The organism is Streptococcus sp. A25, assembly GCF_043674095.1.
Classification (GTDB): Bacteria; Bacillota; Bacilli; order Lactobacillales; family Streptococcaceae; genus Streptococcus; species Streptococcus suis_V.
Window position 1 is genome coordinate 1 of sequence record NZ_JBIMJO010000017.1, and the last position, 56,490, is coordinate 56,490.

54 protein-coding genes, 4 tRNA genes, 1 other RNA gene and 1 pseudogene (1 of these 60 only partly in view) are annotated in these 56,490 nt (G+C 46.1%); 53 read left to right on the forward strand and 7 right to left on the reverse strand.

Features of this window, described 5'->3' with window-relative positions; translation table 11 throughout:
• Position 1 precedes the first annotated feature (1 nt).
• From ACHBID_RS08160 to nrdG, 36 genes are all read left to right on the forward strand, one after another.
• A tRNA-Phe gene (locus tag ACHBID_RS08160) sits at positions 2-74 on the forward strand.
• Between the two features lie 17 nt (positions 75-91).
• Positions 92-165 (forward strand) — tRNA-Ile (locus tag ACHBID_RS08165).
• A 16-nt stretch (positions 166-181) separates the two neighbouring features.
• A tRNA-Ser gene (locus ACHBID_RS08170) sits at positions 182-269 on the forward strand.
• Between the two features lie 58 nt (positions 270-327).
• Positions 328-1,146 (forward strand): rod shape-determining protein MreC, encoded by an 819-nt coding sequence (mreC, locus tag ACHBID_RS08175; protein WP_394732126.1) that lies wholly within the window; start codon positions 328-330, stop codon positions 1,144-1,146.
• Position 1,147: 1 nt separating this feature from the next.
• Positions 1,148-1,663: a rod shape-determining protein MreD gene (mreD, locus tag ACHBID_RS08180; RefSeq protein WP_394732125.1), complete on the forward strand. Its 516-nt coding sequence runs from the start codon at positions 1,148-1,150 to the stop codon at positions 1,661-1,663.
• 84 nt (positions 1,664-1,747) lie between these two features.
• Positions 1,748-3,001: a peptidoglycan hydrolase PcsB gene (gene pcsB, locus ACHBID_RS08185; protein ID WP_105122066.1), complete on the forward strand. Its 1,254-nt coding sequence runs from the start codon at positions 1,748-1,750 to the stop codon at positions 2,999-3,001.
• Between the two features lie 97 nt (positions 3,002-3,098).
• Positions 3,099-4,064: a ribose-phosphate diphosphokinase gene (locus ACHBID_RS08190; RefSeq protein ID WP_105111631.1), complete on the forward strand. Its 966-nt coding sequence runs from the start codon at positions 3,099-3,101 to the stop codon at positions 4,062-4,064.
• A 95-nt stretch (positions 4,065-4,159) separates the two neighbouring features.
• Positions 4,160-5,338: a pyridoxal phosphate-dependent aminotransferase gene (locus ACHBID_RS08195; RefSeq protein WP_105111632.1), complete on the forward strand. Its 1,179-nt coding sequence runs from the start codon at positions 4,160-4,162 to the stop codon at positions 5,336-5,338.
• Positions 5,325-6,101 (forward strand): DNA repair protein RecO, encoded by a 777-nt coding sequence (gene recO, locus ACHBID_RS08200; protein ID WP_394732124.1) that lies wholly within the window; start codon positions 5,325-5,327, stop codon positions 6,099-6,101. The genes ACHBID_RS08195 and recO overlap by 14 nt, the downstream gene beginning before the upstream one ends.
• Positions 6,098-7,105, forward strand: a complete 1,008-nt coding sequence (plsX, locus tag ACHBID_RS08205) for a phosphate acyltransferase PlsX (protein ID WP_394732123.1) — start codon at positions 6,098-6,100, stop codon at positions 7,103-7,105. The genes recO and plsX overlap by 4 nt, the downstream gene beginning before the upstream one ends.
• Positions 7,098-7,346: a phosphopantetheine-binding protein gene (locus ACHBID_RS08210; protein ID WP_172074588.1), complete on the forward strand. Its 249-nt coding sequence runs from the start codon at positions 7,098-7,100 to the stop codon at positions 7,344-7,346. The genes plsX and ACHBID_RS08210 overlap by 8 nt, the downstream gene beginning before the upstream one ends.
• A gap of 117 nt (positions 7,347-7,463) precedes the next feature.
• Positions 7,464-8,171, forward strand: coding sequence for a phosphoribosylaminoimidazolesuccinocarboxamide synthase (purC, locus tag ACHBID_RS08215; protein WP_394732122.1), 708 nt, complete (start codon positions 7,464-7,466; stop codon positions 8,169-8,171).
• A gap of 12 nt (positions 8,172-8,183) precedes the next feature.
• Positions 8,184-11,900 carry a phosphoribosylformylglycinamidine synthase gene (locus ACHBID_RS08220; RefSeq protein ID WP_394732121.1) on the forward strand — a complete coding sequence of 1,239 codons (3,717 nt, stop codon included), beginning with the start codon at positions 8,184-8,186 and terminating at the stop codon, positions 11,898-11,900.
• A gap of 169 nt (positions 11,901-12,069) precedes the next feature.
• A complete protein-coding gene (purF, locus tag ACHBID_RS08225) occupies positions 12,070-13,521 on the forward strand; it encodes an amidophosphoribosyltransferase (RefSeq protein ID WP_394732120.1) in 1,452 nt (483 codons plus the stop codon).
• 55 nt (positions 13,522-13,576) lie between these two features.
• On the forward strand, positions 13,577-14,599 hold the full coding sequence (gene purM / locus ACHBID_RS08230; protein WP_394732119.1) for a phosphoribosylformylglycinamidine cyclo-ligase: 1,023 nt from the start codon (positions 13,577-13,579) through the stop codon (positions 14,597-14,599).
• The gene (purN, locus tag ACHBID_RS08235; RefSeq protein WP_394732118.1) at positions 14,596-15,147 is read left to right on the forward strand and encodes a phosphoribosylglycinamide formyltransferase; all 552 of its coding nucleotides are present in this window, start codon (positions 14,596-14,598) and stop codon (positions 15,145-15,147) included. Before purM ends, purN begins: the two co-directional genes overlap by 4 nt.
• A 9-nt stretch (positions 15,148-15,156) precedes the next feature.
• Positions 15,157-16,704, forward strand: coding sequence for a bifunctional phosphoribosylaminoimidazolecarboxamide formyltransferase/IMP cyclohydrolase (gene purH / locus ACHBID_RS08240; RefSeq protein WP_394732117.1), 1,548 nt, complete (start codon positions 15,157-15,159; stop codon positions 16,702-16,704).
• 126 nt (positions 16,705-16,830) lie between these two features.
• Complete coding sequence (gene purD, locus ACHBID_RS08245) at positions 16,831-18,093, forward strand: phosphoribosylamine--glycine ligase (protein WP_105160525.1); 1,263 nt, start codon at positions 16,831-16,833, stop codon at positions 18,091-18,093.
• A 25-nt stretch (positions 18,094-18,118) separates the two neighbouring features.
• On the forward strand, positions 18,119-18,607 hold the full coding sequence (purE, locus tag ACHBID_RS08250) for a 5-(carboxyamino)imidazole ribonucleotide mutase (RefSeq protein WP_024383089.1): 489 nt from the start codon (positions 18,119-18,121) through the stop codon (positions 18,605-18,607).
• Complete coding sequence (gene purK / locus ACHBID_RS08255; RefSeq protein WP_394732116.1) at positions 18,594-19,661, forward strand: 5-(carboxyamino)imidazole ribonucleotide synthase; 1,068 nt, start codon at positions 18,594-18,596, stop codon at positions 19,659-19,661. Before purE ends, purK begins: the two co-directional genes overlap by 14 nt.
• A gap of 9 nt (positions 19,662-19,670) precedes the next feature.
• Complete coding sequence (locus ACHBID_RS08260; protein ID WP_394732115.1) at positions 19,671-20,408, forward strand: hypothetical protein; 738 nt, start codon at positions 19,671-19,673, stop codon at positions 20,406-20,408.
• Between the two features lie 26 nt (positions 20,409-20,434).
• Entirely contained in the window at positions 20,435-21,727 is a 1,293-nt protein-coding gene (gene purB / locus ACHBID_RS08265) for an adenylosuccinate lyase (protein ID WP_024377044.1), read from the forward strand.
• A gap of 277 nt (positions 21,728-22,004) precedes the next feature.
• On the forward strand, positions 22,005-23,273 hold the full coding sequence (locus ACHBID_RS08270; protein WP_394732114.1) for a MerR family transcriptional regulator: 1,269 nt from the start codon (positions 22,005-22,007) through the stop codon (positions 23,271-23,273).
• Positions 23,274-23,464: 191 nt separating this feature from the next.
• Positions 23,465-24,466 carry a Holliday junction branch migration DNA helicase RuvB gene (gene ruvB, locus ACHBID_RS08275; protein ID WP_394732113.1) on the forward strand — a complete coding sequence of 334 codons (1,002 nt, stop codon included), beginning with the start codon at positions 23,465-23,467 and terminating at the stop codon, positions 24,464-24,466.
• The gene (locus tag ACHBID_RS08280; RefSeq protein WP_394732112.1) at positions 24,466-25,212 is read left to right on the forward strand and encodes a GNAT family N-acetyltransferase; all 747 of its coding nucleotides are present in this window, start codon (positions 24,466-24,468) and stop codon (positions 25,210-25,212) included. The genes ruvB and ACHBID_RS08280 overlap by 1 nt, the downstream gene beginning before the upstream one ends.
• A gap of 1 nt (position 25,213) precedes the next feature.
• Positions 25,214-25,822, forward strand: coding sequence for an HAD-IA family hydrolase (locus ACHBID_RS08285; protein WP_394732111.1), 609 nt, complete (start codon positions 25,214-25,216; stop codon positions 25,820-25,822).
• Positions 25,823-25,941: 119 nt separating this feature from the next.
• A complete protein-coding gene (locus ACHBID_RS08290; protein ID WP_172009721.1) occupies positions 25,942-26,850 on the forward strand; it encodes a helix-turn-helix domain-containing protein in 909 nt (302 codons plus the stop codon).
• 264 nt (positions 26,851-27,114) lie between these two features.
• A complete protein-coding gene (locus ACHBID_RS08295; protein ID WP_394732110.1) occupies positions 27,115-28,350 on the forward strand; it encodes a bifunctional folylpolyglutamate synthase/dihydrofolate synthase in 1,236 nt (411 codons plus the stop codon).
• A gap of 61 nt (positions 28,351-28,411) precedes the next feature.
• The gene (locus tag ACHBID_RS08300; protein WP_142998731.1) at positions 28,412-28,609 is read left to right on the forward strand and encodes a hypothetical protein; all 198 of its coding nucleotides are present in this window, start codon (positions 28,412-28,414) and stop codon (positions 28,607-28,609) included.
• A 52-nt stretch (positions 28,610-28,661) separates the two neighbouring features.
• Positions 28,662-30,212 (forward strand): quinol oxidase, encoded by a 1,551-nt coding sequence (locus tag ACHBID_RS08305; RefSeq protein WP_394732109.1) that lies wholly within the window; start codon positions 28,662-28,664, stop codon positions 30,210-30,212.
• Positions 30,213-30,348: 136 nt separating this feature from the next.
• Entirely contained in the window at positions 30,349-32,520 is a 2,172-nt protein-coding gene (gene nrdD, locus ACHBID_RS08310; RefSeq protein ID WP_394732108.1) for an anaerobic ribonucleoside-triphosphate reductase, read from the forward strand.
• Between the two features lie 103 nt (positions 32,521-32,623).
• A complete protein-coding gene (locus tag ACHBID_RS08315) occupies positions 32,624-32,758 on the forward strand; it encodes a hypothetical protein (protein WP_014638808.1) in 135 nt (44 codons plus the stop codon).
• Position 32,759: 1 nt separating this feature from the next.
• Positions 32,760-34,097, forward strand: coding sequence for a bifunctional metallophosphatase/5'-nucleotidase (locus ACHBID_RS08320; RefSeq protein WP_394732107.1), 1,338 nt, complete (start codon positions 32,760-32,762; stop codon positions 34,095-34,097).
• Between the two features lie 12 nt (positions 34,098-34,109).
• Positions 34,110-35,075: a Gfo/Idh/MocA family oxidoreductase gene (locus ACHBID_RS08325; protein WP_172059556.1), complete on the forward strand. Its 966-nt coding sequence runs from the start codon at positions 34,110-34,112 to the stop codon at positions 35,073-35,075.
• Complete coding sequence (locus tag ACHBID_RS08330) at positions 35,044-35,541, forward strand: GNAT family N-acetyltransferase (RefSeq protein WP_105160537.1); 498 nt, start codon at positions 35,044-35,046, stop codon at positions 35,539-35,541. The genes ACHBID_RS08325 and ACHBID_RS08330 overlap by 32 nt, the downstream gene beginning before the upstream one ends.
• 1 nt (position 35,542) lies before the next feature.
• On the forward strand, positions 35,543-36,100 hold the full coding sequence (nrdG, locus tag ACHBID_RS08335; protein WP_125266405.1) for an anaerobic ribonucleoside-triphosphate reductase activating protein: 558 nt from the start codon (positions 35,543-35,545) through the stop codon (positions 36,098-36,100).
• 150 nt (positions 36,101-36,250) lie between these two features.
• Here the strand turns inward: nrdG and ACHBID_RS08340 are convergent.
• The 3 genes from ACHBID_RS08340 to ACHBID_RS08350 form a co-directional block, all read right to left on the reverse strand.
• Positions 36,251-36,323, reverse strand: a tRNA-Lys gene (locus ACHBID_RS08340).
• Positions 36,324-36,330: 7 nt separating this feature from the next.
• Positions 36,331-36,524: non-coding RNA, 6S RNA (gene ssrS, locus ACHBID_RS08345), on the reverse strand.
• Between the two features lie 71 nt (positions 36,525-36,595).
• Positions 36,596-37,879 (reverse strand): replication-associated recombination protein A, encoded by a 1,284-nt coding sequence (locus ACHBID_RS08350; protein WP_394732106.1) that lies wholly within the window; start codon positions 37,877-37,879, stop codon positions 36,596-36,598.
• Positions 37,880-37,952: 73 nt separating this feature from the next.
• Here ACHBID_RS08350 and ACHBID_RS08355 point away from each other — a divergent pair, with 73 nt between their 5' ends.
• From ACHBID_RS08355 to ACHBID_RS08375, 5 genes are all read left to right on the forward strand, one after another.
• Complete coding sequence (locus ACHBID_RS08355) at positions 37,953-38,423, forward strand: DUF3013 family protein (RefSeq protein ID WP_394732105.1); 471 nt, start codon at positions 37,953-37,955, stop codon at positions 38,421-38,423.
• 185 nt (positions 38,424-38,608) lie between these two features.
• On the forward strand, positions 38,609-39,049 hold the full coding sequence (locus ACHBID_RS08360; RefSeq protein WP_172021799.1) for a MepB family protein: 441 nt from the start codon (positions 38,609-38,611) through the stop codon (positions 39,047-39,049).
• A gap of 109 nt (positions 39,050-39,158) precedes the next feature.
• Positions 39,159-40,112, forward strand: coding sequence for a 50S ribosomal protein L11 methyltransferase (gene prmA / locus ACHBID_RS08365; protein WP_394732103.1), 954 nt, complete (start codon positions 39,159-39,161; stop codon positions 40,110-40,112).
• A gap of 1 nt (position 40,113) precedes the next feature.
• On the forward strand, positions 40,114-40,860 hold the full coding sequence (locus tag ACHBID_RS08370; protein WP_394732102.1) for a 16S rRNA (uracil(1498)-N(3))-methyltransferase: 747 nt from the start codon (positions 40,114-40,116) through the stop codon (positions 40,858-40,860).
• 3 nt (positions 40,861-40,863) lie between these two features.
• The gene (locus ACHBID_RS08375) at positions 40,864-41,580 is read left to right on the forward strand and encodes a DUF554 domain-containing protein (RefSeq protein WP_394732101.1); all 717 of its coding nucleotides are present in this window, start codon (positions 40,864-40,866) and stop codon (positions 41,578-41,580) included.
• 27 nt (positions 41,581-41,607) lie between these two features.
• On the opposite strand, the gene ACHBID_RS08380 is transcribed toward ACHBID_RS08375, so the two are convergent.
• On the reverse strand, positions 41,608-42,141 hold the full coding sequence (locus tag ACHBID_RS08380; RefSeq protein WP_394732100.1) for a GNAT family N-acetyltransferase: 534 nt from the start codon (positions 42,139-42,141) through the stop codon (positions 41,608-41,610).
• A 109-nt stretch (positions 42,142-42,250) separates the two neighbouring features.
• Here ACHBID_RS08380 and ACHBID_RS08385 point away from each other — a divergent pair.
• Positions 42,251-42,781, forward strand: a pseudogene (locus ACHBID_RS08385) (HD domain-containing protein); the annotation flags it as partial.
• 122 nt (positions 42,782-42,903) lie between these two features.
• On the opposite strand, the gene ACHBID_RS08390 reads toward ACHBID_RS08385, so the two are convergent.
• Positions 42,904-43,053, reverse strand: coding sequence for a hypothetical protein (locus ACHBID_RS08390; protein WP_161498038.1), 150 nt, complete (start codon positions 43,051-43,053; stop codon positions 42,904-42,906).
• Positions 43,054-43,093: 40 nt separating this feature from the next.
• The gene (locus ACHBID_RS08395; RefSeq protein ID WP_394732099.1) at positions 43,094-45,496 is read right to left on the reverse strand and encodes a bifunctional 2',3'-cyclic-nucleotide 2'-phosphodiesterase/3'-nucleotidase; all 2,403 of its coding nucleotides are present in this window, start codon (positions 45,494-45,496) and stop codon (positions 43,094-43,096) included.
• Positions 45,497-45,753: 257 nt separating this feature from the next.
• Between ACHBID_RS08395 and ACHBID_RS08400 the strand changes: the two genes are divergently transcribed.
• From ACHBID_RS08400 to ACHBID_RS08415, 4 genes are all read left to right on the forward strand, one after another.
• A complete protein-coding gene (locus ACHBID_RS08400; RefSeq protein WP_394732098.1) occupies positions 45,754-47,955 on the forward strand; it encodes a RelA/SpoT family protein in 2,202 nt (733 codons plus the stop codon).
• The gene (gene dtd / locus ACHBID_RS08405; RefSeq protein ID WP_105111036.1) at positions 47,956-48,399 is read left to right on the forward strand and encodes a D-aminoacyl-tRNA deacylase; all 444 of its coding nucleotides are present in this window, start codon (positions 47,956-47,958) and stop codon (positions 48,397-48,399) included.
• 62 nt (positions 48,400-48,461) lie between these two features.
• Complete coding sequence (locus tag ACHBID_RS08410; protein WP_161943045.1) at positions 48,462-48,647, forward strand: hypothetical protein; 186 nt, start codon at positions 48,462-48,464, stop codon at positions 48,645-48,647.
• Between the two features lie 207 nt (positions 48,648-48,854).
• Positions 48,855-49,130 (forward strand): hypothetical protein, encoded by a 276-nt coding sequence (locus ACHBID_RS08415; RefSeq protein WP_394732097.1) that lies wholly within the window; start codon positions 48,855-48,857, stop codon positions 49,128-49,130.
• 35 nt (positions 49,131-49,165) lie between these two features.
• On the opposite strand, the gene ACHBID_RS08420 is transcribed toward ACHBID_RS08415, so the two are convergent.
• Positions 49,166-49,825, reverse strand: a complete 660-nt coding sequence (locus tag ACHBID_RS08420; RefSeq protein ID WP_394732096.1) for a metal-dependent transcriptional regulator — start codon at positions 49,823-49,825, stop codon at positions 49,166-49,168.
• A 126-nt stretch (positions 49,826-49,951) separates the two neighbouring features.
• Between ACHBID_RS08420 and ACHBID_RS08425 the strand changes: the two genes are divergently transcribed.
• The 7 genes from ACHBID_RS08425 to ACHBID_RS08455 all read left to right on the forward strand — a co-directional run.
• Complete coding sequence (locus tag ACHBID_RS08425) at positions 49,952-50,875, forward strand: metal ABC transporter solute-binding protein, Zn/Mn family (RefSeq protein WP_394732095.1); 924 nt, start codon at positions 49,952-49,954, stop codon at positions 50,873-50,875.
• Between the two features lie 14 nt (positions 50,876-50,889).
• Positions 50,890-51,654: a metal ABC transporter ATP-binding protein gene (locus tag ACHBID_RS08430; protein WP_208561897.1), complete on the forward strand. Its 765-nt coding sequence runs from the start codon at positions 50,890-50,892 to the stop codon at positions 51,652-51,654.
• On the forward strand, positions 51,647-52,507 hold the full coding sequence (locus ACHBID_RS08435) for a metal ABC transporter permease (RefSeq protein ID WP_394732094.1): 861 nt from the start codon (positions 51,647-51,649) through the stop codon (positions 52,505-52,507). Before ACHBID_RS08430 ends, ACHBID_RS08435 begins: the two co-directional genes overlap by 8 nt.
• Positions 52,500-53,327, forward strand: a complete 828-nt coding sequence (locus ACHBID_RS08440) for a metal ABC transporter permease (RefSeq protein ID WP_394732093.1) — start codon at positions 52,500-52,502, stop codon at positions 53,325-53,327. Before ACHBID_RS08435 ends, ACHBID_RS08440 begins: the two co-directional genes overlap by 8 nt.
• A gap of 69 nt (positions 53,328-53,396) precedes the next feature.
• Entirely contained in the window at positions 53,397-55,289 is a 1,893-nt protein-coding gene (locus tag ACHBID_RS08445) for a M13 family metallopeptidase (protein WP_394732092.1), read from the forward strand.
• Between the two features lie 162 nt (positions 55,290-55,451).
• Positions 55,452-56,285 carry a GIY-YIG nuclease family protein gene (locus tag ACHBID_RS08450; protein ID WP_105160490.1) on the forward strand — a complete coding sequence of 278 codons (834 nt, stop codon included), beginning with the start codon at positions 55,452-55,454 and terminating at the stop codon, positions 56,283-56,285.
• Positions 56,286-56,293: 8 nt separating this feature from the next.
• Positions 56,294-56,490 carry the 5' portion of a hypothetical protein gene (locus tag ACHBID_RS08455; RefSeq protein ID WP_105160489.1) on the forward strand. It continues 112 nt past the right edge of the window, so 197 of the gene's 309 nt are visible here — the first part of the coding sequence; it begins with the start codon at positions 56,294-56,296; its stop codon lies off the right edge, out of view.

Consider the following 56,490-nt stretch of genomic DNA (forward strand, 5'->3'; position numbering starts at 1 on the left):
TGGCTCGGTAGCTCAGTTGGTAGAGCAATGGATTGAAGCTCCATGTGTCGGCGGTTCGATTCCGTCTCGCGCCATTACCCAAGATCATCTTGGGCGCGTAGCTCAGATGGTTAGAGCGCACGCCTGATAAGCGTGAGGTCGGTGGTTCGATTCCACTCGTGCCCATTTCATTCGTTATTAAGGAGAATTACTCAAGAGGCTGAAGAGGACGGTTTGCTAAATCGTTAGGTCGGGTAACTGGCGCAAGGGTTCGAATCCCTTATTCTCCGTAGTAAAGAGATATCGTTAGATAATCTCTTTTTATTTTACACAAATTGGGTGACAGTCATGAATAAATTTTTTCGCTATCTCTTATACGCTCTTTCAGTTGTAATTATATCGTTTTCTTTGCTTTTTCTTTCGACGAGGGTCAGTATATTTAATGGATTTTCAGTCGTTACTAATAGACTTTCAACTGTTCATCGGTTTGTTGGTTGGCCATTTCAATCCTTAGCGCGACAGAAGAATATTGTAGAAGACTTATTTGCCAGTTACGATGAAAATAGTGACCTTAAGTCTTCAATTATGACACTTGGGAATGTTCAATCACAGAATGAAAGTTTGGTGAAAGAAAATGAAAACTTGAGAAAGAATCTTGCTATGAAGGAGGAGTATTCTAGCTTAGATTTTACAGCTGCTATGGTTGTTTCTCGTTCGCCAATGGCTTGGAACCAGACCCTAACGGTCGATATGGGGGAAAATGATGGAATAACCCTAAACAGTTTGGTATTGTCAAATAATGGTTTGATTGGTTTTGTTTCAGATATGACGTCGACTAGTTCAGTAGTTTCCTTGTTTACAAATGACTCTTTTGAGTTAAAAGTGCCCGTCAAGATTATTCTTGGATCTGACTCGGTTTATGGTATTCTATCTGGTTATGATGTTGAATCAAATAGCTTTATCATTTCGCAGTTGAATGAAGAAAAAGAGATAAAGGTAGGGAGTCAGGTGGTGACTAGCGATTTTGGTGGAACTGTGCCGGCAAATCTGCCAGTGGGGAAGGTTCAGTCTGTGCAGGAAAATGCAAGTAGCAGTGAAAAGTCTGTATTTGTCTCACCTGCGGCTGATTTTTCCAATCTATATTCGGTGTTAATGGTTGGTAAATAATATGAGAAATAAATGGTTTCCTATTCTACTCCTAAGTTTATCTGTGCTGATTTTTCTATTGGATGGGCAACTAGCCCTCTTGTATACAAATTTTTTACCGGGATTTTTGTCAGCGAGTTCCTATCTTCTTTTTTTCTATGCCTTGTATGTTAGTTTGCAATGTCGTTTTTCTCAGACAGTTCTTCCAGTGGCTATTTTAGGTTTTCTTTTTGATATTTATTACTTAGATCTTATTGGTGTGGCTACGGTATTATTCCCAGTTCTCTTGTGTTTCGTTTATTATTTTAGTGATAAGTTACCTTGGAAATTTGGGACCTTGCTTATGATGCAGTTTGTCATGATTTTCTTTTTTGAAATGATTGGCTTTCTTTTGGCACGAGTGTTTAGCTTATCTCATCTGTCTATTTTCATTTTTCTCTTCTATCATTTACTTCCAACACTGATTATCAATACTCTGATTTTTATATTTATTTATCCATGGCTAGGCCGATTTTTTTCCATCACAGTTAAGACATAAAAGTGTAATAAACGCGTAATATTAGGGCGCATTTTTTGTGATAGAATAATAGAAGTCAGAAAGTATAGAGGAGTATCTTGCAATATGAAGAAACAAGTAATTGCTACACTATTTTTGAGCACGATCGTTCTTTCTCAAGTAGGTAATGTAGCGACAATCAGTGCAAATGATACTGATAGTAAAATTGCCGCTCAAGATGAGAAAATAAATTCGATTGCAGCTCAACAAGCGTCAGCACAAGCAGAGGTTGAAGCACTTCAAGGAAAAGTCAATGCCATCTATGCAGAACAGGATGCATTGAATGCAGAAAATGAACGGTTAGAAGAAGAATCTGCTCAGTTGAGCGCTGAAATTGAGCGTCTGTCTGCGGATATTGTTTCACGTGATGGTGTCTTAAAAGAGCAAGCTCGTAGTGCTCAAGTAAATGGTTCTGCAACTAGCTATATCAATACTGTATTGGATTCAAAATCGCTCGTTGATGCAGTATCTCGTGTTAACGCTATGCGTGAAATTGTTTCGGCAAACAAACGTATGTTGGAACAACAAAAATTAGATAAAGAAGCTATTGAAGAAAAACAAATCGCTAACCAAGAAGCGATTAACGTTGTATATGCTAACAAGCAAAAATTAGAAGATGCAGCGGTTGAGTTGAAAACACAAGAAGCATCTTTGAAAGCAGCTCAATTGAACTTGGCTGCTGAAAAAGCAACTGCTGAAAATGAAAAAGCATCTTTGCTTGCTCAAAAAGCAGCTGCTGAAGAAGCAGCGCGTAAGGCGGCTGAAGAGCAAGCAGCTTATCAGGCTCGTCAAGCTGAGCTTGCGGCTAAACAAAGACAGGCTGTAGCGCCAGTTATTTCTAATACTGTTGCAGCTGCCACACCAGCTCCTGCGACTCCTGCGGCAGAGACGCCAGCTCAAGCACAGGAAGCTACACCGGCTCCTGCTCCAGCAGTTGCGGCAGCTACACCGGCTGCTGAAGCGACAACGGTTGCCACACCAGTTGTTACTTACTCTGCAGGTAATACTTATCCTGTAGGTGAATGTACATGGGGTGTTAAACAGATTGCTCCTTGGGTAGGAAACTACTGGGGTAATGGTGGTCAATGGCTTGGTTCTGCAGCTGCAGCTGGTTTCAGAACTGGTTCGACACCACAAGTTGGCGCAGTTGCAGTATGGACCAATTCTTACTATGGTCACGTTGCAGTAGTAACAGCTGTAAATGGATCTGAAATTCAGGTAATGGAATCAAACTTTAACGGTAATCGTTATGTAAGTAATTTCCGTGGCTGGTTTAATGCTAGCTCCTCAGGAATTGCTGGCTACATTTATCCAAATTAAAATTTCATAGGACGTCTATTGGAGGCGTTCTATTTTTATTTGAAAAATGGAGAAAAAAGGTTTAAAATAGATAAGTAGAAATTTTTAGGAGGCAGTCATGGCGTTTTCTGACTTAATGTTGTTTGCTTTATCATCCAATCAAAAGCTTGCAGCTGAAGTAGCAAAAGAAATGGGAATTCCTTTAGGGAAGTCAAGTGTTCGTCAATTTTCTGATGGTGAAATCCAGGTAAATATCGAAGAATCGATTCGTGGTAGCCATGTGTACATCCTTCAATCAACAAGTTCTCCTGTAAATGATAACTTGATGGAGATTTTAATTATGGTAGATGCCTTGAAGAGGGCTTCTGCTGAGTCAGTTAACGTTGTGATGCCATACTATGGTTATGCACGCCAGGACCGTAAGGCTCGTTCTCGTGAGCCAATTACGTCAAAACTAGTAGCTAATATGTTAGAGACCGCAGGTGTAAATCGTCTCTTGACCATTGACCTCCATGCGGCACAAATTCAAGGTTTCTTTGATATTCCGGTCGACCATTTGATGGGTGCGCCTTTGATTGCAGATTATTTTGAGCGTCGTGGCATGATGGGAGATGGTTATGTGGTTGTATCTCCAGACCATGGTGGTGTGACCCGTGCACGGAAGTTGGCCCAATTCTTGAAAACACCGATTGCCATTATTGATAAGCGCCGTAGTGTCGATAAGATGAATACTTCTGAGGTTATGAATATCATCGGTGATATTAAGGGCAAGACCTGTATCTTGATTGATGATATGATTGATACGGCAGGAACAATTTGCCATGCGGCAGATGCTCTGGCCGAAGCTGGTGCAACAGCTGTCTATGCATCTTGTACCCACCCTGTCTTGTCTGGACCTGCTATGGATAATATCAGTAAGTCAGCCATAGAGAAACTGGTTGTCTTGGATACCATTGAGATTCCACAAGACCGTTTGATTGATAAGATTGAGCAGATTTCTATAGCGCATTTGTTGGCGGAAGCGATTATTCGTATCCATGAAAAACGTCCGCTGTCACCGCTGTTTGAATCACATAAAAGATAATGAGGGTAAAGGGGAGCGCAAGCTTCTCTTCTTTTTTTCTGTTCATTCTGCTGGAAATGTATTATAATAAACCTATATCTTTTTGAGGTGAATGTATGAATTTATTAGATCGTTTTAATAAAAATCTCAATCGAATTGAAGTGTCTATGATTCGTCAGTTTGATCAGTCGATTTCTCATATTCCTGGAGTTTTGAAATTAACGCTGGGCGAGCCTGATTTTACGACGCCAGACCATGTCAAGGAAGCGGCTAAGGCGGCCATTGATGACAACAAGAGTTATTATACTGGTATGGCAGGTCTTTTGGAATTGCGTCAGGCGGCAGCGGAATTTGTATTTGAAAAGTACAATCTGTCCTACAATCCAGAAACAGAAATCCTGTCAACTATTGGAGCGACAGAGGCTTTGTCGGCTAGCTTGGTGGCTATCTTAGAAGCTGGAGATACGGTGCTCTTGCCTGCGCCAGCTTATCCTGGTTATGAGCCGATTGTTAATATGGTCGGGGCAGATATTGTGGAAATTGATACGACGGCCAATGATTTTGTATTGACACCAGAGATGCTGGAACAAGCCATTATCGAGCAGGGAGACAAGCTCAAGGCGGTCATTCTCAACTATCCTGCTAATCCGACTGGTGTGACCTATTCACGTGAACAGATTGCGGCCTTTGCAGATGTTTTGCGCAAATACCCAATCTTTGTCTTGTCTGATGAGGTTTATGCTGAATTGACCTACACAGGTCAGCCTCATACGTCGATTGCGGAGTTTTTGCCTGAGCAGACCATTCTCATTCAAGGTCTGTCCAAATCCCATGCTATGACGGGATGGCGGATTGGTTTAATCATGAGTCAGGCGCCGATTATTGCGCAGATTATCAAGAGCCACCAGTACTTGGTGACAGCGGCATCGACAGCTATGCAGTACGGCGCGGTTGAGGCTTTGAAAAATGGTAAGGATGATGCTCTACCGATGCGAGCGGAGTACATCAAGCGTCGGGATTATATTATCGAGAAGATGACGGAGTTGGGCTTTAAGATTATCAAGCCAGATGGCGCCTTTTACATTTTTGCGAAAATTCCTGCGGGCTATAGTCAAGATTCCTTTAGCTTCTTACAGGAATTTGCCCAGAAAAAGGCGGTGGCCTTTATTCCGGGTGCAGCTTTCGGTCAATATGGTGAGGGCTATGTGCGGATTTCCTATGCAGCCAGCATGGAGTCTATCCAAACAGCCATGGTCCGTCTAAAAGAGTTTTTAGAAGAAAATGGAGCGAATTGAGACAAGGGGATTAGTCCTTTATAATCGCAATTACCGAGAAGACGACAAGTTGGTCAAGATTTTTACGGAACAGGCTGGCAAGCGGATGTTTTTCGTGAAACATGCTTCTAAGTCTAAGCTGGTTGCTGCTATCCAACCCTTGACCTATGCCGATTTTATTGTCAAAATCAATGAAGAGGGTCTGTGCTACATCGAGGATTTTCATCAGGTTCAGCTCTTCAAGGAAATCAATGGGGATATTTTCAAGCTCAGCTACGCAACTTATTTGATGGCCTTGGCGGATGCTGCCTTGCAGGATAGGATTCATGATGCGCCGCTCTTTGCCTTTTTGGTTAAGACTTTGGATTTGATGGAATCGGGCTTGGACTATGAGATTTTGACCAATATTTTTGAAATTCAACTGCTGGAGCGGTTTGGAATTGGGCTTAATTTTCACGAGTGTGCTTTTTGTCACCGAGTTGGTCTGCCTTTTGACTATTCCTATCAATACAGTGGCGTTCTCTGTCCGCAACATTATCATAAGGATGAACGAAGGGCTCATCTGGACCCCAATGTGCCCTACTTGCTGGACCAATTTCAGGCCATTTCTTTTGATGATTTAGAAACCATTTCGATCAAGCCGGACATGAAACGGAAGTTGCGGCTCTTTATCGACCAGCTCTATGAGGAATATGTCGGTATTCACTTGAAGTCCAAGAAATTTATCGATGATTTGTCGTCTTGGGGGCAGATTATGAAGAAAGAAAATGAGGAAAACGAATGAAACGTATTGCAGTAGATGCTATGGGTGGGGACCATGCCCCTCAGGCGGTCATTGAAGGGGTTAATCAGGCCCTCAAGGAATTTTCGGATATTGAAATTCAGCTCTATGGGGATGAGGCTAAAATCAAGCCCTATTTGACAGCGTCGGAGCGAGTGACCATTATCCATACGGATGAGAAAATCAATTCGGATGATGAACCAGTTCGAGCTATTCGTCGCAAGAAAAACTCTTCTATGGTTTTGGCGACTCAGGCTGTTAAGGATGGGCAGGCGGATGCAGTGCTATCAGCTGGAAATACGGGGGCTCTTCTGGCGGCAGGTGTCTTTGTTGTCGGTCGTATTAAGAATATTGATCGTCCCGGACTCATGTCCACTCTGCCGACTATGGATGGCAAGGGATTTGATATGATGGATTTGGGGGCCAATGCAGAAAATACAGCTCATCACCTCTATCAGTATGGTATTCTTGGCTCATTTTATGCGGAGCATGTGCGTGGGGTCAAGAATCCGCGCGTGGCTCTCTTGAACAATGGTACGGAGGAAACCAAGGGAACACCTGTGCATCAAGAGGCTTTTGCTCTTCTCAGTCAGGAACCGTCTATCAACTTTATCGGCAATGTGGAGGCGCGTGAGTTGCTCAACGGCGTTGCTGATGTGGTTGTGACCGATGGTTTCACGGGAAACGCTGTGTTGAAAACAGTTGAAGGAACGGCTAAGTCTATCGTCGGTCAGTTGACAGGTGCTATCAAATCAGGTAGTTTCCTAGCCAAAATCGGTGGTCTCTTGCTCAAACCGACCTTGAAGAAGGCTCTAGGAGCCTTGGATTACAAGACGGCAGGCGGCGCAGTCTTATTGGGACTCAAAGCTCCGGTTATTAAAGCGCACGGGTCTAGCGATGCAACAGCTATTTTCTATACGATAAAGCAGGTTCGTCAGATTTTGGATGCTAATATAGTAGAAAAATCAGTGGCCAAATTTTCACCAGTGGAGAACAATCATGACTAGAGAGCAAGTTTATCAGAAGATTGTGGAGATGATTCAAGAGGAGAAGGGAGAGGACTTTCTTGTCCAGCCTGATTCTTCTTTGACGGACAATATTGCCCAAGATTCGGTTGAGGTCATGGAATTTGTTCTTAATTTGGAAGACGAGTTTGGTGTCGATGTTCCAGATGCTGCGATTGAGCGCTTTGAAACATTAGCAGATATTGTGGATTTTATTTGGAGTCAATTGAAAGAACGTTCGTAGATTACGGGCGTTTTTCTTTTTATTCGATAGTATTTTAGACTTTTAATTGTTAACACGAATATTATGTGATAGAATAAACGAAAAGACTAGAATATTTTATGAAAGGCGAACATTTTAATGAAAACAGACCTTCTCTATTCAGGAAAAGCTAAAGATATCTACGCTACAGTTGATAGTGACCAGATTGTTGCGGTTTACAAGGACCAGGCGACGGCTTTTAATGGTGGTAAGAAAGAGCAGATTGTTGGAAAAGGGCGACTTAATAATCTGATTTCATCCTTGATTTTTGAAAAGTTGAATGAAGCTGGAGTCAAGACGCATTTTATCAAACGTTTGTCAGATTCAGAGCAATTGAATAGAAAAGTGGAGATTATTCCGCTGGAGGTGGTTTTGCGCAATATCACGGCTGGTTCTTTTTCCAAACGCTTTGGGGTGGAAGAAGGGATAGAACTTGCGACGCCGATTGTAGAATTTTACTATAAAAACGATGACTTAGATGATCCTTTTATCAATGACGAACACGTTGCTTTTCTGGATTTAGCAAGTGCGGAGGACCTTGCCTATATCAAGGCAGAAACGCGGAAAATCAACGATTTCTTGAAGGATTTGTTTGCTCAGATTGGTCTGCGCTTGGTCGATTTTAAACTAGAATTTGGCTATGACAAGGATGGTCATATTCTATTGGCGGATGAATTTTCGCCGGACAATTGCCGTCTGTGGGATGCGGATGGTAATCATCTGGACAAGGATGTTTTTCGTCGGGGTCTCGGGGATTTGACCGAGGTTTACGAGGTCGTATTGGCAAAGTTACAGGAAGTGAAATAAGGATTGGAAAAAATGGCGAAGCGGATTTTTGTTGAGAAGAAGGCGGATTTTCAGATTAAGGCGGAGGTTCTTCGTAAGGAGTTGACCCATAATTTGCAGTTGACAAGCCTGTCAAGTTTGCGGTTAGTGCAGGTTTACGATGTTTTCAATCTTGAGGAGGACTTGTTAGAGCAGGCCATCAAGCACATCTTTACTGAGCAGGTGACGGACAAGGTCTTGTCGGAAGCGGAACTGGGCTTGGAAGACGCGGTTTATTTTGCTATTGAGGCTTTGCCTGGTCAGTTTGACCAGCGGGCTGCAAGCAGTCAGGAGGCCCTTCTCTTGTTGGGCAGTCGCCAGGAGGTGCGTGTCAATACAGGGCAACTTTACATCTTGAACGGTGATGTGCAGGAAGAAGAGTTGGCTGCTATCAAGAATTATTTGCTCAATCCTGTGGATTCGCGTTTCAAGGATTTGAATGCTCCTTTGGTGGCTCAGGAGTTTTCGGTGTCGGATGCTACTATTCCGACCCTAGACTTTTTTGCTAGCTACGGAGCGGATGATTTTGCAGCTTACAAGCGTGAGGCTGGCTTGGCTATGGAAGTGGAAGACTTGCTCTTCATTCAGGACTATTTCAAGTCAATCGGTCGTGTGCCAACTGAGACAGAACTCAAGGTCTTGGATACTTACTGGAGTGACCACTGCCGTCATACGACATTTGAAACGGAGCTAAAGTCTATTGACTTTTCAGCCTCAAAATTCCACAAGCAATTGCAGGCGACTTATGACAAGTACCTGGCGATGCGAACTGAGTTGGGTCGGACAGATAAGCCACAGACGCTCATGGATATGGCGACGATTTTTGGCCGTTATGAGCGAGCAAATGGTCGTCTGGATGATATGGAAGTGTCAGATGAAATCAATGCCTGCTCGGTGGAAATTGAAGTGGATGTGGATGGTGTAAAAGAGCCATGGCTCCTTATGTTCAAGAATGAAACCCACAATCACCCAACAGAAATCGAACCTTTCGGTGGTGCCGCAACCTGTATCGGTGGAGCCATTCGTGATCCCTTGTCAGGTCGTTCCTATGTTTATCAGGCCATGCGAATTTCAGGTGCAGGTGATATTACCCAACCTCTGACAGCTACTCGCTCAGGGAAATTGCCACAGCAAATCATTTCAAAAACAGCGGCGCATGGTTATTCTTCATACGGAAACCAAATTGGTCTGGCGACCACCTATGTGCGTGAGTATTTCCACCCAGGCTTTATCGCTAAACGGATGGAACTTGGTGCCGTGGTCGGTGCCGCTCCAAAGGAAAATGTGGTCCGTGAAAAACCAGTCGCAGGCGATGTGGTCATCCTACTGGGAGGCAAAACCGGTCGCGATGGTATCGGCGGGGCAACAGGCTCATCCAAGGTTCAAACAGTTGAGTCTGTGGAAACGGCTGGTGCGGAAGTTCAAAAAGGAAACGCAATTGAAGAACGCAAAATCCAACGCTTGTTCCGAAATGGTGACGTTACACGCCTTATCAAAAAATCCAATGACTTCGGTGCAGGCGGTGTCTGCGTAGCCATTGGGGAGCTGGCGGACGGTCTTGAAATCGACTTGGACAAGGTTCCACTCAAGTATGCAGGCTTGAATGGTACGGAGATTGCCATTTCCGAATCACAGGAGCGGATGAGTGTAGTTGTCCGTCCTGAAGACGTAGACGCTTTTATCGCAGCCTGCCGTCAGGAAAATATCCATGCGGTTGTTGTAGCCAAAGTTACTGAAAAGCCAAACCTGGTCATGACTTGGAATGGTCAAACCATAGTCGATTTGGAACGTTCCTTCCTTGATACCAATGGTGTGCGCGTGGTGGTGGATGCTAAGGTGGTTGACAGTGCGGTCAACTTGCCAGAAACACGTAGAACTTCCGCTGAAACGCTACAGGAGGACTTGAAAGACCTTCTATCAGACCTCAACCATGCTAGCCAAAAAGGTTTGCAGACGATTTTTGACTCATCTGTTGGTCGTTCAACCGTCAACCACCCACTCGGAGGTCGCCACCAGTTAACACCGACAGAAAGCTCTGTGCAGAAGTTGCCTGTCCAGCAGGGTGTGACGACCACGGCTTCTGTCATGGCTCAGGGCTATCATCCTTATCTGGCAGACTGGTCACCTTACCACGGAGCAGCCTATGCAGTCATCGAAGCGACAGCTCGCTTGGTGGCAATAGGTGCCAACTGGTCCAAGGCTCGCTTCTCCTACCAGGAGTATTTCCAGCGCATGGACAAGCAGGCAGAGCGTTTCGGTCAGCCAGTAGCAGCACTACTGGGATCTATCGAGGCTCAGATCCAGCTTGGCTTGCCGTCTATCGGTGGCAAGGACTCCATGTCTGGTACCTTTGAGGACTTGATAGTTCCACCGACCCTGGTTGCCTTTGGTGTGACCACGGCAGACAGTCGCAAGGTTCTCTCGCCTGAGTTCAAGGCGGCTGGTGAGCACATCTATTACCTACCAGGCCAAGTCTTGTCAGAAGACATTGATTTTGCCTTGATCAAGTCTAATTTTGAGACTTTTGAAAAATGGCAGAGCGATTATGCGATTACGGCTGCTAGTGCAGTCAAGTATGGAGGAGTTCTAGAAAGTCTAGCCCTTATGTCCTTTGGTAACCAAGTCGGAGCAAGAGTTGAGCTTGCAGACCTTGAAACCAGCTTGACAGGTCAACTTGGTGGCTTTGTCTTCACATCGCAAGAAGACATTCCAGATGCTGTGAAGATTGGACAAACCACCACAGACTTTACACTTCTTGTCAACGGTGTCAACCTGGCTGGACTAGACTTGCAGGTAGCCTTTGAAGGCAAACTAGAAGAAGTTTATCCAACAGAATTTGAACAGGATACAGAACTACAAGAAGTTCCAGCTCTTGCCAGTGTTTCAGTTGTGCAAGCCAAGGAAACCGTTGAAGTGCCTGTAGTTTACATTCCAGTTTTCCCAGGTACCAACTCAGAATACGACTCCGCCAAAGCCTTTGAACAGGCTGGTGCAAAAGTCAATCTTGTTCCATTTGTGACCTTGGATGCAGAGAGCATTGAACAGTCTGTGGACACCATGGTTGACAATATTGACAAGGCCAACATTCTCTTCTTCGCAGGTGGATTCTCCGCTGCGGATGAACCAGACGGGTCTGCTAAGTTTATCGTGACTATCTTACGAAACGCCAAGGTCCGCTCTGCTATTGACCGTTTCATCGAAAAAGGTGGCCTCATCATCGGTATCTGTAATGGCTTCCAGGCCCTTGTCAAATCGGGCTTGCTACCTTATGGAAACTTTGAGGAGGCGGGTGAAACCAGTCCGACCCTCTTCTACAACGATGCCAACCAACACGTTGCTAAAATGGTGGAAACGCGGATTGCTAATGTCAACTCACCGTGGTTGGCAGGTGTCCAAGTCGGTGACATTCACGCTATCCCAGTTTCACACGGGGAAGGAAAATTTGTCGTGACGGATGAAGAATTCGCTGTCTTGCGTGACAATGGACAAATTTTCAGCCAGTATGTGGACTTTGACGGTCAACCTTCCATGGATAGCCGTTACAATCCGAATGGCTCTAGCCACGCTATTGAGGGAATCACAAGCAAGAATGGTCAAATTATCGGGAAAATGGGACACTCCGAACGCTATGAGGAAGGACTTTTCAAAAATATCCCTGGTAAGAAAGACCAAGGCCTCTTCGTAGCAGCGGTAAGCTATTTTACTCAATGAAAATCAAAAGTAGCCTTGGAAACGATGCTGAAGGTAGAACTCTGTCGCTCACTTGCTTCAAGGCGACAGACTGAAAACCTCCCCCAGAGCTTTTCACTCACCAAAGCTCTTGACAACGGATAATTTTGATTTTCGAAGAGTATTACTGGAAAATAATTAGGGAAATACGATGTACGAAGTAAAATCACTTAATGAAGAATGTGGCGTTTTCGGTATCTGGGGACACCCTCAAGCCGCTCAAGTCACCTATTTTGGTCTCCACAGTTTGCAGCACCGTGGGCAAGAAGGCGCTGGGATTGTCTCTAATGATGCCGGTAACCTCCATGGCCATCGTGCGACGGGGCTCCTGTCGGAGGTTTTCAAAAATCAGGCTGATTTGGACCGATTGAAAGGGAGCGCAGCTATTGGTCATGTCCGCTATGCCACAGCTGGATCGGCGGATATTCGCAACATCCAGCCCTTCCTTTATAAATTTCATGATGGGGAATTCGGCCTGGCCCATAATGGGAATTTGACCAATGCCATTTCTCTGAGAAAAGAATTGGAAGCGCAAGGTGCTATTTTCAACGCCTCGTCAGATACTGAAATTCTCATGCACCTGATTCGTCGCAGCCACAATCCAAATTTTATGGGTAAGGTCAAGGAGGCTTTGAGCATTGTCAAGGGAGGCTTTGCCTATCTCTTGATGACAGAGGACAAGTTGATTGCGGCCTTGGATCCAAATGGCTTTCGTCCCCTATCTATCGGGAAGATGAAAAATGGAGCCTGGGTTATTGCCAGCGAAACTTGTGCCTTTGAAGTGGTCGGTGCTGAGTGGGTACGGGATGTCGAACCTGGAGAGATTGTCATCATAGATGATGTGGGTATCCACTATGATAGTTACACAAGTGATACCCAATTGGCGATCTGTTCGATGGAATATGTCTACTTTGCCCGCCCTGATTCGACTATTCATGGAGTCAATGTCCACACGGCACGAAAAAATATGGGCAAACGCTTAGCGCAGGAATTTCAACATGAAGCCGACATTGTGGTCGGTGTGCCAAACTCATCTCTCAGCGCTGCTATGGGTTTTGCCGAAGAATCTGGCCTGCCAAATGAGATGGGTTTGGTGAAAAATCAGTACACTCAGCGTACCTTTATCCAACCAACCCAGGAGCTCCGTGAGCAGGGAGTTCGCATGAAGTTGTCCGCTGTTTCTGGGGTTGTCAAAGGCAAGCGCGTGGTCATGATTGACGACTCTATTGTTCGCGGCACAACTAGCCGCCGCATTGTCCAGCTTCTTCGTGATGCAGGGGCAAAAGAAGTCCATGTGGCTATCGGTAGCCCAGAACTCAAGTACCCGTGTTTCTATGGCATTGATATTCAGACCCGTCGTGAACTGATTTCAGCCAACCATTCAGCTGATGAAGTTTGTGAGATTATCGGGGCAGACAGTCTGACCTATCTTTCTCTTGAAGGGATGATTGAAGCCATCGGCATCGAAACAGACGCGCCCAAAGGCGGGCTCTGTGTGGCTTACTTCGACGGAGAATTTCCAACCCCTCTCTATGACTATGAGGAAGAATACCTCCGTAGCCTAGAAGAGAAAACGAGTTTCTACATTGAAAATGTCAAGTAAAGACAGAGGTGTCAACGTTACTTGACAGACCTGTAAACTGTTGAAAGGAATCAAAATGACAAATAAAAATGCCTATGCCCAGTCGGGCGTTGACGTCGAAGCTGGATATGAAGTTGTCGAACGCATCAAGAAGCACGTAGCACGGACAGAACGCTTGGGTGTGATGGGAGCTCTTGGTGGTTTTGGCGGTATGTTTGACCTGACTAAACTGGATGTCAAAGAACCAGTCTTGGTATCAGGAACAGACGGCGTCGGCACCAAGCTCATGTTGGCGATTCAGTACGACAAGCACGACACCATTGGTCAGGATTGCGTGGCCATGTGTGTCAACGACATCATCGCTGCAGGTGCGGAACCACTTTACTTCCTCGACTACATCGCGACAGGAAAAAATGAACCAGCCAAGCTGGAGCAGGTGGTTGCTGGTGTGGCGGAAGGCTGTGTCCAGGCTGGTTGCGGCTTGATTGGTGGTGAAACAGCCGAAATGCCTGGCATGTACGGCGAGGATGACTATGATCTGGCTGGCTTTGCTGTCGGTATTGCGGAGAAGTCTCAGATTATTGACGGCAGTAAGGTCCAGGAAGGCGACATTCTCCTCGGCCTAGCTTCCAGCGGCATCCACTCTAACGGTTATTCTCTAGTCCGACGCGTTTTTGCGGATGTTTCTGGCGACGCTCTGCTGCCAGAGCTCAATGGCAGAGCTCTTAAGGAAGTCCTCCTAGAGCCGACCCGTATCTATGTCCAGCAGGTATTGCCTCTGGTAAAAGCAGGGCTGGTCAACGGCATTGCCCACATCACAGGCGGTGGTTTCATTGAAAATATTCCCCGTATGTTTGCGGACAACCTTGCAGCTGAAATTGAAGAAGATAAGATTCCAGTCCTTCCAATCTTTACAGCCCTTGAAACGTACGGCCAAATCAAACACGAAGAAATGTTTGAAATCTTCAATATGGGTATCGGCTTGGTACTGGCTGTCAGTCCAGAGCAGGTGGAGAAAGTCCGTGAATTGGTAGATGAAGAAGTCTATGAAATCGGCCGCATTATCACTAAGGAAGACAAGAGCGTGGTCATCAAATGAAACGAATAGCTGTTTTTGCCAGTGGGTCTGGTTCTAATTTTCAAGTCATTGCAGAGCAGTTTGAAGTAGCATTCCTCTTTTCAGACCACAGAAACGCCTATGTCCTGGAACGGGCTGAAAAACTAGGTGTGGCAGCATTTACTTTTGAATTAAAAGAGTTTGCCGATAAGCAGACCTACGAAGAAGCCCTCATCCAACTCTTAGACCAGCACCAGATTGACTTGGTGGTCTTGGCAGGCTATATGAAGATTGTGGGTCCGACCTTGTTAGCTCAATATGAAGGTCGTATCATCAATATCCACCCGGCTTATCTGCCTGAATTTCCAGGGGCTCACGGGATTGAAGACGCTTGGAATGCAGGTGTGGCAGCAAGTGGTGTGACTGTTCACTGGGTTGATAGCGGCGTTGACACAGGACAAATTATCCAGCAAGTCCGAGTTCCAAGGCTGGCTGATGATAGCTTAGAAACCTTTGAAGCCAGAATACATGAAGCGGAGTACCAACTCTATCCAGCAGTTTTGGAGGAGTTGGGGGCAGTGAAAAAATAAGGAGAAATCATGACAAAACGTGCGTTAATTAGCGTATCCGATAAGGCGGGCATTGTGGAGTTTGCCCAAGAATTGACTAAGCTTGGTTGGGAGATTATCTCGACAGGAGGCACCAAGGTTGCCTTGGATCAGGCAGGCGTAACGACTATTGCAATTGATGATGTGACCGGTTTTCCTGAGATGATGGATGGCCGTGTTAAGACGCTTCATCCCAAAATCCATGGTGGTTTGCTGGCTCGTCGGGATTTGGACAGCCACCTGCAAGCAGCCAAGGACCATGAAATTGGCCTGATTGACTTGGTAGTGGTCAACCTTTATCCTTTCAAAGAGACTATCTTGCGCCCAGATGTGACCTATGATTTGGCGGTGGAGAACATCGACATCGGTGGACCGTCCATGCTCCGTTCAGCAGCTAAAAACCACGCCAGCGTGACCGTTGTAGTGGATCCGGCAGATTATCCGACGGTTTTAGGGGAAATAGCAGAGCAGGGTCAGACGACCTACCCAACGCGTCAGCGATTGGCTGCCAAGGTATTCCGACACACCGCAGCCTATGACGCCCTTATTGCAGACTACTTTACCAAGCAAGTAGGCGAAGATAAGCCTGAAAAATTAACCATTACTTATGACCTCAATCAGCCTATGCGTTACGGAGAAAATCCTCAGCAAAATGCGGATTTCTACCAAAATGCCCTGCCAACAGACTATTCTATCGCAGCTGCTAAGCAGTTAAATGGTAAGGAGCTGTCTTTCAACAACATTCGTGATGCGGATGCGGCCATTCGGATTATCCGTGATTTTAAGGACCGTCCAACTGTTGTGGCTCTCAAACACATGAACCCTTGTGGTATCGGTCAGGCAGAGACTATTGAGCAGGCTTGGGATTATGCCTATGAGGCTGACCCAGTATCGATTTTTGGGGGCATTGTCGTGCTGAACAGAGAAGTGGATGCTGCGACGGCTGAAAAGATGCACCCGATTTTCTTAGAAATCATCATCGCACCGAGCTACTCGGCAGAAGCGTTAGCTATTTTGACCAATAAAAAGAAAAATCTTCGGATTTTGGAGTTGGCCTTTGACGCACAGGATGCGAGCGAAGTTGAAAAAGAGTTCACAGGCGTTGTCGGCGGGCTCTTGGTGCAGGATCAGGATGTGGTGGTGGAAAGCCCAGCGGACTGGCAGGTGGTGACCGAGCGTCAACCGTCCGAGCAAGAGTGGGCGGCTATGGAATTTGCCTGGAAGTCCTCCAAGTATGTCAAGTCCAACGGCATCATCATCAGCAATGACAAGATGACCTTGGGCGTGGGACCGGGGCAAACCAACCGTGTAGCGTCCGTCCGTATCGCTATCGAGCAAGCCAAGGACCGTTTGGAAGGAGCCGTTTTGGCGTCGGACGCCTTCTTCCCATTTGCTGATAACGTGGAAGAAATCGCAGCCGCAGGCATCAAGGCTATCATCCAGCCAGGTGGCTCTGTCCGCGACCAAGACTCCATTGACATGGCCAATAAGTACGGCTTGACCATGGTCTTTACGGGTGTAAGACATTTTAGACATTGAGAATTTTGGATATTGCTCACCTCGTGTGAGCTTTTTCCATTCCCGAACATTTCCCTGTTCTTTCTATTAAAATCCGTCTGTTTTTGCTATACTGTTTATAGAAAATCCGTTTTTGAGGTATAAAAAATGAAACTTTTGGTTGTTGGGTCTGGTGGTCGTGAACATGCGATTGCAAAGAAATTGTTAGAGTCTGAGCGGGTAGAACAGGTCTTTGTTGCTCCTGGAAACGACGGGATGACATTAGACGGTATTAAATTGGTCAATATCGGTATTTCCGAACATTCTGCTCTAATAAACTTTGCTAAGGAAAATGACATTGCTTGGACTTTTGTTGGTCCAGATGATGCTCTGGCAGCAGGTATCGTTGATGATTTTGAACAGGCTGGGTTAAAGGCATTTGGTCCGAGTCGTCTCGCCGCGGAGCTAGAGTGGTCAAAAGACTTTGCTAAGCAAATCATGGTTAAATACGGCATTCCAACAGCAGCCTTTGGCACTTTTTCTAACTTCGAAGAAGCCAAAGCCTACATCGAAGAGCAGGGTGCACCAATCGTGGTCAAGGCGGACGGATTGGCACTGGGCAAGGGTGTGGTCGTGGCGGAAACCGTCGAGCAGGCGGTCGAAGCGGCACGGGAGATGCTCTTGGACAACAAGTTCGGTGACTCGGGTGCCCGCGTGGTCATCGAGGAGTTCTTGGAGGGTGAGGAGTTCTCGCTCTTTGCCTTGGTCAATGGCGACCAGTTCTATATCCTGCCGACAGCCCAGGACCACAAGCGTGCCTTTGACGGCGACCAAGGTCCTAACACAGGCGGAATGGGGGCTTATGCTCCAGTGCCTCACCTATCTCAAAGTGTGGTGGACACAGCAGTTGACACCATTGTCAAGCCTATTCTTGCGGGTATGATTGCGGAAGGGCGGTCTTATCTGGGCGTGCTCTATGCTGGCTTGATTCTGACCGACCAAGGTCCCAAGGTCATCGAGTTCAACGCCCGATTTGGCGACCCAGAAACCCAGATTATCCTGCCTCGCCTGACCTCTGACTTTGCTCAGAATATCGATGACATCCTCCACAAGCGCCCGACACAGCTGACTTGGCTGGATAGTGACGTGACGCTTGGCGTGGTTGTGGCTTCAAACGGCTACCCTCTGGACTACGAAAAAGGTGTAGAGTTGCCAGCGAAGACCGAGGGCGACATCACGACCTACTATGCAGGGGCTCGTTTTGCGGACAATAGCAGAGCACTGCTCTCAAACGGCGGTCGGGTCTATATGTTGGTTACCACAGCAGATACCGTCCAAGAAGCCCAAGAAAAAATTTACTCAGAGCTGAAGAAACAAGATACGACAGGCCTCTTTTATCGGACAGATATTGGAAGTAAGGCAGTAAAATAAGGGATACAGAAAAGGAAAGACAAGCATGAACATTCCAATTTCCATCATCATGGGCTCTAGTTCCGACTGGAAAACCATGAAAAAAGCAGCCGATGTGCTGGATAAATTTGGCGTAGCCTATGAAAAGAAAGTAGTCTCTGCCCACCGCACCCCAGACCTCATGTTCCGTCACGCCGAGGAAGCTCGTGGCCGTGGCATCAAGGTCATCATCGCAGGAGCGGGTGGTGCGGCTCATTTGCCAGGTATGGTAGCAGCCAAGACCACCTTGCCTGTCATCGGCGTGCCTGTCCAATCCCGTGCCCTCAGTGGTGTGGATTCGCTCTATTCTATCGTGCAGATGCCGGGTGGCGTGCCCGTTGCGACTATGGCGATCGGTGAGGCAGGTGCGACCAATGCAGCCCTGACAGCTCTTCGCATTCTCTCCATTGAAGACCAAACCATTGCAGCTCAGTTGGCAGATTTTGCCAAGGAACAGGAAAAAATTGCGGAGGCGATGACAGATGACCTCATCTAAGACAATCGGAATTATCGGTGGTGGTCAGCTAGGGCAGATGATGGCTATTTCCGCTATTTACATGGGCCACAAGGTCATCACGCTGGATCCTGCGGCGGACTGCCCAGCCTCCAAGGTTAGCGAGGTTATCGTCGCTCCCTATCACGATGTGGTGGCCCTCAAACAGCTGGCGGAGCGGTGTCATGTCCTGACCTACGAGTTTGAAAATGTTGATGCCGACGGGCTGGACGCGGTCATCAAGGACGGTCAGCTCCCTCAAGGGACAGACCTCCTCCGCATTTCCCAGAACCGTATTTTTGAGAAGGATTTTTTGGCAAAAAAAGCTGGCGTGCAAGTCGCCCCCTACAAAGTCGTCACTTCTAGCCTAGACCTAGAAGGTTTGGACCTCAGCAAAAACTACGTTTTGAAGACAGCCACTGGGGGCTATGATGGACATGGTCAGAAGGTCATTCGAGAAGAGGCGGACTTGGAGGCGGCTAGTCAGTTGGCTAACTCTGCCGAGTGTGTTTTGGAAGAGTTTGTGAATTTTGACCTGGAAATCTCCGTCCTTGTGTCTGGCAATGGCTCCGACTATACCGTCTTTCCTGTGCAGGAAAATATCCACCGCAATAATATTCTTTACAAGACCATTGTGCCTGCCCGTATTTCAGATGAACTTGCTGAAAAAGCCAAAACCATGGCCCTGCAAATCGCAGACAAACTTCATTTGGCAGGCACCCTCTGTGTTGAGATGTTTGTGGCAAGGCAGGACATTCTGGTCAACGAAATCGCCCCTCGTCCTCATAATTCAGGACATTATTCCATTGAGGCCTGCGATTTTTCGCAGTTTGACACCCATATCCGAGGTATTCTCGGTCAGCACCTACCTCCTATCCGCCTGCTCTCTCCAGCAGTTATGATTAACGTTTTGGGACAAGACATGGAAGCAGTCCAAACCTTTCTTCAAGAAAATCCTACCGCCCATCCCCACTTTTATGGTAAACTAGAAGCGAAGCACAATCGCAAAATGGGACATGTGACGGTGTTGACGGAAAATGCTGGATTGGTCTTGTAGGAGGAATATATGCGTGAAATGATCGAAAATATTGCAACTGGCATGATATTAATAGGGTTCGTTGCTATGTGGTGGACATGGAAAAAACAACCAAATAAGAAAAAATTATTAGCTTCTATTCTGTTCACTATTTGTAGTTTTATATTATTTGGTATTTTTTCTGACGGTAACAACCAGGGATATGGTGTAACTAGTGAGGCTGGAACAACTACAACAACCATTGCAAGTGAAATAGCTTCATTAAAATCTCAGGAATCGGAGTATACAACTGAAACAAGTACTTCAACAACTACTGAGACAACAGAGAATATAACCACTGAAAGTAAAATAAATAAGCAAGAGATTGAAAAAATAGTCGATGATAAAGTAGTTAATAATTTTATTATCTCCTTTAATGCAATTTCTGACAGCGACCTAATTGAAATTGAGAGAGGACATATTCGCACGAAATTTACTGCCCGTAGTTTTGATTATTTTATTGAATTATGGAATTCTAACGATACAGACAAAATTTCAATTCAAATCAATGGTGATGATAATAAGGGTATTGACGGAATGCGACAATTGTTTAGAGATTCAGTCAAAGCAATTGATAAAGATTTAGGTGACGATGTCATTTATAACTTCTTTGATACTGCTTTAGCAAATGATAATTATATTGTTGAAAAACTAGGTGACAGGATTGAGGTTAGATTTGGACCAGACACAATGACATATAGAGAATTCATAGATATTTCAGAAAAGTAATATATTTGGAGAGGCAAGGAAAAATCATGATCAATCGTTATTCCCGTCCAGAGATGGCGGCTATTTGGAGTGAAGAGAACAAGTACAAGGCTTGGTTGGAAGTGGAAATCCTCGCTGATGAGGCCTGGGCTGAGTTGGGTGAGATTCCCAAGGAAGATGTAGCCTTGATTCGTGAGAAGGCGACTTTTGACATCGACCGCATTTTAGAGATTGAAGAGGAAACCCGTCACGATGTGGTGGCTTTCACCCGTGCGGTTTCGGAAAGTCTTGGCGAGGAGCGCAAGTGGGTCCACTATGGTCTGACCTCGACCGATGTGGTCGATACGGCTTACGGCTACCTCTACAAGCAGGCCAACGACATCATCCGTCGTGACCTTGAAAACTTTACCAATATCATCGCTGACAAGGCTCGTGAGCACAAGTACACCATCATGATGGGGCGGACCCACGGTGTCCATGCGGAGCCAACGACCTTTGGTCTGAAACTGGCGACTTGGTATAGCGAAATGAAACGCAATATGGAGCGTTTTGATGTGGCAGCTAAGGGCGTTGAGGCTGGTAAAATTTCAGGTGCAGTTGGAAACTTTGCTAACATTCCTCCATTTGTGGAAGAGTATGTTTGTGGCAAATTGGGCATTCGTCCGCAGGAAATTTCGACTCAGGTCCTTCCTCGTGACCTGCACGCAGAATATTTCTCAGCCCTAGCCTTGATTGCAACCTCCATCGAGCGTATGGCGACAGAAATCCGTGGGTTACAAAAATCTGAACAACGCGAAGTCGAAGAGTATTTCGCCAAAGGCCAAAAAGGCAGCTCTGCTATGCCCCATAAACGCAATCCTATCGGCTCTGAAAATATGACCGGTCTGGCTCGCGTGGTGCGTGGTCACTTGGTGACGGCTTTTGAGAATGTGGCTCTCTGGCACGAACGCGATATTTCCCACTCGTCAGCGGAGCGGATTATCACGCCGGATACGACCATTCTCATCAACTATATGCTCAATCGTTTTGGTAATATTGTCAAGAACTTGACGGTCTTCCCTGAAAATATGAAACGCAATATGGAGTCGACCTTTGGCTTGATTTACAGTCAGCGTGTCATGCTCAGCCTGATTGAAAAAGGTATGACCCGTGAGGAAGCCTATGATTTGGTGCAACCAAAAACTGCGCAGTCATGGGATAATCAAGTGGACTTCAAGCCCCTTCTCGAAGCGGATGAGCGCGTGACAGCTAAACTCAGCCAGGAAGAAATCGATGAGCTCTTCAACCCGGACTACTATGCTAAGCGGGTGGATGACATCTTTGAGCGACTTGGATTATAAAAAAATCAAAATTCTTTGGATTTTCCAGAGAATTTTTTAGTTTTCCTTAAGTTTGACGAGTTATACTCTATTCAAGCTAGAAATAGCGAAATTTCTTTTCACCTAAAGGTGTCCCTAGCTCTAAGTCGCAAGCGACAAGAGCTAGGTATCATATAATCTCCAGAAAACAGTCGGCAAGAATTAGCTGACTGTTTTTGTATAAAAAATCAAAAAATCCTTGACTCATCCCTAGGGGAATGGTGTATGCTAGGACTATCAAAACAGATGGAGGTTGTTTATGCAGGTCAAAGATGTGGAGAAGTTGACAGGCTTGTCAACCAAGGCGATTCGGCTGTATGAAGAAAAGGGCTTGATTGAAGTGGCGAGAAACCCGCTCAACGATTACCGTGATTATTCGGAGGAAAATGTGCGACAGCTTCGCTTGATCAAGTTGCTCCGCTATTTTGAGTTTTCCCTAGCAGAGATTACGGCCCTCCTAGCCTTGCCAGAGGAGGACTTGCAGTCAGCCTTGCGTGAGAAAAAGCGGGGAATCAATCAGCGAGCAGAAGAATTGACAGACAAGGTTGATTTGTTGGACCAGGTGGTCAGGGATTTGGGCAAGAAAGATGATTGGTTGGAAGAAGCACAGGTATCCATTGCTTTTGTGGAAAGTGGGGAATTTCAAGACTTCAAACAAGATTTAGAAAATGCCTTGTTGCCAAGTATTTGGATGACTCTCTTGCAGACTTTGATGGCATCAGGCCCCATCCTCTGGCTGTTTACCCGAATCCAACAAGGTCGTCAGGAAAATCTTTTCCTACTAGCAGTGGTTTCCTTGCTAGCAACCGCTTGGATAACGCTTCTCTGGCGAGACTACCTTGTAACCTGGTGGAAACATCGGGACAAGATCCGCCAGAAGAATCGTAGTCAGGCCTGGTGGATTCCGGTTGGTCTCATCTCCCTTGTAGGTGGGATTGCCTACTTTTTCCTTGTCGGCTGGTTGACCGAAAGATTTTTCCTACCAAGCGATTGGCTCTTCTATGAGTATTCGACTGGTCTGGGCAAGGTTGCTACATTGTTTATCATGGTTTTTCTCGTTTTTCTTTTGGGAAAACTGGCGAGGCTGGTGAAAGTATCTTGGAAATATGGCTTGGGTCTGGCAGGCGGTTGCATCCTATTGACCGCTCTGCTGATTTCTACCGCAACAGCAGTGACCAAAGACCAGATTATCGACATCAATCTGTTGGCACCGTCCCAAGAATATCTTTACAGCGATGTCAAGTCTGTCTGGACAGGCTTTGGGACCAAGCTAGTGACAGTGAACAGGTCTGAAAGGCAAGGGGAATTCAGCTATCAAATTCAACTGGATGGAAAAAAGATTGTGTTTATGCAACCAACTGTTAATCAGAACTTGATCCCTGACGATACCTATATCGAGTTAGAGGAGTTTGATCGGCGACTGATGAATTTGGGCATTCCCAAAGAAAGTTCAACAGAAGGCAGTCAGTACAACGATTTAGATTCGCACTATCTAGAGCGATTTTTGCGAATAGTGGAAAATAAATAAAATGAATTTTGTTTTAGTTTCTCTTAAGTTTGACGAGTTATACTTTATCCAAGCTAGAAATAGCGAAACATTTCTTTTCAACTAAAGGTGTCCCTAGCTCTAAGTTGCCAGCGACAAGAGCTAGGTATCATATAATATCCGGAAAATGCCAGACTTAGTCTGGTATTTTCATTTTGTGCTATAATGGTTTCATGACAAATCGAATTTTAGACATGGAACAAATGCAGGACGAGGAGTTCGTAGAACGTACCCTGCGTCCGCAGAAATTAAATGAATACATCGGTCAGGACAAGGTCAAGGACCAGCTGAAAATTTTTATCGAGGCAGCCAAATTGCGCGATGAGGCTCTGGACCACACCCTGCTTTTCGGTCCTCCGGGTTTGGGTAAGACCACTATGGCTTTTGTGATTGCCAATGAACTGGGCGTTAATATCAAGCAAACCAGCGGCCCAGTCATTGAAAAGGCGGGTGACTTGGTGGCGCTTCTCAACGACCTAGAGCCAGGCGACGTCCTCTTTATCGATGAAATCCACCGTATGCCTATGGCGGTCGAGGAGATTCTCTACTCAGCCATGGAAGACTTCTACATCGACATCATGATTGGGGCAGGGGAGGCTAGTCGCTCCGTGCATTTGGAGTTGCCGCCTTTTACCCTGATTGGAGCGACCACTCGTGCGGGTATGCTGTCCAATCCTCTGCGGGCCCGTTTTGGGATTACCGGTCATATGGAGTATTACCAACTGGCTGATTTGACGGAGATTGTCGAGCGGACGGCGGATATCTTTGATATGGAGATTACCCATGAAGCCGCTATCGAGCTGGCTCGTCGTTCTCGTGGAACCCCACGTATCGCCAACCGTCTGCTCAAGCGGGTGCGGGATTTTGCCCAGATTATGGGCGACGGCCTGATTGACGATAGCATTACGGATAAGGCCCTGACTATGCTGGATGTGGACCGAGAGGGGCTGGACTATGTGGACCAGAAGATTCTTCGGACTATGATCGAGATGTATAGTGGCGGTCCCGTCGGCCTTAACACCCTGTCGGTCAATATTGCCGAGGAGCGCGAAACGGTGGAGGACATGTACGAACCCTACCTGATTCAGCAGGGCTTCCTCATGCGGACACGGACAGGGCGGGTTGCGACAGCCAAGGCCTACGAGCACTTGGGTTATCCCTATACGGAAAAATAATGGCAGAGCAGATGAGACAAATAGCTCGTTTATTTGGAGATTGGCCTGAGACGATTATCTGGACCTGTTTAGAAGGTACCATGGGAGACATTTATGTTGATGACAGTCAATTGCCCCAGTCAGCTCTAGCTCTCTATGGACGGCAGAGCTTCTTTGGTTTTTTAGCTGGCCAGCCACATCGAGACTTGCTAAAAATGTGCGAGGGAAAGGATATTATTCTAGTCCCCCAAAACCAAGCCTGGTCAGACTTGATAGAAGAAGCTTACGGAGACAGAGTTCGGTTTTTTACTCGATACGCTACGAAAAAGGACACTGAATTTGACCTTGGGCATTTACAGAAACTGGTTAATGACTTGCCTGAAAGCTTTGATGTGAAACTGATTGACCGTAATCTGTACGAGGCTTGTCTGGTAGAGGAATGGTCACGGGATTTGGTTGGAAATTATATAGATGTGAAACAATTTTTGGACTTGGGTCTGGGCTATGTCATCTTGCATAAGGGACAGGTGGTCTCAGGGGCTTCATCCTATGCCAGCTATTCAGCTGGGATTGAGATAGAAGTGGATACTAGGGAAGACTATCGAGGTCTGGGTTTGGCAAAAGCCTGTGCGGCTCAGTTAATTTTAGCTTGTTTAGAACGCGGACTCTATCCAAGCTGGGATGCCCACACCTTGACATCCTTGAAACTGGCTGAAAAGCTGGGTTACCAATTAGACAAGCCCTATCGAGCATATGAATGGAGATAAGATGACACCGACTTTTATCTGGGACTTAGACGGTACCCTGCTAGACTCTTACCAGGCGATTCTAGCAGGTATCGAAGAAACCTATACCCAATTTGATATTCCCGTTGACCGCGAGGAAATTCATGCCTTTATTCTCACTTATTCAGTCAAGGATTTGCTGGCGCGAGATGCTCAGAAATATGGCAAGGACTTGGCGCAGCTCAATCAAGCCCGAGCCAACTCTCTCCGTGAGAAGAACACGGCTATCCAGTTGATGGAGGGCGCGCGTGAGGTGCTGGAATGGACTGTGCAGGAGGGCATTCAAAATTTCGTTTATACCCACAAGAGTGACAATGCTTTTCAGGTTTTGGAGGATCTGGGGGTTCGTCACCATTTCACAGAAATCTTGACCAGCGATTCTGGTTTTGCCCGCAAACCAAGTCCAGAAGCTCTGCTATTTCTCATCAAAAAATACGGACTGGATAAGGAAAATACCTACTATATTGGGGATCGTCTGCTTGATGTGGAAACGGCGGTCAACGCAGGGATTCGGAGTATCAACCTCCAGATTGACGGGGTGGAAGGGAATATAAAAATCGAGAGTTTATTGCAGATTGTTCCGTCAGTATGAATTTAGAAATTTCACATAAAAAATAAACTTTCTACCGTAGTTTACAAAAGAAAGTTTGTTTTTTTCTTGAAAAATTTGGTATAATTAACCATATTTTAGTATAAATAAAGGGGAATTATATGAACGATAAGGAATTTGGGCAACGTATTCGCCAGCTGAGAGAGCAGATTAATTTGACGCGCGAACAGTTTTGTGGTGATGAGGTTGAACTTTCAGTCCGGCAATTGATTCGGATTGAGACTGGCAGCTCAAAACCCACGTTGTCTAAAATCCAGTACATTGCTACACGTTTGGGAATGACCTTGTATGAATTGATGCCAGACTATGTTAAGCTCCCAGATAGATACTCGAAATTAAAGTTTGAGGTTCTCCGCACACCGACCTATGAAAATACGGACTTGATAGAAAAACGCAATCGTCTGATGGAAGAAATTTATGACGACTATTACGACGACCTGCCAGAGGAAGAGCAGATAGCAATTGATGCTTTTCAGTCTTTTGTTGACATATATGAAACAAAGTCTGTCCATTTTGGGAAAGCTATCTTAGATGATTATTTCGAGCAGGTCCATCGTAAAGATAAATTTACTGTTAATGATTTATTGATTGTGCGGCTATATTTGGAGCATTTACAGGATGAGGACATGACCTCGCCAAAATTTCAACATTTTTTAGATATTACCCAGCATTTTCCGGTACAGGTAGAAGCTATAGATTCAAATGAGCTATTTATTTTGCGTGATGTGATGCTAGCTTCTATTGGTATCCTTGGGACTAAGGAGTGTTATGACTATATTCCGCCTATTTTTGATACTCTAGACCAGATAATGGTCCAGACGCACGATTTCCAAAAGAAACCGATTCTGAATCTATTAAAGTGGAAGTACGTACTATATACCAACAGTGACCGTGAAGAGGCACAAAAACTGTACGAAGAGGCCGTTATGTTTGCGAAATTAATAGGTGATGATCATTTGGTGGCTAAACTAGAAGAATCATGGAAAGGGGATTCCACTGGAAAAGTGTAAGATGCTTATGAAGAGCATTATGACAACTTGCAGAAGAGGAGCAGGTTGGGATGAGAGAACTATAAAAAACAAGTGACATTTTTGTCCTGTTTACTGACCCAATAAAATTCTATAATAGTCTCATCAAAATAAAGGAGACTAAAGATTATGAATTTTATTAAGGCATTTACAACGTTCGGAGCTGGCTGGGATTGGTGGTGGAAAGGCTAATATCATATCCGTCAAAAACCAACGCAATTGTTGGTTTTTTGCTATACTTAATACATGCAAACTTTTCACAAATTAGACACCTGGCTCAATAGCAAGCAGGGTCAGCTATTTCATTACAAGCTAGAGAAAATCACCTATGCCCTGGATTTGTTGGGCAAGCCTCACTTGGATTTGCCGGTCATTCATGTGGCGGGGACCAATGGCAAGGGTTCAACGATTGCCTTTATGCGCCAGCTCTTTCAGGCTCACGGACTGCGGGTCGGCAGTTTTGTCTCCCCTCACATGGTCACGGTACACGACAGGATTTGCATTGATCAGACACCGATTTCAGACCAGGATTTTCAGCGCCTTCTCCAGCAGGTCTATGAGTTGGAGCAGGAGGTTGCTACGGTCTATGAACCCTTCCGCTATTTCGAGGTCATGGTTCTAATCATGTTCCTCTATTTTCGCGAGCAGCAGCCTGACCTGGCACTTATCGAAGTTGGCATCGGCGGCCTTTTGGACACGACCAATGTAGTCTCCCCGGCCCTCAGCATCATCACTTCCATAGGTCTGGATCACCAGGATTTATTAGGCGCGACTTTGGGAGAAATAGCAGAGCAGAAAGCAGGAATTATCAAGTCAGAGATGCCTGTTGTTCTAGGACCATTTTCTGCCGACATCAGCCAGCAGATTCGCCAAATTGCTGCTGAAAAAAAAGCTCCAATCTACCAGCTGGGTCAAGAATTTACCTCTAAAGTAGCTACTTTCAATAGTCCAAGTTTTCAGCTGTCAGAATTAGTCTTGGGTCTCCCAGGTCAGCACCAGCAAGAAAATGCGGCCCTGGCCCTGCAGAGTTTCTTGCTTTACATGGAGCAAATTGGGCAAACTGTTTCTGCGGATTTGGTCAGACAGGCTCTAGCCCAAACCAGCTGGGCAGGACGTTTGGAATTGATAGCCGAAAACCCCAAGATATACCTAGACGGTGCCCATAACGTTCCTGCCATGGAACGTTTGATTGAGTTCATTGAGATGCAGGACCAGCCTGTGACCCTCTTATTTTCAGCCCTGCAGCGCAAGGATTTTCAGGAAATGCTGGATTTATTAGAGGAAATATTGCCAGGTATCCAGCTTGTCTTGACCAGCTTTGCCTACGACGGAGCCTTGAAAGAGGAGCAGCGTCAGGGGCTGACCTACGTAGCTGATTATGAAGGCTTTATACAGGAATTTCAGGAACAAGACCAGGGCATCCTGATTGTCACAGGTTCCCTCTATTTCATCTCGGAAGTCCGAAAAAAATATCTGAACTAAGCGGTTTTGGACCGCTTTTTGCGAATAAATAGGTATGAGACAGAAAAATAATGAGGAATTTTTGATAGAGTACAAGCGTGCCCAACGTCATACATTTCGTCAGATTGAACGCTATGCCAGTCTGTTTTCCAATCAGAATGGGAGCAAGATTAGCTATAGGACCATCCGCTATCCCTTGGAGGCTATGGTTCAAGTACAAGAGCTGGACGGAGAAAGGTACAGGGTAGGAAATGATCAAACAACTTCCGAAAGTCAATGACATGCCTCGGGCTTTTTGATATAATAAGTAAAGTAAATCCAAGGAGTGAGTTATGACAGAAGTAGAGTCAAGTGTAGATTTGAGAGATAAAAGTTTGTGGGGTGGCCGCAGGCATCGTTCTCAACGGAGAAAGCAAGCCTACCATGAATTTATACGGAATGTGCCGGATGTGCCTATTTGGCCGACCCTACTGTGGAGTTTATTTCTGAGTGTATTGAATGTTGCCAATCCTCTTTTGAGTTCCTTTGCGACCAATTTGCAGTCACAGGCACTCTATGCAGGCATGGCAATGCAGGCTGGTCATAAGCCTTATGAGTATTTTTTTGGAACCAATGGTGTCCTCTATTACCTAATCTTGGCTGTTGGTTCCCTGTTCAATACGACCATTGGCTTGATGATTTTTCAGTTCATCGCTCTCTTGATAGCAGGGATTTATCTCAATAAGATTAGTGCATATTTTAGTCGTTCACATCGGGTTGCCAACCATATCAATTTTTGGTTCTATTGTTTCTTGCTGGTGGTGGACTTGGGTGGACTCTATGCCAGCATCTTTGCTCTACCTTTTGTGCTGACCAGTATCTGGTTTTTGATTCGCTATATAAATGATGCAGTCAGTGACGAAGGTTTCATTCTCTACGGGATTGATGCGGCGATTGTATTTATGATTTACCCTAAAAGTCTGATTTTATGGCTGGTATCGCCCCTGGTTTTATTTGTGTACAATAGTCGAAACAAGAGGTTGGCGAGAGGTGTTTATCAGTTTTTAGCAACTGTATTTGGTTTTCTTCTCGTTGTCTACACTGTAGGCTATTACACCTTCATCGAGCAGATTCTGGGAATGGCAATTCAACAGACTTTTCTCTACAATATTAGCCTACAATTTACCTATGAAGGCATTTTGATGACCCTGGCTGTGGTTTTTGGGTTCCTGCTGATTTCAGGATTTTTAAATCATATTTTGATAACCCTATTATCTATTAGCAAGGGGCAACAGACAGAAATTAAGCTGATAATGTTACTGGCTTTTCTTGTTCAAATGGTTTTCCTGATTGGGAATCCAAATTTTGAATGGAGCCAATTGACGGCCTTGATTCCGTATGGTTTTGTGCTAGCTGCAGCATCTTTGCATGGTCCAGAAACTGATGAAGAGTTTGAGATGCTGGATGAGGAGGAGAATGAGGATTATAGCTATCTAAAAGCTAGTTATTATCTGCCTATTTTGATGCTTCTAGCCCTGTTTTTCCAACCAACCTACGCCTATCTGTTTGAAGAACCGGTCCGTGTGGAGAGGCAGGAAATAGCCCGCTATATCCGGGATAACACGACCAGTGATGATCCGATTTATGCCTGGGATAATAGTGCACAAGCCTATCTAGAAAGTCAGCGGTTCTCGTCTGCTAATCTGATTACAGCTCAACCCTATCTTAACACGGAAGACAACCGAAACAATTTAATCTATGATTTGAATCAAGGGAGAGCCAAGTATATCTTGGTCAACACGGAGATTCCGCTCTTGGAACAGGTCTCAGCGACCCTAGAAGACAATTATGTCCCTGTCCAACTCAGCTTCAATCACTTCAAACTATATCAAGAAAAAGAATGAAAGCGACTATGAAAGTAGTTGCTTTTATCTATATCTTGTGTAAAAAATGAAAATTTTTGAAAATACATACTAGATATTGATTTTCGTCATTCAAAGTGCTAGACTATAAGCAGTGAGAAAAATGGAGGATAGCCAGATGAAAGTGCAAGAAACAATCTTACCCGAATTAGAATTAGCGGTCTTAAAGCGTGACGGTCGAACGGTCGCTTTTGAACAAGAAAAGATTTATTCTGCCTTGCAGCGGGCTAATCAAGAATTGGACCATCCTGTGTCAGATGCGGGTCTGTCAGTCGTTTTGGCAGGGGTCCTGCAGGAAATTGCCCGTCGTTTTACCAAGGATGTGCAAATTTATGAAATCCAGACGGTTGTCGAACAGGAATTGCTCAAGTCCCACCTCTATGACTTGGCAGAGCGTTATATTCAGTACCGGACGCAACGCGATTTTCGCCGGCATCAAGCGACGGACATCAACTTTGAAATCCACAAATTGCTCAGCAAAGATCAGTCTGTCGTCAATGAAAACGCCAATAAGGATGCGGATGTCTTTAATACGCAACGTGATTTGACGGCTGGGATTGTTGGCAAATCTATCGGGCTCAAGCTCCTGCCAGCCCACGTTGCCAACGCTCACCAGAAGGGGGACATTCATTACCACGATTTGGATTATAGTCCTTACACGCCCATGACCAACTGCTGCCTGATTGATTTCAAGGGCATGTTAGCGCAAGGGTTTAAGATTGGAAATGCCGATGTGGAAAGTCCTAAGTCCATCCAGACAGCGACGGCGCAGATTTCGCAAATTATTGCCAATGTGGCTTCCAGCCAGTACGGTGGCTGCTCGGCGGACCGTATTGACGAAGTGTTGGCGCCTTATGCTGAGCTCAATTATCAAAAGCATTTGAAGGATGCGGAGGAATGGGTGCTGCCAGACAAGGCTGAAGAATATGCACGTGCCAAGACCCAGAAGGATATTTATGACGCTATGCAGTCTTTGGAATATGAAATTAACACGCTCTTTACGTCCAATGGTCAAACGCCCTTTACTTCGCTTGGTTTCGGTTTAGGAACTTCTTGGTTTGAGCGGGAAATCCAGAAGGCGATTCTCAACATCCGTATCAAGGGTTTGGGGCGCGAAGGACGGACAGCCATCTTTCCAAAATTGATTTTCACTGTCAAACGCGGGCTAAATTTGGAGCCCGATTCGCCCAATTATGATATTAAGCAACTGGCGATTGAGTGTGCAACCAAGCGCATGTATCCAGATATGCTGTCTTATGACAAGATTATTGAGTTAACGGGTTCCTTCAAGGTTCCTATGGGTTGCCGTTCTTTCTTGCAAGGTTGGAAGGATGAAAATGGCCTTGAAATCAATTCCGGTCGGATGAATTTGGGTGTGGTGACCGTCAATCTACCACGGATTGCCCTTGAAAGTGGGGGTAGTCAAGAAAAATTCTGGGAAATTTTTGCAGAACGCATGGCCATTGCCAAGGATGCCTTGGTCTATCGTGTCGAGCGGGTCAAGGAAGCGACGCCGGCAAATGCGCCTATTCTCTATCAGTACGGAGCTTTTGGGAAACGTTTGGCCAAGACGGACGCTGTTGATCAGGTCTTTAAGAACCGTCGCGCGACTGTTTCTCTAGGCTATATCGGTCTCTACGAAGTGGCGACTGTGTTTTACGGCGGTGCCTGGGAAGGAAATCCTGAAGCCAAGGACTTCACGGTTTCTATTATCAAGCGGATGAAGGAGTTGGCTGGCGACTGGTCTGACGAATACGGCTACCATTTTTCTGTTTACTCAACCCCATCAGAAAGTTTGACAGACCGTTTCTGCCGTTTGGATACGGAGAAATTCGGATTGGTCAAGGACATTACGGATAAGGAATACTATACAAATTCCTTCCATTATGACGTGCGGAAAAATCCGACGCCGTTTGAAAAGCTGGATTTTGAAAAGGTTTATCCGGAGGCGGGTGCTAGCGGTGGCTTCATCCATTATTGCGAATACCCTGTTCTACAGCAAAATCCCAAGGCTCTCGAGGCGGTGTGGGACTATGCCTATGACCGTGTCGGTTATTTGGGGACCAATACCCCGATTGACCATTGTTATGCCTGCGGTTTTGAAGGCGACTTCGAGCCGACTGAGCGTGGGTTCAAGTGTCCAAACTGTGGCAATAGCGATCCAAAACTAGTAGATGTTGTCAAACGGACCTGTGGTTATCTGGGCAACCCTCAAGCCCGTCCCATGGTCAATGGTCGACACAAGGAAATCATTTCCCGTGTCAAACACATGAATGGGTCTAGTTTATAAAGAATGGACATGAGGGCTTCCGTGGTTTTGAGGAACTACGGAAGTTTGTTATAATAGAGGGAAAATCTAATAGCTCTGCTATGGTCAAAAAGGAGAAAAAACAATGGGTAAATACCAACTAGATGATAAGGGCAAGGCCTTGGTGGCACGCTATCACGAGAAGAATTCCAATGTGAAGCAGGATAAGAAGGCGCGTGTGCAGGAATTGCTCAAGCAAGCTAAGAATAAGAAGAAATAGTATGGACTTTACAGATATCAGCATTCTCCATAGCAATGATATGCACTCTTATATAGAGAATTTTCCCAAGAAGGCAGCGCTGATTGCTGAGATTAAGGAGACAAACCGGGCGAAAAACATTCCGACTTTTGTCTTTGACAGTGGCGACCTTTTTTCGGGGAATATTTTCTTCAATATGTACCGTGGGGTAAAGGAAATCCAGCTCATGAATGCCATTGGTTGTCAGGCCATGACCTTGGGCAATCACGAATTTGACCACGGAGATGAACTGCTCAGTCGCTTGGACGACTTTGCGGCTTTTCCGATTGTCTCCACCAATATTTCCTACCGCAATCCAGCCGATGCAGACGAATTGGTGCCCTTGAAAGACAAGTTGGTCTTTGATATGGCGGGTCGACCGCTCTATGTCTTGGGCTTAACGACCTTGGAGACCGAGGAAGTGGCTTCTCCGACGGACAATGTGGTCTTTGAGGACCACAGACAGGCGCTCAAGCGGACCTTGTCCGAGATGGATAAGCAGGCGCACATTGTCTTGCTCAGTCATTTGGGCTATGATCAAGATGTTCAGCTGGCGGCGGAGTTTCCGGAAATCAATGTCATTTTCGGTGGTCACACCCATACGATTTTGAAAGAACCCAGTCAGGTCGGTAGCGTCAGTATTTTCCAAGCGGGCCAGTATGGGCGTTTTCTGGGCAATCTTCTGCTCCGTTGCTACGAGGACGGCAGTCATGAGGTGCTGTCCTATGACTTGGTGGAGATTGAGCAGCTGACAACAGAAGAACCGACCATTCGGGAATTTATCGAGCGGATGCAGGCGGAGCGCAATGCTCGCTTTGCCCATTCTATTGCGAACCTGCCTCAAACCTTGGATGGTGAGCGGGAGAACATCCGTCAGGGACAGTCTACGCTGGCACCTCTGATTACGCAGGCCCTTTTTGAGCAGGCGGTTGCTCTCGGTTATCAGCCGGACGGAGCGGTCATCAATGGTTTTGGTATTCGGATGTCGCTCAACGCAGGCCCGATTTACTATAGCGATGTGGTCAAGGTTTTGCCCTTCTCCAAGCGCGTGCTCCTGGTCAGTATCAAGGGTCAAGATTTGATGTCCAGCCTCTCGACCGGTCTCTATCCACAGCTTCATGGCATTTCTCGCCAAGGCGATGATTTTTTGGTCAATGGCAGAGCGATTGAGCCGGATACCAGCTACCAGATTGTGACCAACTCCTTTGTCTGGTCTGGTAAGGATAACTATGATGATTTCCACAAGGCGATCATTATACGAGATTTGGGCTTGGATGTGGATATTTTGAGTGAATTTTTAAGGAAAAGATTTGGAAAGTAAGAGGACATGTCCATGCTAAAAATCGGTCTCGTCGGTTTAGGAGGTATTTTTCAAAAGGCCTACCTGACCTATCTGCGGAGTTTGTCAGGCATTGACTGGCATTTGTTCACCCGCAATCAAGAAGTTCTGTCAAGCATTGCGGCCAGTTTGCCCCGCAGTCAGACCTATGCGACAGCACAAGATTTGGCCGAGGCAGACTTGGACGGTGTCATGATTCATGTGGCGACACAGGCCCATGTGGAAATGGCAGAGCTGTTTTTGGAGCGTGGCATTCCTGTCTACATGGACAAGCCACTAGCCGAGGATTTTTACCAGTCGGCAGAGCTTTACAAATTAGCCCAGTCCAAGGGAGTCCTACTCATGGCTGGTTTCAATCGTCGCTTTGCTCCCAAGGTTCAAGAATTGAAAACCAAGCCCAACAAGCGGAGAATTGTCGTCGAGAAAAATGAAGTCAATGGCTTGGGCGACCTGCAATTCAAGCTCTTTGACCTCTTTATCCACCCACTGGATACGGCCCTTTACTTGCTGGATGACCAGCCTCTGTCAGGTTCCTATGCCTACTATCTGGAAAATAATAAACTCAGTCAGGTCAATGTGACCCTTCAAACCGCTCAAACTTCTGTGGTCGTATCCATGAATCTCCAGTCGGGCAGCCGTCGGGAAATCATGGAAGTCCAGACACCGCAAGCGACCCATCAGGTTAAAAACTTAGAAGAATTGCGCACCTTTACCGCCAACCAAGAAATCATAGAAGGCTTTGGTTCTTGGGACACAACTCTTTACAAACGCGGCTTTGAAAGCATTGTCGAAGAGTTTTTCCAAGCCCTAGAAAGCAAGAAAAATCCAGTCAGCCCAAGCTCGAGCCTGCTCAGCCACTGGATCTGTCACCAAATTGTATACGCAGATAAAGGAATAGGAGAATTACATGTCACCATCCCAAACGAAATTGACTTTAAGACGACCAACCTTAGTAGATAAAGAAACGATTTTGGATATGATTGCTGAATTTGAGCGAGAAGAGTCCGCAACAGACGGAGGCAATCTCTTTGCGAATTTTGACTTTGAAAGCTGGTTGCAGCAAGGTCAGGACTGGGAAATGGGACTGAATTTGCCAGAGGGCTTTGTCCCTTCTATCCAGTATGTCTCCTTTGATGATGCTGGGCAAGCAGTCGGTTTTCTCAGTCTACGCCTGCGTCTCAGTGATTATCTGCTCAACATTGGTGGACACATTGGCTATTCTATCCGCCCTAGCCAGCGGCAGAAGGGCTATGCCAAGGAGCAGTTGCGCCTTGGTGTGCAGGAAGCATTTTCCAAAAACATCCCTAAGGTCCTTGTGACCTGTGATGAGACCAATACAGCCAGCAAGCGAACTATCCTAGCCTGCGGAGGTAGCCTCGAAGACGTCCGTCATGGCACGGAGAGATACTATATAGAAGAGTGCTGATATGAACAATCCCAAACCCCAAGAATGGAAATCCGAAGAGCTGAGTCAGGGCCGGATTATGGACTACAAGGCCTTTAACTTTGTGGACGGCGAAGGCGTGCGGTGCTCCCTCTATGTCAGCGGCTGCCTCTTTCACTGTCCTGGTTGTTACAACGTCGCCACCTGGTCCTTCAAGGCCGGCATTCCCTACACCAAGGAACTGGAAGACCGCATCATGACTGACCTGGCCCAGCCCTATGTTCAAGGCTTGACCCTCCTGGGCGGCGAGCCCTTTCTTAATACAGGAACGGTCCTCCCTCTTGTCAAGCGAGTTCGGGAGGAATTGCCAGACAAGGACATTTGGTCCTGGACAGGCTACACATGGGAAGAATTGATGCAGGAAACCCCAGACAAGCTGGAGTTGTTATCCCATTTGGACATCCTAGTCGATGGACGCTATGACAAGACAAAACGCAACCTCATGCTCCAATTTCGCGGTTCTTCTAACCAGCGCATCATTGACGTGCAAAAGTCTCTCCAAGAAGGGAAAGTTATCTTGTGGGAGAGGTTGGAGAAATGACATTTTGCTAACATCAAATCCAGATTTTTTGCATGGTCTGATAGTGATATTTATTGGCTCGAACCAGCTTTCAAGTGGAGCTGGTTTTCTGATTTCTGGACACATAAAAAGCCTTGTTTCCAAGGCTCAAGGAGATGTTTCCCATCATGATCCTCCCTGTAGGGATCGAACCTACGACCCACGGATTAAGAGTCCGCTGCTCTGCCAGCTGAGCTAAGGAAGGTAAAAATAAAAATGCTGTATTGGTACCGGTTATCCATGAATTGTATTGATCCCGCACGCTAGAAGCAGGTGGGTGACGTGTTTCTGACTTAGTTGCTTCTGGGTGTACCAGCCTGCATACTGCCAAAAGATCTTTGTCTCCCTAGTAATACAAAAATAGTCGGTCAACACATAGGTATGAATTCGTATACCACAGCAGTTCTTATTTATGATTTAATATTACCACATTTTTTAAAAAAATCAAGAGAAAATCGGCAAAAAATGAAAACGTTATCAACTTTTTTTCTTGTTTTGTTTTAGCTGCTTGATTTTTTCTTGGGTCATGCCCAAGGCACGTTCATATTTGCCGGTGTCGTTGGCGTTGAAGTAGTCCGCAGTCAGTAACTTATCGGGCAGGTATTGCTGGTCCACCCATTTTTCAGGATAGGCATGGGGATACTGGTAGCCAATGGCATTTCCCAGCTCCTTACTGCCGGCATAGTGACCGTCCCGCAGATGATTTGGGATAGGCAGATGACCGTTTTTTCGCAAATCAGCCAGAGCTGCATCCATAGCCAGATAGGCAGAATTGGACTTGGGAGAAAGAGCCAAATCGACTACTACATTGGCAATCAAAATCCGTGCCTCTGGGAATCCGATTTTCTGGGCAGCTTCAAGGGCAGTCACCGTATGAATCTGAGCCTCTGGATTGGCCAAGCCGATGTCTTCATAGGCAATGACCGTCAAACGACGAGCAAGACTAGGCAAGTCTTCCGCTTCAATCAAGCGGGCAGCGTAGTGAAGGCTGGCATTGACATCGCTACCCCGAATGGATTTTTGCAGGGCGGAGAGAATGTCGTAGTGGGCATCACCGTTCTTGTCCATGCTGATGTAGGACTTTTGCAGGCTATTTTCCACGGCATCCAAGTCGATATGACGGCTACCGTCGTCACTTTCCTTGGTCGAAAGCACAGCCAGTTCTAGAGAATTGTAGGCAGCACGGAGGTCGCCATTGGTCGCATTTGCCAGAAAATCCAGAGTCTCAGGTTCAATGGTGACGGGGAAGTCAAAACCGCGTTCGCTGTCTGTCAAAGCCAACTCCAAGGCCTGTCGGATATGGCTGGTTTGCAAAGGCTGCAACTCAAAAATCTGCACCCGACTGCGAATGGCAGGCAGAATCGAGAAAAATGGATTTTCTGTCGTTGCCCCAATCATGATGATATTGCCATTTTCCAAAAGAGGGAGCAGGAAGTCCTGCTTGGTCTTGTTAAGGCGGTGGATTTCATCGAGTAGGAGAACTAGACCGCCAGAAAACTTAGCCTCTTCAGCGATTTCCTGCAGGCGTTTTTGGTTGTCGGTCGTGGCATTAAAGGTCCGAAAGGCATACTTGGTCGTGCCAGCAATTGCGGACGCAATCGAGGTCTTGCCAATTCCCGGCGGACCGTAGAGAATCATGGACGACAGCATATTGGCATCAATCATGCGGCGGATAATCTTTCCAGGACCGACTAGGTGTTCCTGACCGATGACCTCATCAATGGATTTGGGCCGCATACGAAGGGCGAGATTGGCTGGCATAGGCTTCCTTTCGTTTCTTTTGTTAGCTGATTATGGTACACTTATTATAACACAAAATTAAAAGAGGACTGACATGGCAAAACATAGCTTTTTAGATGTGCTGGAAGCAGCACTGGACAAACATTTTACCTACGATTACGAGCTTAACTGGGACAAGAAAAATCATGCTGTTGAGTTGGCTTTTATCTTGGAAGCACAAAATGCGGCTGGGATTGAGACGGTGGACGATGAAGGCAATGCTTCTGCGGAGGATATTTTCCTGGAGGAGTATGTCCTTTTCTACAACCAGGACAAGTCTCGCTTTGACGAGGAAGACTACCTGGTCGCTCTGCCATTTGACGCCAAGAAGGGCTTTTCAGCAGAGTTTCTGACCTACTTTGCAGGCTTTCTTAAGGACACCGCAGACCAAGGTCTAGATGACCTCATGGACTTTTTGGCGGACCCAGAAGCCCAAGAATTTGCGATTGCTTGGGATAGCGAGGTTTTTGAAAAAGGCAGAGCAGACTTGGTAGAGGGGGAATTTTACCCATATCCGAGGTATTAGGATATGGCGTAATAGTTTGATTTTATAACTTATGTGACAAATACATTAATAATGTTGAAGAAATCCATACTTGCTACCGAATAGCCAACCATTCCATGGAATTTATGCTACTGGGCTGAGATTGCTACTATTGGGTTATATAGTGTTTCGAAAAGGTTGAAGTAAAAAGAATATCTGGAGAAATGATGAAAATAATAGAGGTACTCAAAGAGCAGTTTGATAGTTTTGAGGTAATTGAAGAAAAGTGGAATGAGCAGTATGAGGGGATTTTAATAAAAGTAAATGGTCAATCACGTTATAAAAGATGTCGTCTAGCTCATAAAACACCAAGAAAAGAGGGCTATTTCACAGCTTTTTGGAAAAAAGATCAATTTAATAAAAATATTCCATTTTCGGATCGGGATATGATTGATGAACTGATTATTGTTATTAATGATGGTCAGCAGAAAGGGATGTTCCTGATTCCGAAGAACGTTTCTATAACGCAGAACATTATTTCTACCAAAACCTCTAAAGGAAAAATGGCAATGCGTTTTTACCCACCATGGTGTCAAGATTTGAACAAAACCGCACTAGCTACTCAAAAATGGCAGCTCAATTATTTTATAGATTTGAGTGAAAAATAACAAAATTATATTAATTTTAAGAAAGGAAATGAACACGCCCTAAACTCTGTGTAAAAAATAAAGATTTTCTATTTTTACGTTGCGCTTTATGGGCCTGGTATCTTATTTTATGAACTCATGGCAAGAATTAACCATTCACGTACATCGTGATGCAGAAGAGGCAGTTTCAAATCTCATGATTGAAACGGGCAGTCAGGGGGTGGCCATTAGCGACTCGGCTGACTATGTGGGACAGGAGGACCGTTTCGGTGAACTCTATCCCGAGGTGGAGCAGTCAGACATGATTGCGATTACGGCCTACTATCCTGATACTTTGGATATTGAGGAAATCAAGGCAGATTTGGCTACTCGCTTGGCGGATTTGACAGGCTTTGGTTTGGAAATAGGTCAGATTAGCTTAGAAAGTCAGGAATTGGCAGAGGAAGACTGGGCGGACAATTGGAAGAAATACTATGAGCCAGCTCGCATTACCCACGATTTGACCATTGTACCATCTTGGACGGACTACGAGGCGACTGCTGGTGAGAAGATTATCCGTTTAGATCCAGGCATGGCTTTCGGTACGGGCACCCACCCGACCACTAAGATGAGCCTTTTTGCTCTTTCGCAGGTTCTGCGTGGTGGTGAAACGGTCATCGACGTTGGCACAGGCTCAGGCGTCCTCTCCATTGCAAGTTCTCTCTTGGGTGCCAAGGAGATTTACGCCTATGACTTGGATGAGGTGGCGGTGCGTGTAGCTCAGGAAAACATTGACCTCAATGCCAATACTAGCAATATTCATGTCGCGGCAGGTGACTTGCTTCGTGGCGTTGATATTAAAGCAGAAGTTATCGTTGCCAACATCTTGGCGGACATTCTCATCCATCTGACCGAGGATGCCTACCGTCTGGTCAAGGAAGAGGGCTACCTGATTATGAGCGGTATCATCGCGGACAAGTGGGATATGGTGCGAGCATCTGCGGAGGCGGCTGGCTTCTTCCTTGAGACCCATATGATCCAGGGCGAGTGGAATTGCTGTGTCTTCAAGAAAACAGCTGACCGCTCAGGTGTGATTGGAGGCTAGGATGCAGCAGTATTTTGTCAATGGCAGAGCACCGCAGGGCGTGTTCCAGATTAGCGATAAGGATACTGCCAAGCATATGTTTTCTGTCATGCGCTTGCAGGCAGATGACCAGCTTGTCCTGGTCTTTGACGATGGAGTAAAACGCTTGGCACGGGTAGTGGATAGCCAGAGCCAATCTGTTGAGGTTATCGAAAAATTGGCTGACAATGTCGAATTACCTGTCTCCGTTACTGTTGCCATGGGTTTTCCCAAGGGAGATAAGCTCGAATTTGTCGCCCAAAAGGCAACAGAGTTAGGCATGGCAGCCCTCTGGGCCTTTCCAGCTGACTGGTCCGTGGTCAAATGGGACGGTAAAAAGTTAGCCAAAAAAGCAGAGAAGCTAGAAAAAATTGCCCAAGGCGCAGCCGAGCAAAGCAAACGCAATCGGATTCCAGCTGTTCGCTTGTTTGAGAAAAAATCTGATTTCCTAGCCCAGCTGGCAGGATTTGACCGGATTATCTTAGCCTACGAAGAGGCTGCAAAAGAGGGCGAACAAGCCAACCTGGTGAAAATCTTGTCTGGCTTAGAAATCGGCCAATCAGTTCTGGTCATCGTCGGTCCAGAAGGTGGCGTGTCGCCTGAGGAAGTAGCCGCATTTGAAGGAGCAGGAGCGGTCAAGACAGGCCTTGGTCCTCGCATTCTCCGAGCGGAAACAGCTCCGCTTTATGCTCTTTCTGCTATTAGCTACGCAACGGAATTGTTGAGGTAGTCCATGTTTGCCTTAGGAACCATTATCAATACAGTGGCCATCGCCCTAGCAGGTTTGCTAGGGTCTTGGTTTGGTCATTTACTGAAAGAACGCCATCAATCAGGTTTAACGGTGGCGAGCGGGCTAGCTGTCTTATTTTTAGGAATTTCAGGTAGTTTGGAAGGCCTGCTGACAGTTGTTGACGGTCAACTCAAAAGTCAAAATAGCATGCTTTTGGTCCTTAGTCTGTCCTTGGGGACCTTGATTGGGGAAGTACTGCATATCGAAGGCTGGTTTGAAAGGCTGGGTGTTTGGCTCCGTGAAAAATCAGGAAACAGCCAAGATGGGCAATTCTTAGATGCTTTCCTGACAGCGTCATTGACCGTTTGTATCGGTGCCATGGCTATACTAGGAGCCATCCAAGATGGATTGACGGGTGATTATCGCTTGTTGGCCGTTAAGAGTATTTTGGACTTTATTATCATTTTGATTATGACCTCGAGTTTGGGCAAGGGGGCTGGATTTTCAGCGGTACCAGTCTTTCTCTTTCAAGGGGCTATTACCCTCTTGGCAAGTTTGATTGAGCCGCTGATGACGGCTCAGGCGCTTGCCAATCTCTCCTTTATCGGCTCCGCCCTCATCTTCTGCGTCGGTGTCAATATCATCTGGGACAAAAAGATTCGCGTTGCCAATATGTTGCCTGCCATTCTTATCGCGGTTGTTTGGAGCTACTTTGCATAAGAAAAACCAGGATTTCCCTGGTTTTTACTATTTTCGCTCAAATTGCAAGAGGCTGACCTGCCCTAAGCCCTTCCAGACCTCCTCGATTTGCCCACTCTGTTGGAAACCATTTTTCAGTAGCACCTTCTGAGAGGCTCTGTTTTCTGGCAGGACAAAGGCAAGGATTGCTTTTATCTGACGTTCTTCCATTAGGAAATGGCAGAGCAGGCTGACTGCCTGACTAGCTAGACCCTGATTCCAGAAGGCATGATGAATCCGATAGCCAATGGTTATCGATGCAGACCGTTTCTTGTGGTCGAAAACTTCCAAAACGCCAATCAATTTTCCTTGAAATTCTAGTCCTAAAAACAATCTTTTTTTCTTATCAAAATCACGTTGGAAATGACTGATTCGTTTGCGAAGGGTTTCTTTATTTTTAGTTGACGTGTTAGGAGTGTATTGGAAATGAAGGGGATTGGAATAGATTTCCCAAAGGTCGTCTAGATCACTTTCTTGGATGTGTCGTAGTAAAATCGGAGGGTGGTCAAGAAATGGGATAGTGTCAAATAATGTATTAATCATAAAGATAGTATATCTGAAAAATAGACTTTCTCAAACCCTTTCAGCGCTTTCCTTTTTCTTTTCCAGTGAAAATGGTAAAATAATAGGAAATAGCTAGGGAGAGAAGTAAATGAAAGAAGTCAATTATACAGGAGAAGAGGTCGTTGGGCTAACAGCCACCTACCTTCCAGCCGAAGATGTTGCTTTTGTTCAGAAGGCCTTGGATTTTGCGACGGAAGCTCATAAGCTACAATTTCGAAAATCAGGTGAACCTTATATTGTCCACCCTATCCAAGTAGCAGGTATCTTGGCAGGTCTAAAGCTAGATGCGGTGACGGTTGCCTGTGGTTTCTTACATGATGTGGTTGAAGATACGGATGTAACATTGGATGAGATGGAGGCTGAATTTGGTCCAGAGGTTCGGCATATTGTCGGTGGGGTGACCAAGTTAGGTAAGGTCGAGTACAAGTCTCATGAGGAGCAACTAGCTGAAAACCACCGCAACATGCTGATTGCCATGTCTCAGGATATGCGGGTTATCCTGGTCAAACTGGCTGACCGCCTTCATAATATGCGAACCCTCAAGCATCTCCGACCAGACAAGCGGGAGCGGATTTCACGTGAAACAATGGAAATCTATGCTCCTCTTGCCCACCGTCTGGAGCAAGAGGGCAAACTTCTGGGTACCTATACAGTGAAAACTCCACAAGAAGAGTACCTCGTCCCTATCTATACGACATCATAAAAAGCAAGTCCAATCGGGCTTGCTATCTTTCTAAATCCTTAGTCGTCATCTCCAAATGTATCGCGATACATTTTGTCAATTAGTGCTCTACGTTTGTACTCAGTTTGTTCCTCTGTGTGAGGGTGGAGTTTAACCAGCAACCAACCTACAACAAGGAATACCCCAACAGTAGTAATAATTTCAGCCATTATCTTTTTAACTTCCTTTTCCTTATCTAATCAATCAGGTTTAATCTTCCCTGCGTTTAGCAGCCAGTCCTGCTAATCCTGCAAGTCCGATACCAATCAAGCTGAGCACAGAAGTCGCATCGCCTGTGTTTGGCAATGTTTTCACTCCTGGAGCTGGTGTGGTCTCGACAGGCTTGTCAGCTGGCAAGGTAATTTTCTGACCAGATGAAAGGGTGATGACTTGGCCACCAGCATTTGCTTGACCAGGCTTGATTGGTTTTTGTGGTTTTGGATTAGGTGTTTGAGGAGTTGGGATGATAATGTCAATGGTTGGAGGAGTCGCAGATTCTGGTTTAGGCTCAGTGTAGAGGAAGCGGTAAACGCCCATGCCGTTGACTCCGTCACCTACAAATTCTTCAATATATTCCACATCTTCCAACTTCTCTGCAGCAATCAAATCCTTAGCAGAGTTTGATGTACGGAAACGAAGGTCTAGGCCCTTGATAGTATCCGCAAAACGCCAGTTGCTATCGGCAGAAGGGTTGATATTTTTCTCTTCTAGGATATAGTTGATGATTACTTGGCGGTTTTCCAGGTTGAGCAGGCGGTTGACCGTCGCATTTTTCACACCAGGGAAAGTACCACTAGCGCGGTAGTTATTGGTCGCCACCATGAATTCCATGTCATCCGTAACAGGCTGACCATTGTACTTGAGGTCACGGACACGGCTAGCATCTTTATTGACAAGCTTACCGCTGGTATCGTATTTGTTTGGCTGGGTAATATCGTAGGTATAGGTTACACCGTCTATAACATCGAAGTTATAGTTACGGAAGTTGATGTTGAGCAACTCCTGAGGCTCTTTGTTGTTTCGGTCCACTTGGTTGAATTGACCAGCAGACATTTCCAACCATTCTTTCAGGTCAGCACCAGTGATTTTCAGAATAGCGGTGACATTATCATAAAGATAGAGGTCGGCTACGTTTTTGATAGCAATGGAACCAGCTGGGATGTCTGTGTAGTTGTCGCCCTCAGAAATACCGCGACCACCAGCCTTGAACGGAGCTGCTGCAGAAAGGAGTGGCAACTTGCCTTCCTCTGTGCCAGCCAATTCTTTTTCCAAGTACCAGAGCTGGGCCTTGTTGACAATCTGAACAGACGGGTCATCTTTTACTAGGGAGAAGTAGCTGTGAATGCGGGCGCTGGTTTCACCAACTTTTTCATTGACATAAGTAACTGTCGCATCGTGAGCCTCTTTCGCAAGGGCAAGGATTTCTGGGTCAGCCACAGGAGACTTGGTATCAATCTTGCGGATTTGTCCCTTGCCGTCTACCACATTCCACTTGCCGTCGGTGTAGGTCACCTTGAGGTCAATGATGCCCAGGTGGTCACCGTATTTACCTGCCATGGTCACTGGAGTGCCGTTAATAGTGCCGTTCACATCATCAACACCAGCGTATTGGGCATAGAAACCAGGCTTTTCAGGGTTCATGGTTGGGAAGAGGGCATGAGAATGTCCAGTCACAACCGCATCGACACCGTCGATCCCTGCGATATGGTAGCCCACGTTTTCTTCGCCCACTTCGTAAGTATCATCACCGATACCAGAGTGGGAAAGAACCAGAACGATGTCTGCACCAGCCTGCTTGATAACGGGCACAATTTCTTTCACAGCTTGGACGGCATCGTTGACCACTACCTTGCCTTCTAGGTTTGCCTTGTCCCAATTGAGAATCTGAGGCGGCACAATACCGGTAATACCGATGTTGAGGTTGACAGGGCGACCAGTTGTGTCGGTAAAGATCTTGGTCACCAATTCGTAGGTTTTAAAGACAGGTTGGAGGGATTTTGCATCCACTACGTTGGCATTGACCACCGGAAGGCTGGTTGAAGCCAATACAGTATGAAGGAAGTCCAAGCCGTAGTTAAATTCATGGTTACCCAGTGTTGATGCGTCAAAATCAAGCTCTTCCAGAGCAGCGTACATAGGGTGTTTTTCGCCAGTCTCAACAGGGTCAACGATAGCCTTATAGGTGCCCAGTGGTGTGCCTTGGATCAGGTCTCCATTGTCGACCGTAACGGTGTTTGGATTTTCAGCGCGTGCCTCTTCGATGAGGACAGCTGTCTTGGCCAAGCCAAGGTTTTGTGACTCCTTGTCCTGGTAGTAATCGTAGTTGACCAGGTTGGTGTGGAGGTCGGTTGTAGACAGGATGCGGACATCGACCGTCTGGCCTTCTACTGGAGAGGCAACTTCTGTTGTGGTCGTTGTGATTGGTTCAGCAGCGAGGACAGGCTGACTAGTATCTCCCCCAGTTCCCTCAGTTGGTGCTGGTGCAGTTTCGTTTGTTACCGTTGGTTGAGTTGCTGGTGTTGTTACCTCTTCAGCCTGGACCAATTGTGTGCTACTAGTTGCCAAGACTGCCAAGGTCAAGGCTGTAGCCGATTTACTAAAAGGAAATTTCATAAGAAATCCTCTACTTTCTATTAAGGTGTGCAAGAAACATTATACAGGTTCAGAAGGATTTTTTCAACTGTTTTCGGAACAACGAATTAAAAAACAAGAACAAAACAACTATGTAATCGCTTAATAAACAAACATTAACTTTTAAATTAAGAAAATAATTCGTTCATTTGTAGCGGACAGTTAGGAATGTATCTGATTTCTTCCTCTTTTCCTATGAAAATGGTAAAATAATAGGAAATAGCTAGGGAGAGAAGTAAATGAAAGAAGTCAATTATACAGGAGAGGAAGTCGTTGCCCTAACAGCCACTTATTTGCCAGAAGAGGATGTTACTTTTGTCAAAAAAGCTTTGGACTATGCGACCGAGGCCCATAAAACACAGTTTCGTAAGTCCGGTGAGCCCTACATTCTCCATCCTATACAGGTGGCAGGTATCTTGGCAGGTTTAAAGCTGGATGCGGTAACGGTTGCCTGCGGTTTTTTGCATGATGTGGTGGAGGATACAGACATTACCCTGGACCAGATGGAGGCAGAATTTGGCCCTGAGGTTCGTCACATCGTCGGCGGTGTGACCAAGCTGGGCAAGGTAGAATACAAGTCCCATGAAGAGCAGTTGGCTGAAAACCACCGCAATATGCTGATTGCCATGTCTCAGGATATGCGGGTTATCCTGGTCAAACTGGCTGACCGCCTTCATAATATGCGGACCCTCAAGCATCTCCGACCAGACAAGCGGGAGCGGATTTCACGTGAAACAATGGAAATATATGCTCCTCTTGCCCACCGTCTGGGGATTTCCTCTGTCAAATGGGAGCTGGAGGATATGTCCTTCCGATACCTCAATGAAGTGGAGTTCTATAAGATTACTCATATGATGCGAGAGAAACGTCGGGAGAGGGAGGCTCTGGTCACAGAAGTAGTGGACAAGCTGCGTGAGTACACGGAGGAGCGCCACCTTCACGGGCAGATTTATGGCCGGCCAAAGCATATTTACTCTATTTACCGCAAGATGCACGACAAGAAAAAGCGGTTTGACGAGCTCTACGACTTGACGGCCATTCGCTGCATTATGGACACACCGAGCGATGTTTATGCCATGCTGGGCTACATTCATGAACTCTGGAAACCAATGCCAGGTCGGTTCAAGGACTACATTGCCAGTCCAAAAGCCAATGGCTACCAGTCCATCCACACCACAGTTTACGGACCAAAAGGCCCTATCGAGTTTCAGATTCGGACAGTGGAAATGCACCAGGTTGCAGAGTACGGGGTTGCGGCTCACTGGGCCTACAAGCGTGGTGGCAAGGCAACTGCTTCTGAAAAAGAGCTGCGTTGGATCAACAACCTGATTGAACTTCAAGAAGGGGCAGGAGATGCCCAATCCTTCGTTGATTCGGTCAAAGAGGACATTTTCACCGAGCGTATTTACGTTTTCACGCCAGATGGTGCTGTGCGTGAGTTGCCAAAGGATTCTGTACCGATTGACTTCGCCTATGAGATTCATACCAAGGTCGGTGAGCGAGCAACAGGTGCCAAGGTCAACGGCCGCATGGTGCCTCTGACGACCAAGCTTAAGACAGGCGACCAGGTGGAAATCATCACCTCTGCCAACTCTTTCGGCCCAAGTCGTGACTGGGTCAACATCGTCAAGACCCACAAGGCTCGTAACCGGATCAAGCAGTTCTTCAAAAACCAAGACAAGGAACTATCTGTTTCCAAGGGTCGAGAGATGATTCAGGCCTTGCTGTTGGAAAATGGCTACGCTCCAAATCAGTATTTGGACAGAAAGCACATGGATGCCGTTTTGCAGAAGGCCAGCTACAAGACGGATGAGGCCCTCTTTGCCGCAGTTGGTTTCGGTGAGGTTTCGGCTATCTCTGTTTTTAATCGCCTGACAGAGAAAGAACGTCGAGAAGCCGAGCGGGCTAAGGCCAAGGCTGTCGCGGACGAATTGGTCAACGGTGGCGAAGTCAAACACGACAACAAAGATAGTCTGAAAATCCGTCATGAAGGTGGTGTGGTCATTGAAGGGGCGTCAGGCTTGCTGATCCGGATTGCCAAATGTTGTAATCCAGTACCTGGCGATGAGATTGTCGGCTACATTACCAAGGGACGTGGGGTTGCGGTTCACCGTGTGGACTGTATGAACCTCAAGAGCCAGGAAAACTATGATGTCCGCCTAATTGATGTCGGTTGGGAGGATGAAAACTCTACCAAGGAATACATGGCAAACATTGATATCTACGGTCTCAACCGCTCAGGACTGCTCAATGATGTTCTCAAGGTTTTGACCAATGCCAGCAAGAATATTTCGTCAGTCAATGCCCAGCCAACCAAGGATATGAAGTTTGCGACTATCCATGTTTCCTTTGGTATTTCCAACCTGGCAACCTTGACCAGTCTGGTGGATAAGATCAAGTCGGTGCCAGAAGTTTATTCAGTGAAAAGGACCAATGGATAGATGAAAGTGATTATACAGCGCGTGACGCAGGCCAGTGTGACCATCGAGGGAACGGTTCATGGCCAGATTGACCAGGGACTTTTGCTCCTGGTCGGTGTCGGTCCAGATGATAACTCAGAGGATATGGACTATGCGGTCAGAAAAATTGTTAATATGCGGATATTTTCCGATGAGAATGGCAAGATGAACAAGTCTGTCCAAGATGTGGCAGGCAAGATCCTATCCATCTCCCAATTCACCCTCTTTGCGGATACTAAAAAAGGCAATCGCCCGGCCTTTACGGGTGCGGCAGCACCCGACATGGCCAAACAATTCTATGAAGATTTTAATCAAGCTTTGTCATCCTTTGTGCCGGTGGAAGTGGGTATTTTCGGGGCGGACATGGCGGTCAGTCTAGTCAATGATGGTCCGGTGACCATTGTGTTGGATACCAAAAATCGCTAGACCTCTATACTTTTTGTGTCTATTTTGATATACTAAAAGAGAATTAGATGTGGAGGTGTGCCATGAAAAACTTACTGACCAATCATTTTTTCTACCTAACAGTGGCTTTCACCTTGATTTTGGTGATTTACTTTAGTGAAATCGATAAGCGATGGATAATCTTAGCGAGTTTTCTCTATTTTATCCCATCGCAGATTTTATACCGTCGCCGCCTCAAAGAGCGACTCCAAGAAGACCAGCCCGAGTAGGCTGGTTTTTTCGACAGTGTTGGTTTAGTCATTTGAATTAGCTTTGATGCATCGTCACTTTCGACTTGCCGTACTCTAGTACAGCCTGCGCCTCAGTTCCTTGTCTGAAAGCCCTTCATTCGACTATTATTTTAAAACAATGTGCTATAATAATCTTGTCACAAAGTGCTAGTGTATGTTTTGAAGATAGGATGAGGGAGCAGAAATATGAGAAAATTTTTTCAAGACCTTAATCAAGAGTATCTGGAAACCAGAAGTTCAGTTGGAGAAGATTGGCTGGAGTGGATTATCCAGAGAAAGATGACCTGGGGCATGCGGTGGGGCTTGGTAGGGATTCTCATGTTTGTCTTGCAGCCTTTAACCTATAACCCTCACTTTCTATTGGGCTGTTTTTATATAGGTTTCCTACTTGGGTTAGTGTATGTATGTGGGCAACTGTTTTTGGCAGCCAAATCTATTTTCCGTAATTTGAAAAAGAGGTAACTATTTATTTTAGAAGAAAAAATCGCTCAGCTTGTTTAGGCTGGGCGATTGGTTTTTTCTACGAATAATTCTTGGGCGATGGTTACAGGTATGGCCAGTTCTTTGTCCTTGTACTGGATGGTGATGGTCTGGGCAAAGTGGTCAAAATCCGTCACAAGTAGTTGATCACCGACAGTTAACTCATGTTGTTCCAGGTATTGGAGAAGCTGGTAGAAATCATGGATACGAACCAGTTGGTAGGAGCCAGTTTCTGTCAGTTGGGACAGCCGGGTCTGGTAGCGTTCTACAAGCAACTGGTTTTCTTTAGGAATACTGCCGCCGTGTGGACAGGTTTGGGGATAGCCCAGCAGTTTGTCCAGTTGGTTGATAAAATGGTCTGAAACGGTGTGCTCCAAAATTTCAGCTTCTTCATGGACTTGCTCAGGGGAATAGCCCAGCTGCTCGACCAAAAAGACTTCTATCAGGCGGTGCTTACGGTAGAGGTTGGCCACCATTTCCAAGGCGACTTGGCTGAGGAGGTAACCGCTTGTCTTGTCCTTTTCAATCAAGTCTTCTGCTAGCATCTTTTTAATCATTTCGGAAACGGCTGGGGCGGAAAAATTCATCTTTTCAGCAATCTGCTTATTGGTGATTTTTTGTTCTGTCTGCCCTAGTTCGTAAATGACTTTCAGGTAATCTTCTTTGTTTGGTGTCATATTCTCTCACTTTCTAGTAAGAATAGTATACCAAAATTTTATAAAAATCATTGACAGAAAGAATTTTTTAATATATATTAAAGCTAAAGTTAAGCATACCTAACAAAATACAAAGGAGAACCTATCATGAAAAAACTATTTCTCAGTTTGGCTCTGCTATTGTCCCTTATCGGACTAGGAGCCTGTCGTTCAACGCAAAGCCCAGAGGCTTCCAGCAAGCCGCGAGTAGCGGTCACGACCTCTTTCCTCAATGACATGGTCTACCAGCTGGCAGGAGATGAGGTGGAGCGGGATCTACTAATTCCAGCGGGGGAAGACCCGCATCTCTATGTTGCCAAGACCAGCGACCTGTCTAAACTGCAGAAAGCAGATCTTGTTCTCTACCACGGTTTGCACTTTGAAGGTAAAATGGTTGAAGCTTTGGAGAAGACCGGAGTAGCTGTTTCTAAAAACTTTAATGCAAAAGACTTGAATACGATGGATGAGGATGGAGAAGAGATTGTCGATCCGCACTTCTGGTTTTCAATTCCCCTCTATAAATCAGCGGTAGCGGTAGCTTCTGAGGAGTTGCAAAAACTTCTTCCGGAAAAAGCAGAGCTGATTCAGAAAAATACGGAAAATTATCTAGCTCAGTTGGGTGACTTGCATACTTGGATTGAAAAAGAGTTGAGTGTTCTGCCTGCTGAGAGCCGTTACCTAGTCACCCCTCATGATGCCTTTAACTACTTCGCAGCCAGCTATGACTTTACTCTCTATGCACCGCAGGGCATTAGCACCGAGTCTGAAGTTGCCAACAGCGATATGATTGAAACGGTCAATATGATTTTAGAACATGGTATCAAGGCTATCTTCACCGAGTCAACAACCAGTCCAGAACGCATGGAAAAATTGCAGGAAGCTGTCAAGGCCAAGGGTGGTCAGGTAGCGATTGTAAGCGGTGAAGGCAAGGAGCTATTCTCAGATTCCCTAGCGCCAGAAGGGGAAGAGGGAGCGACATTTATCGATATGTACAAGCACAATGTCCAGTTAATTGTGGAGCATTTGCAGTAAGAAAGGTTGGAAGAATGGAAGAAATACTGAGAGTTGAAGACTTGTCCTTGCACTATGGTGCAGGACAGGTCAAGGCTCTAGATCGGGTCAGTTTTCAGCTACCCAAGGGTTGTCGTGCAGCCCTGGTCGGACCAAATGGTGCAGGGAAATCGAGCTTGTTTAAGGCGATTTTGGGTTTGGAGAAGGGGGTAAGTGGCAAGGTTTCGCTACTGGGTCAGTCAGAGAAACTGGATCAAGTTATTCAAAAAAATGTTGCCTATATTCCCCAAGCCAGCCAGGTCAACTGGCAGTTTCCTGCAAGGGTTCTGGATATTGTCCTGATGGGGCGGTTTGCCCATACCAGTGGTTTCTTCCGTCGACCAAGTTCCTTAGATAAGGAAAAGGCAGAGCAGGCTCTGGAAGAGATGAAAATCAGTGATTTACGCAATCGGCAGATTGATCAGCTATCTGGTGGTCAGCGGCAACGAGTCTTTCTAGCTAGGGCCTTGGCCCAGGAAGCTGAACTCTACATGATGGATGAGCCCTTGGCAGGAATTGATCAGGTGACAGAGCAAGTCATCATGGACTGTTTGAAGAAGTTCCAGCAAGAAGGCAAGACCTCCCTGGTCATCCACCATGACCTTTTGACCTTGGAAAAGTATTTTGATTATGTCCTCTGGCTCAATGGTCGCTTGGTGGCAGAGGGGGCTATGGAGCAGGTGGATTTGCTGCAAGCCTATCAAGCTGCCTTTGGTCAGGAACCTGCCTTATTTATAAAGGAGGGGCTTGGTCATGTTTGATCTGTTGCAGGACTATTCTTTTTGGACGGTAGCTCTGGGAACCCTTGTTTTAGCCTTGGCGGCTAGTCAAATCGGTACCATTAGCGTCTTGACCAGGCAGAGTTTAATCGGGGATAGTTTGGGGCATGCGGCCTATCCAGGAATCATCCTGTCCTATATGGTCTTTCAGTCACGCCAGCCCCTGCTTCTTTTGATTGGAGCGGTGGCTTCGGGTTACCTGTCCTATGGTCTGGTCAGCTGGCTCTGTCGAGGAGGGCGGACCAGTCGGGTCAATGCCTTGGCACTGGTTTCAGCGGCTTTTTTTGGACTGGGCTTGGTTCTCAAGCAGTATGTTCAGGGCAATGAGGTCTTTCAGGGAGCCGCCCAGGCAGGCTTGGAAAACTATGTCTTTGGTCAGGCTGCCTTTATGCAGCTGGATGATGTCGTACTCATTTGCTTGGTAGCCTTGCTAGCCTTGTTCCTATTTGGCTGGCACTACCAGTCGTTCAAGCTCTATCTGTTTGACAGACAATTTGCCAAGCTAGTGGGGATTCCTGTGGAAAAGATTGACCGTATGACCCTGTTTCTGATGATGAGTTTGATTGCGGTTGGCTTGAAGGTGGTTGGGGCTATCCTGATGAGTAGTTTCTTGATAGCACCGGCTGTCTTTGGCTTGCTTCTAGGAAAGTCCTATGGCCAGACCTTGGCATTAGCAGCAGGAATTGCTGGATTTTCAGCCCTATTTGGAAGTTATGTGAGTTCAGTGGTGACAGGGTTATCGACTGGACCGGCTATTATTGTTTGCTTGAGTTTGTCCTCTTTAGTGGCTTTTGCTTATGTGACCTATATCAGAAAGGAGAATGCAGGTGCTTGAGGTCTTATTGATTTTACTGTCTGTTGGTTCTTCTTGTGGCTTGATTGGGTCTGTCCTGGTGGTGCGCAATCAGGCCATGCTGGCAGATGCCTTGTCCCACTCGGTTCTGTTGGGGATAGTACTGGGCTTCTTTGTCAGTCACAACCTTGATTCCCCCCTGCTCTTGTTTGGGGCGGCGTTTTTTGGTCTACTGACAGTTCTAGCTATTGAGGGGCTACACACTCGCAAGTTGGCTCAGGATGCGGCGACGGGCTTGCTCTTTACCTTTTTCTTTGCCCTAGCGGTTATTCTCATCTCCCTCTTTGCCCGCAATGTCCATCTGGACTTGGATATGGTCCTGATGGGCGAGGTGCTCTTTGCCCCTCTTAACAGGCTGGACCTATTTGGCCTGTCGCTACCCTTGGCCTTGGTCAAGTCCGTCGGGCTCTTGCTAGTCTTACTGGTCTTCTTTTTCTTGAACTTTCAAGCTCTGACCCTCTATCTCTTGGACAAGGAGCAGGCTAAACTCCAAGGGATTGCCACCAAAAGACTGGAGCTAGGGTTGATTTTTCTGGTTTCCTTGACAACGGTCTTGTCCTTTGAAGCGGTCGGCTCTATGGCGGTCATTGTTTTCTTACTAGCACCCAGTATGGCGGCCTTACCTTGGTCGAAGCATTTCTGTCAGTTTTTAGTTTTGGGGCAATGCTGCGCCATTCTGATGATTTGTCTAGGCTTTGGGCTTGCCAGCTGGCTTGATCTGACCATGTCTGGAACTTGTTCGGTCATGGGTCTTCTGACAGTCTGCGTCAGCTTTATCCTAAAAAATACCCTAAAAACCTAGTTTGGCAAATGAAATTGTCAGACTTTTTTGTTATTATAGTAAGTAATCACACAAGCAAAGGAGAAATTAATGACACGTTTACAAGATGATTTTTACGAATACGTCAATGGTGAATGGGCTAAGACGGCAGTCATTCCAGATGATAAGCCAAGAACTGGAGGTTTTTCAGACCTGGCGGATGATATTGAAAAACTTATGATTGACACGACAAACGCTTGGTTGGCGGGAGAAAATGTCCCAGAAGATAGCGTTTTGCAAAACTTTGTAGCCTTCCACAAGCAAGTGGCTGACTATGAAACCCGTGACCGTTTGGGCGCAGAACCAGCACAAGCCTTGATTGCTGAGTACAAGGCTCTCAACTCTTTCGAAGAATTCACCAGCAAGCTGGCAGAATATGAGTTAGCAGGCAAGCCAAACCTGATGCCTTTCGGTGTGGCACCTGACTTTATGGACGCGACTACCAATGTCCTCTGGGCAGATTCTCTAGGCATTATCCTGCCAGATACGACCTACTATGAGGAAGGGCATGAAAAAGGAGCAGAGTTGCTCAAGACTTGGCGTGAGAGCCAAGAGGCACTCCTGCCTAAGTTTGGTTTCAGTGATGAGGAAATCAAGGATCTTTTGGACAAGCGTTTGGAATTGGATGCTAAGATTGCCGAGTATGTTCTTTCAAATGAAGAAGGTTCTGAGTATGCAAAACTCTATCACCCGTATGAGTGGACAGAGTTTACTGCCTTGGCACCAGAGTTGCCTTTGGATGATTTCTTCACAGCGATTTTAGGTCAAACGCCAGACAAGATTATCGTGCCTGAGGAACGTTTCTGGCAGGCTGCCAAGGACATTTACAGTGCGGATAATTGGGAGCTTTTGAAGGCGACCTTGATTTTGAAAGCGGCTGGCGCCTATACAGCCTTCCTGTCAGATGAGATTCGTATCCTAGCTGGCGCTTATAGCCGTGCTCTTTCTGGCACACCGCAGGCTCAAAACCAAGAAAAGGCGGCCTACAACCTGGCTCAAGGCTATTTCAATCAAGCCCTCGGTCTTTGGTATGCTGGAGAGAAATTCTCACCAGAAGCCAAGGCGGATGTGGAAGCAAAGGTTGCCAAGATGATTGAGGTCTACAAATCTCGTTTGGAAACGGCAGACTGGTTGGCTCAGGAAACCCGTGACAAGGCCATTGTCAAACTCAATGTCATCAAGCCTTACATAGGCTATCCAGAAGCCTTGCCAGAGCGTTATTATAAGAAGATTGTTGACCCAAGCAAGTCCTTGGTGGAAAATGCCATCGAACTAAACAAGATTGACATTGCTCATGGTTGGAGCAAGTGGAACAAGCCTGTGGACATTAAGGAATGGGGCATGCCAGCTCACATGGTCAACGCCTACTACAATCCACAGAAGAACTTGATTGTCTTTCCAGCAGCCATTTTGCAGGCTCCGTTTTACTCTTTGGAACAATCTTCATCAGCTAACTACGGCGGTATCGGTGCGGTTATTGCTCACGAGATTTCCCATGCCTTTGACTCAAACGGTGCTTCCTTCGATGAGCATGGTAGCCTTAATAACTGGTGGACAGAGGAAGACTATGCTGCCTTTGAAGCACGTACTCAGCAGGTCATCGACCAGTTTGAAGGTCAGGATTCTTACGGTGCCAAAATCAATGGTAAATTGACCGTGTCAGAAAATATTGCCGACCTTGGTGGGATTGCAGCAGCCTTAGAAGCAGCGAAGTCGGAGGACGACTTCTCCGCAGAAGAGTTTTTCACCAACTTTGCTCGCATCTGGCGGATGAAGGCCCGTCCTGAGTTCATGCAGATGTTGGCTAGTGTGGATGTCCACGCACCAGGTCACCTACGCACCAACATCCAGTTGCCAAACTTCGATGAATTCCATGAAACGTTTGGCGTTCAAGAAGGCGACGGCATGTGGCGTGCAAAAGAAGACCGCGTGATTATTTGGTAAAATAAAGAAATACCTAGTGTTGACGTGCACTAGGTATTTTTGTCATTCAGCAAAGATAGCTCATGTAAATTTGTCACTAAGAAAAGCTTTGACTTGATATACTACGTATACCAAGTATTGACTTACCAGTCAATACTTAACCCAGAGGTAAAGGAGAAAATGATGAATACTTTAACCTTAAAAGATTTATTTCATTTTTCTGATGAAGACTTACCCAAAGTAAAGTTGCGTTTCCATGTCTGGGAAGGTAGTGTGGATTATACTAAATCCTACTATCTAGCGGACAAGGAACAAGTAAATAATTGGAATGTTTTTTACAATCCAGAAGGAAAAAACTATTTTCGTGTTGGAGAGATTGTGGTCAACTTTATTAAAGTCGGTCACAATAAATGGTTATTAACAACGGTGAAGGAAATAACAGACCAGCTATCTGTCACCTCTGGAAAGTCTTATGAAGGAAAGGTGCGGGAGGAGTTTGCTGCTTACTTCGATCGCCTGATTATTGATTTTAAAGTTGGGATTTCGACGGTACGCTATTTTGAGCGGTCTGCAAAGGACATCGTTATTCGAGAACTGCTTCCTACACCTTGGACAGGGGATGACTTTCCTGGTTATGATAATATCCGTCTATCTTATTACCAACTGGAGAGTATTTTCCGACTGCAAAAGCAGGATTGGTTAACAGCCCTTGGCAATCAAAAGGCCGTCTATTTATTGACAGATAGACAAACGGGCAAGAATTATGTTGGTTCTGCGACCAGTGATAGCGGCATGCTTTTGTCGCGCTGGCAATCCTATGTCAACAATGGTCACGGTGGAAATAAGGAACTCCGTCAGCTTGTCAAGGAGCAGGGATTTGACTATATCAAGGCCAATTTTCAATATAGCCTTCTGGAAAATTATAATGGAAAAGTAGATGACCATCACATCTTAGAGCGGGAGTCGTGGTGGAAAGAAACCTTGCGGTCAAGAGATTTTGGTTACAATGCCAACTAGGGGGCGAAATGAAGGTAAATAGAGTCATTTTTACACCACGTGTCTCATTTTCAGCTCAAGGGACCTTAAAATTTGTATTGAAAAGATGGCGTCCTGAGGGATTTTTTGTCAGAGAGTTAGGGAAAGGAAATGGTAACTGGACGATTTATCGCCCAGGAAAAATAGAGGTGGAGATAGACGATGATGGAGAGGTAATCTGCCTAGA

What these genes read in the sequence shown, in the direction of transcription:
- ACHBID_RS08305 (WP_394732109.1), top strand. Translation starts at nt 28,662, where the DNA reads ATGACAGAAGTAGAGTCAAGTGTAGATTTGAGAGATAAAAGTTTGTGG.
- ACHBID_RS08430 (WP_208561897.1), top strand. Translation starts at nt 50,890, where the DNA reads ATGGAAGAAATACTGAGAGTTGAAGACTTGTCCTTGCACTATGGTGCA.
- ACHBID_RS08290 (WP_172009721.1), top strand. Translation starts at nt 25,942, where the DNA reads ATGAACGATAAGGAATTTGGGCAACGTATTCGCCAGCTGAGAGAGCAG.
- purK (WP_394732116.1), top strand. Translation starts at nt 18,594, where the DNA reads ATGACCTCATCTAAGACAATCGGAATTATCGGTGGTGGTCAGCTAGGG.
- nrdD (WP_394732108.1), top strand. Translation starts at nt 30,349, where the DNA reads ATGAAAGTGCAAGAAACAATCTTACCCGAATTAGAATTAGCGGTCTTA.
- dtd (WP_105111036.1), top strand. Translation starts at nt 47,956, where the DNA reads ATGAAAGTGATTATACAGCGCGTGACGCAGGCCAGTGTGACCATCGAG.
- ACHBID_RS08210 (WP_172074588.1), top strand. Translation starts at nt 7,098, where the DNA reads ATGACTAGAGAGCAAGTTTATCAGAAGATTGTGGAGATGATTCAAGAG.
- ACHBID_RS08370 (WP_394732102.1), top strand. Translation starts at nt 40,114, where the DNA reads ATGCAGCAGTATTTTGTCAATGGCAGAGCACCGCAGGGCGTGTTCCAG.
- ACHBID_RS08415 (WP_394732097.1), top strand. Translation starts at nt 48,855, where the DNA reads ATGAGAAAATTTTTTCAAGACCTTAATCAAGAGTATCTGGAAACCAGA.
- ACHBID_RS08360 (WP_172021799.1), top strand. Translation starts at nt 38,609, where the DNA reads ATGAAAATAATAGAGGTACTCAAAGAGCAGTTTGATAGTTTTGAGGTA.
- ACHBID_RS08280 (WP_394732112.1), top strand. Translation starts at nt 24,466, where the DNA reads ATGGCAGAGCAGATGAGACAAATAGCTCGTTTATTTGGAGATTGGCCT.
- purE (WP_024383089.1), top strand. Translation starts at nt 18,119, where the DNA reads ATGAACATTCCAATTTCCATCATCATGGGCTCTAGTTCCGACTGGAAA.
- ACHBID_RS08400 (WP_394732098.1), top strand. Translation starts at nt 45,754, where the DNA reads ATGAAAGAAGTCAATTATACAGGAGAGGAAGTCGTTGCCCTAACAGCC.
- ACHBID_RS08450 (WP_105160490.1), top strand. Translation starts at nt 55,452, where the DNA reads ATGAATACTTTAACCTTAAAAGATTTATTTCATTTTTCTGATGAAGAC.
- ruvB (WP_394732113.1), top strand. Translation starts at nt 23,465, where the DNA reads ATGACAAATCGAATTTTAGACATGGAACAAATGCAGGACGAGGAGTTC.
- recO (WP_394732124.1), top strand. Translation starts at nt 5,325, where the DNA reads ATGGAGCGAATTGAGACAAGGGGATTAGTCCTTTATAATCGCAATTAC.
- mreD (WP_394732125.1), top strand. Translation starts at nt 1,148, where the DNA reads ATGAGAAATAAATGGTTTCCTATTCTACTCCTAAGTTTATCTGTGCTG.
- purH (WP_394732117.1), top strand. Translation starts at nt 15,157, where the DNA reads ATGACAAAACGTGCGTTAATTAGCGTATCCGATAAGGCGGGCATTGTG.
- ACHBID_RS08220 (WP_394732121.1), top strand. Translation starts at nt 8,184, where the DNA reads ATGGCGAAGCGGATTTTTGTTGAGAAGAAGGCGGATTTTCAGATTAAG.
- purC (WP_394732122.1), top strand. Translation starts at nt 7,464, where the DNA reads ATGAAAACAGACCTTCTCTATTCAGGAAAAGCTAAAGATATCTACGCT.
- pcsB (WP_105122066.1), top strand. Translation starts at nt 1,748, where the DNA reads ATGAAGAAACAAGTAATTGCTACACTATTTTTGAGCACGATCGTTCTT.
- purM (WP_394732119.1), top strand. Translation starts at nt 13,577, where the DNA reads ATGACAAATAAAAATGCCTATGCCCAGTCGGGCGTTGACGTCGAAGCT.
- ACHBID_RS08425 (WP_394732095.1), top strand. Translation starts at nt 49,952, where the DNA reads ATGAAAAAACTATTTCTCAGTTTGGCTCTGCTATTGTCCCTTATCGGA.
- nrdG (WP_125266405.1), top strand. Translation starts at nt 35,543, where the DNA reads ATGAACAATCCCAAACCCCAAGAATGGAAATCCGAAGAGCTGAGTCAG.
- ACHBID_RS08270 (WP_394732114.1), top strand. Translation starts at nt 22,005, where the DNA reads ATGCAGGTCAAAGATGTGGAGAAGTTGACAGGCTTGTCAACCAAGGCG.
- ACHBID_RS08395 (WP_394732099.1), bottom strand. Translation starts at nt 45,496, where the DNA reads ATGAAATTTCCTTTTAGTAAATCGGCTACAGCCTTGACCTTGGCAGTC.
- ACHBID_RS08285 (WP_394732111.1), top strand. Translation starts at nt 25,214, where the DNA reads ATGACACCGACTTTTATCTGGGACTTAGACGGTACCCTGCTAGACTCT.
- mreC (WP_394732126.1), top strand. Translation starts at nt 328, where the DNA reads ATGAATAAATTTTTTCGCTATCTCTTATACGCTCTTTCAGTTGTAATT.
- purN (WP_394732118.1), top strand. Translation starts at nt 14,596, where the DNA reads ATGAAACGAATAGCTGTTTTTGCCAGTGGGTCTGGTTCTAATTTTCAA.
- ACHBID_RS08325 (WP_172059556.1), top strand. Translation starts at nt 34,110, where the DNA reads ATGCTAAAAATCGGTCTCGTCGGTTTAGGAGGTATTTTTCAAAAGGCC.
- ACHBID_RS08380 (WP_394732100.1), bottom strand. Translation starts at nt 42,141, where the DNA reads ATGATTAATACATTATTTGACACTATCCCATTTCTTGACCACCCTCCG.
- ACHBID_RS08390 (WP_161498038.1), bottom strand. Translation starts at nt 43,053, where the DNA reads ATGGCTGAAATTATTACTACTGTTGGGGTATTCCTTGTTGTAGGTTGG.
- purD (WP_105160525.1), top strand. Translation starts at nt 16,831, where the DNA reads ATGAAACTTTTGGTTGTTGGGTCTGGTGGTCGTGAACATGCGATTGCA.
- purB (WP_024377044.1), top strand. Translation starts at nt 20,435, where the DNA reads ATGATCAATCGTTATTCCCGTCCAGAGATGGCGGCTATTTGGAGTGAA.
- purF (WP_394732120.1), top strand. Translation starts at nt 12,070, where the DNA reads ATGTACGAAGTAAAATCACTTAATGAAGAATGTGGCGTTTTCGGTATC.
- ACHBID_RS08410 (WP_161943045.1), top strand. Translation starts at nt 48,462, where the DNA reads ATGAAAAACTTACTGACCAATCATTTTTTCTACCTAACAGTGGCTTTC.
- ACHBID_RS08320 (WP_394732107.1), top strand. Translation starts at nt 32,760, where the DNA reads ATGGACTTTACAGATATCAGCATTCTCCATAGCAATGATATGCACTCT.
- ACHBID_RS08445 (WP_394732092.1), top strand. Translation starts at nt 53,397, where the DNA reads ATGACACGTTTACAAGATGATTTTTACGAATACGTCAATGGTGAATGG.
- ACHBID_RS08420 (WP_394732096.1), bottom strand. Translation starts at nt 49,825, where the DNA reads ATGACACCAAACAAAGAAGATTACCTGAAAGTCATTTACGAACTAGGG.
- ACHBID_RS08355 (WP_394732105.1), top strand. Translation starts at nt 37,953, where the DNA reads ATGGCAAAACATAGCTTTTTAGATGTGCTGGAAGCAGCACTGGACAAA.
- ACHBID_RS08260 (WP_394732115.1), top strand. Translation starts at nt 19,671, where the DNA reads ATGCGTGAAATGATCGAAAATATTGCAACTGGCATGATATTAATAGGG.
- ACHBID_RS08375 (WP_394732101.1), top strand. Translation starts at nt 40,864, where the DNA reads ATGTTTGCCTTAGGAACCATTATCAATACAGTGGCCATCGCCCTAGCA.
- ACHBID_RS08195 (WP_105111632.1), top strand. Translation starts at nt 4,160, where the DNA reads ATGAATTTATTAGATCGTTTTAATAAAAATCTCAATCGAATTGAAGTG.
- plsX (WP_394732123.1), top strand. Translation starts at nt 6,098, where the DNA reads ATGAAACGTATTGCAGTAGATGCTATGGGTGGGGACCATGCCCCTCAG.
- ACHBID_RS08190 (WP_105111631.1), top strand. Translation starts at nt 3,099, where the DNA reads ATGGCGTTTTCTGACTTAATGTTGTTTGCTTTATCATCCAATCAAAAG.
- prmA (WP_394732103.1), top strand. Translation starts at nt 39,159, where the DNA reads ATGAACTCATGGCAAGAATTAACCATTCACGTACATCGTGATGCAGAA.
- ACHBID_RS08435 (WP_394732094.1), top strand. Translation starts at nt 51,647, where the DNA reads ATGTTTGATCTGTTGCAGGACTATTCTTTTTGGACGGTAGCTCTGGGA.
- ACHBID_RS08350 (WP_394732106.1), bottom strand. Translation starts at nt 37,879, where the DNA reads ATGCCAGCCAATCTCGCCCTTCGTATGCGGCCCAAATCCATTGATGAG.
- ACHBID_RS08315 (WP_014638808.1), top strand. Translation starts at nt 32,624, where the DNA reads ATGGGTAAATACCAACTAGATGATAAGGGCAAGGCCTTGGTGGCACGC.
- ACHBID_RS08295 (WP_394732110.1), top strand. Translation starts at nt 27,115, where the DNA reads ATGCAAACTTTTCACAAATTAGACACCTGGCTCAATAGCAAGCAGGGT.